53 protein-coding genes and 1 pseudogene (1 of these 54 running past the window's edge) are annotated in these 55745 nt (G+C 71.0%); 26 read left to right on the top strand and 28 right to left on the bottom strand.

Going from position 1 to position 55745, the window contains the following annotated elements; translation table 11 throughout:
- Positions 1-677: DUF4127 family protein (locus tag ACFPZ3_RS37235; protein WP_379519032.1), on the top strand; the 677-nt coding region annotated here is incomplete at its 5' end.
- 120 nt (positions 678-797) lie between these two features.
- Positions 798-1202, top strand: coding sequence for a hypothetical protein (locus ACFPZ3_RS37240; protein WP_379519033.1), 405 nt, complete (start codon positions 798-800; stop codon positions 1200-1202).
- Positions 1203-1245: 43 nt separating this feature from the next.
- Here the strand turns inward: ACFPZ3_RS37240 and ACFPZ3_RS37245 are convergent, their stop codons facing one another.
- Positions 1246-1386 carry a (2Fe-2S)-binding protein gene (locus tag ACFPZ3_RS37245; RefSeq protein ID WP_379519034.1) on the bottom strand — a complete coding sequence of 47 codons (141 nt, stop codon included), beginning with the start codon at positions 1384-1386 and terminating at the stop codon, positions 1246-1248.
- 39 nt (positions 1387-1425) lie between these two features.
- Here ACFPZ3_RS37245 and ACFPZ3_RS37250 point away from each other — a divergent pair, with 39 nt between their 5' ends.
- Complete coding sequence (locus ACFPZ3_RS37250) at positions 1426-2082, top strand: TetR/AcrR family transcriptional regulator (protein ID WP_379519225.1); 657 nt, start codon at positions 1426-1428, stop codon at positions 2080-2082.
- A 237-nt stretch (positions 2083-2319) separates the two neighbouring features.
- On the top strand, positions 2320-2601 hold the full coding sequence (locus ACFPZ3_RS37255; RefSeq protein ID WP_379519035.1) for a hypothetical protein: 282 nt from the start codon (positions 2320-2322) through the stop codon (positions 2599-2601).
- A gap of 169 nt (positions 2602-2770) precedes the next feature.
- On the opposite strand, the gene ACFPZ3_RS37260 is transcribed toward ACFPZ3_RS37255, so the two are convergent.
- Positions 2771-3085: a hypothetical protein gene (locus ACFPZ3_RS37260; RefSeq protein WP_379519036.1), complete on the bottom strand. Its 315-nt coding sequence runs from the start codon at positions 3083-3085 to the stop codon at positions 2771-2773.
- Positions 3086-3294: 209 nt separating this feature from the next.
- Between ACFPZ3_RS37260 and ACFPZ3_RS37265 the strand changes: the two genes are divergently transcribed.
- Positions 3295-4041 carry a ferritin-like domain-containing protein gene (locus ACFPZ3_RS37265; RefSeq protein ID WP_379519226.1) on the top strand — a complete coding sequence of 249 codons (747 nt, stop codon included), beginning with the start codon at positions 3295-3297 and terminating at the stop codon, positions 4039-4041.
- A gap of 33 nt (positions 4042-4074) precedes the next feature.
- Here ACFPZ3_RS37265 and ACFPZ3_RS37270 read toward each other — a convergent pair whose 3' ends face one another.
- Together ACFPZ3_RS37270 and nadE are read right to left on the bottom strand one after the other, a co-directional pair.
- The gene (locus tag ACFPZ3_RS37270; protein WP_379519227.1) at positions 4075-4698 is read right to left on the bottom strand and encodes an acyl-homoserine-lactone synthase; all 624 of its coding nucleotides are present in this window, start codon (positions 4696-4698) and stop codon (positions 4075-4077) included.
- A 180-nt stretch (positions 4699-4878) separates the two neighbouring features.
- Positions 4879-5709: an ammonia-dependent NAD(+) synthetase gene (gene nadE, locus ACFPZ3_RS37275; protein ID WP_379519037.1), complete on the bottom strand. Its 831-nt coding sequence runs from the start codon at positions 5707-5709 to the stop codon at positions 4879-4881.
- Between the two features lie 241 nt (positions 5710-5950).
- Between nadE and ACFPZ3_RS37280 the strand changes: the two genes are divergently transcribed.
- Positions 5951-6991: a LacI family DNA-binding transcriptional regulator gene (locus ACFPZ3_RS37280; protein ID WP_379519038.1), complete on the top strand. Its 1041-nt coding sequence runs from the start codon at positions 5951-5953 to the stop codon at positions 6989-6991.
- A gap of 28 nt (positions 6992-7019) precedes the next feature.
- On the opposite strand, the gene ACFPZ3_RS37285 is transcribed toward ACFPZ3_RS37280, so the two are convergent.
- Positions 7020-7748, bottom strand: coding sequence for a helix-turn-helix domain-containing protein (locus ACFPZ3_RS37285; RefSeq protein ID WP_379519039.1), 729 nt, complete (start codon positions 7746-7748; stop codon positions 7020-7022).
- 74 nt (positions 7749-7822) lie between these two features.
- On the opposite strand from ACFPZ3_RS37285, the gene ACFPZ3_RS37290 reads away from it, so the two are divergent.
- Positions 7823-8752 carry an LLM class flavin-dependent oxidoreductase gene (locus ACFPZ3_RS37290; protein ID WP_379519040.1) on the top strand — a complete coding sequence of 310 codons (930 nt, stop codon included), beginning with the start codon at positions 7823-7825 and terminating at the stop codon, positions 8750-8752.
- On the opposite strand, the gene ACFPZ3_RS37295 is transcribed toward ACFPZ3_RS37290, so the two are convergent.
- On the bottom strand, positions 8747-8872 hold the full coding sequence (locus tag ACFPZ3_RS37295; protein WP_379519041.1) for a hypothetical protein: 126 nt from the start codon (positions 8870-8872) through the stop codon (positions 8747-8749). The genes ACFPZ3_RS37290 and ACFPZ3_RS37295 overlap by 6 nt on opposite strands.
- Before the next feature lie 207 nt (positions 8873-9079).
- On the opposite strand from ACFPZ3_RS37295, the gene ACFPZ3_RS37300 reads away from it, so the two are divergent.
- The 3 genes from ACFPZ3_RS37300 to ACFPZ3_RS37310 all read left to right on the top strand — a co-directional run bounded on the left by ACFPZ3_RS37300 (position 9080) and on the right by ACFPZ3_RS37310 (position 11358).
- Positions 9080-9634: an EF-hand domain-containing protein gene (locus ACFPZ3_RS37300; protein ID WP_379519042.1), complete on the top strand. Its 555-nt coding sequence runs from the start codon at positions 9080-9082 to the stop codon at positions 9632-9634.
- Positions 9631-10623 carry a terpene synthase family protein gene (locus ACFPZ3_RS37305; protein ID WP_379519043.1) on the top strand — a complete coding sequence of 331 codons (993 nt, stop codon included), beginning with the start codon at positions 9631-9633 and terminating at the stop codon, positions 10621-10623. The genes ACFPZ3_RS37300 and ACFPZ3_RS37305 overlap by 4 nt, the downstream gene beginning before the upstream one ends.
- 138 nt (positions 10624-10761) lie before the next feature.
- Complete coding sequence (locus ACFPZ3_RS37310) at positions 10762-11358, top strand: GNAT family N-acetyltransferase (RefSeq protein WP_379519044.1); 597 nt, start codon at positions 10762-10764, stop codon at positions 11356-11358.
- Positions 11359-11384: 26 nt separating this feature from the next.
- On the opposite strand, the gene ACFPZ3_RS37315 is transcribed toward ACFPZ3_RS37310, so the two are convergent.
- The 4 genes from ACFPZ3_RS37315 to mmsA all read right to left on the bottom strand — a co-directional run bounded on the left by ACFPZ3_RS37315 (position 11385) and on the right by mmsA (position 16657).
- Positions 11385-12533, bottom strand: a complete 1149-nt coding sequence (locus ACFPZ3_RS37315; protein ID WP_379519045.1) for a hypothetical protein — start codon at positions 12531-12533, stop codon at positions 11385-11387.
- Positions 12534-12609: 76 nt separating this feature from the next.
- Complete coding sequence (locus ACFPZ3_RS37320; RefSeq protein ID WP_379519046.1) at positions 12610-13731, bottom strand: substrate-binding domain-containing protein; 1122 nt, start codon at positions 13729-13731, stop codon at positions 12610-12612.
- Between the two features lie 83 nt (positions 13732-13814).
- Positions 13815-15113: a multiple monosaccharide ABC transporter permease gene (mmsB, locus tag ACFPZ3_RS37325; protein WP_379519047.1), complete on the bottom strand. Its 1299-nt coding sequence runs from the start codon at positions 15111-15113 to the stop codon at positions 13815-13817.
- Positions 15110-16657, bottom strand: coding sequence for a multiple monosaccharide ABC transporter ATP-binding protein (gene mmsA / locus ACFPZ3_RS37330; protein ID WP_379519048.1), 1548 nt, complete (start codon positions 16655-16657; stop codon positions 15110-15112). The genes mmsB and mmsA overlap by 4 nt, the downstream gene beginning before the upstream one ends.
- A 313-nt stretch (positions 16658-16970) precedes the next feature.
- Between mmsA and ACFPZ3_RS37335 the strand changes: the two genes are divergently transcribed.
- From ACFPZ3_RS37335 to ACFPZ3_RS37345, 3 genes are all read left to right on the top strand, one after another.
- Positions 16971-18158 (top strand): ROK family transcriptional regulator, encoded by a 1188-nt coding sequence (locus tag ACFPZ3_RS37335; protein ID WP_379519049.1) that lies wholly within the window; start codon positions 16971-16973, stop codon positions 18156-18158.
- A gap of 18 nt (positions 18159-18176) precedes the next feature.
- Positions 18177-19145 carry an ROK family protein gene (locus ACFPZ3_RS37340; protein ID WP_379519050.1) on the top strand — a complete coding sequence of 323 codons (969 nt, stop codon included), beginning with the start codon at positions 18177-18179 and terminating at the stop codon, positions 19143-19145.
- A 195-nt stretch (positions 19146-19340) separates the two neighbouring features.
- Positions 19341-20786 carry a glycoside hydrolase family 76 protein gene (locus ACFPZ3_RS37345; RefSeq protein ID WP_379519051.1) on the top strand — a complete coding sequence of 482 codons (1446 nt, stop codon included), beginning with the start codon at positions 19341-19343 and terminating at the stop codon, positions 20784-20786.
- Positions 20787-20796: 10 nt separating this feature from the next.
- Here ACFPZ3_RS37345 and ACFPZ3_RS37350 read toward each other — a convergent pair whose 3' ends face one another.
- Together ACFPZ3_RS37350 and ACFPZ3_RS37355 are read right to left on the bottom strand one after the other, a co-directional pair.
- On the bottom strand, positions 20797-21945 hold the full coding sequence (locus ACFPZ3_RS37350) for a sensor histidine kinase (protein ID WP_379519052.1): 1149 nt from the start codon (positions 21943-21945) through the stop codon (positions 20797-20799).
- Positions 21942-22598 (bottom strand): response regulator transcription factor, encoded by a 657-nt coding sequence (locus ACFPZ3_RS37355; protein ID WP_379519053.1) that lies wholly within the window; start codon positions 22596-22598, stop codon positions 21942-21944. Before ACFPZ3_RS37355 ends, ACFPZ3_RS37350 begins: the two co-directional genes overlap by 4 nt.
- 162 nt (positions 22599-22760) lie before the next feature.
- On the opposite strand from ACFPZ3_RS37355, the gene ACFPZ3_RS37360 reads away from it, so the two are divergent.
- Entirely contained in the window at positions 22761-24386 is a 1626-nt protein-coding gene (locus ACFPZ3_RS37360; protein WP_379519054.1) for a hypothetical protein, read from the top strand.
- Here ACFPZ3_RS37360 and ACFPZ3_RS37365 read toward each other — a convergent pair.
- The 10 genes and pseudogenes from ACFPZ3_RS37365 to ACFPZ3_RS37410 all read right to left on the bottom strand — a co-directional run.
- Positions 24342-24785: pseudogene (locus ACFPZ3_RS37365) on the bottom strand (gluconokinase); the annotation flags it as partial. The gene ACFPZ3_RS37360 and the pseudogene ACFPZ3_RS37365 overlap by 45 nt on opposite strands.
- Positions 24786-24853: 68 nt before the next feature.
- Positions 24854-26380, bottom strand: a complete 1527-nt coding sequence (gene larC, locus ACFPZ3_RS37370; RefSeq protein ID WP_379519055.1) for a nickel pincer cofactor biosynthesis protein LarC — start codon at positions 26378-26380, stop codon at positions 24854-24856.
- A complete protein-coding gene (gene larB / locus ACFPZ3_RS37375; protein WP_379519056.1) occupies positions 26377-27126 on the bottom strand; it encodes a nickel pincer cofactor biosynthesis protein LarB in 750 nt (249 codons plus the stop codon). The genes larC and larB overlap by 4 nt, the downstream gene beginning before the upstream one ends.
- A complete protein-coding gene (larE, locus tag ACFPZ3_RS37380) occupies positions 27123-28001 on the bottom strand; it encodes an ATP-dependent sacrificial sulfur transferase LarE (protein ID WP_379519057.1) in 879 nt (292 codons plus the stop codon). Before larE ends, larB begins: the two co-directional genes overlap by 4 nt.
- Positions 27998-29311, bottom strand: a complete 1314-nt coding sequence (locus ACFPZ3_RS37385; RefSeq protein ID WP_379519058.1) for a nickel pincer cofactor-dependent isomerase, group 22 — start codon at positions 29309-29311, stop codon at positions 27998-28000. Before ACFPZ3_RS37385 ends, larE begins: the two co-directional genes overlap by 4 nt.
- On the bottom strand, positions 29308-30651 hold the full coding sequence (locus ACFPZ3_RS37390; protein WP_379519059.1) for an MFS transporter: 1344 nt from the start codon (positions 30649-30651) through the stop codon (positions 29308-29310). The genes ACFPZ3_RS37385 and ACFPZ3_RS37390 overlap by 4 nt, the downstream gene beginning before the upstream one ends.
- 35 nt (positions 30652-30686) lie before the next feature.
- Complete coding sequence (locus ACFPZ3_RS37395) at positions 30687-32135, bottom strand: mannitol dehydrogenase family protein (protein ID WP_379519060.1); 1449 nt, start codon at positions 32133-32135, stop codon at positions 30687-30689.
- Entirely contained in the window at positions 32132-33331 is a 1200-nt protein-coding gene (locus ACFPZ3_RS37400) for an N-acetylglucosamine-6-phosphate deacetylase (RefSeq protein ID WP_379519061.1), read from the bottom strand. Before ACFPZ3_RS37400 ends, ACFPZ3_RS37395 begins: the two co-directional genes overlap by 4 nt.
- Entirely contained in the window at positions 33328-34113 is a 786-nt protein-coding gene (locus ACFPZ3_RS37405) for a 6-phosphogluconolactonase (RefSeq protein WP_379519062.1), read from the bottom strand. The genes ACFPZ3_RS37400 and ACFPZ3_RS37405 overlap by 4 nt, the downstream gene beginning before the upstream one ends.
- Positions 34110-35135 carry a Gfo/Idh/MocA family protein gene (locus ACFPZ3_RS37410; protein WP_379519063.1) on the bottom strand — a complete coding sequence of 342 codons (1026 nt, stop codon included), beginning with the start codon at positions 35133-35135 and terminating at the stop codon, positions 34110-34112. Before ACFPZ3_RS37410 ends, ACFPZ3_RS37405 begins: the two co-directional genes overlap by 4 nt.
- A 122-nt stretch (positions 35136-35257) precedes the next feature.
- Here ACFPZ3_RS37410 and ACFPZ3_RS37415 point away from each other — a divergent pair, with 122 nt between their 5' ends.
- The 3 genes from ACFPZ3_RS37415 to ACFPZ3_RS37425 all read left to right on the top strand — a co-directional run bounded on the left by ACFPZ3_RS37415 (position 35258) and on the right by ACFPZ3_RS37425 (position 38287).
- On the top strand, positions 35258-36292 hold the full coding sequence (locus ACFPZ3_RS37415; protein WP_379519064.1) for a LacI family DNA-binding transcriptional regulator: 1035 nt from the start codon (positions 35258-35260) through the stop codon (positions 36290-36292).
- 17 nt (positions 36293-36309) lie between these two features.
- Complete coding sequence (locus tag ACFPZ3_RS37420; RefSeq protein ID WP_379519065.1) at positions 36310-37572, top strand: lactate racemase domain-containing protein; 1263 nt, start codon at positions 36310-36312, stop codon at positions 37570-37572.
- A gap of 94 nt (positions 37573-37666) precedes the next feature.
- The gene (locus ACFPZ3_RS37425; protein ID WP_379519066.1) at positions 37667-38287 is read left to right on the top strand and encodes an L-threonylcarbamoyladenylate synthase; all 621 of its coding nucleotides are present in this window, start codon (positions 37667-37669) and stop codon (positions 38285-38287) included.
- Between the two features lie 222 nt (positions 38288-38509).
- On the opposite strand, the gene ACFPZ3_RS37430 is transcribed toward ACFPZ3_RS37425, so the two are convergent.
- Complete coding sequence (locus ACFPZ3_RS37430) at positions 38510-39139, bottom strand: TetR/AcrR family transcriptional regulator (protein WP_379519067.1); 630 nt, start codon at positions 39137-39139, stop codon at positions 38510-38512.
- A 143-nt stretch (positions 39140-39282) separates the two neighbouring features.
- On the opposite strand from ACFPZ3_RS37430, the gene ACFPZ3_RS37435 reads away from it, so the two are divergent.
- On the top strand, positions 39283-40302 hold the full coding sequence (locus ACFPZ3_RS37435; protein WP_379519068.1) for a zinc-binding alcohol dehydrogenase family protein: 1020 nt from the start codon (positions 39283-39285) through the stop codon (positions 40300-40302).
- Between the two features lie 9 nt (positions 40303-40311).
- On the opposite strand, the gene ACFPZ3_RS37440 is transcribed toward ACFPZ3_RS37435, so the two are convergent.
- From ACFPZ3_RS37440 to ACFPZ3_RS37450, 3 genes are read right to left on the bottom strand one after another with little or no spacing between them, the layout of a single operon-like run.
- Complete coding sequence (locus tag ACFPZ3_RS37440) at positions 40312-41193, bottom strand: LLM class F420-dependent oxidoreductase (protein WP_379519069.1); 882 nt, start codon at positions 41191-41193, stop codon at positions 40312-40314.
- Between the two features lie 38 nt (positions 41194-41231).
- Entirely contained in the window at positions 41232-42626 is a 1395-nt protein-coding gene (locus ACFPZ3_RS37445; protein WP_379519070.1) for an amino acid permease, read from the bottom strand.
- 24 nt (positions 42627-42650) lie between these two features.
- Complete coding sequence (locus tag ACFPZ3_RS37450; protein WP_379519071.1) at positions 42651-43784, bottom strand: aminotransferase class V-fold PLP-dependent enzyme; 1134 nt, start codon at positions 43782-43784, stop codon at positions 42651-42653.
- 90 nt (positions 43785-43874) lie between these two features.
- Between ACFPZ3_RS37450 and ACFPZ3_RS37455 the strand changes: the two genes are divergently transcribed.
- Positions 43875-44396, top strand: a complete 522-nt coding sequence (locus tag ACFPZ3_RS37455) for a helix-turn-helix domain-containing protein (RefSeq protein ID WP_379519072.1) — start codon at positions 43875-43877, stop codon at positions 44394-44396.
- On the opposite strand, the gene ACFPZ3_RS37460 is transcribed toward ACFPZ3_RS37455, so the two are convergent.
- The gene (locus ACFPZ3_RS37460) at positions 44390-45493 is read right to left on the bottom strand and encodes an alkene reductase (RefSeq protein ID WP_379519073.1); all 1104 of its coding nucleotides are present in this window, start codon (positions 45491-45493) and stop codon (positions 44390-44392) included. The genes ACFPZ3_RS37455 and ACFPZ3_RS37460 overlap by 7 nt on opposite strands.
- Before the next feature lie 109 nt (positions 45494-45602).
- On the opposite strand from ACFPZ3_RS37460, the gene ACFPZ3_RS37465 reads away from it, so the two are divergent.
- The 3 genes from ACFPZ3_RS37465 (at position 45603) to ACFPZ3_RS37475 (ending at position 49507) form a co-directional block, all read left to right on the top strand.
- Entirely contained in the window at positions 45603-48746 is a 3144-nt protein-coding gene (locus ACFPZ3_RS37465; protein WP_379519074.1) for an AfsR/SARP family transcriptional regulator, read from the top strand.
- Between the two features lie 16 nt (positions 48747-48762).
- The gene (locus tag ACFPZ3_RS37470; RefSeq protein WP_379519075.1) at positions 48763-48948 is read left to right on the top strand and encodes a type II toxin -antitoxin system TacA 1-like antitoxin; all 186 of its coding nucleotides are present in this window, start codon (positions 48763-48765) and stop codon (positions 48946-48948) included.
- Positions 48949-49138: 190 nt separating this feature from the next.
- Positions 49139-49507: a hypothetical protein gene (locus tag ACFPZ3_RS37475; protein ID WP_379519076.1), complete on the top strand. Its 369-nt coding sequence runs from the start codon at positions 49139-49141 to the stop codon at positions 49505-49507.
- Between the two features lie 70 nt (positions 49508-49577).
- Here ACFPZ3_RS37475 and ACFPZ3_RS37480 read toward each other — a convergent pair whose 3' ends face one another.
- Positions 49578-50342 (bottom strand): hypothetical protein, encoded by a 765-nt coding sequence (locus tag ACFPZ3_RS37480; protein ID WP_379519077.1) that lies wholly within the window; start codon positions 50340-50342, stop codon positions 49578-49580.
- 224 nt (positions 50343-50566) lie between these two features.
- On the opposite strand from ACFPZ3_RS37480, the gene ACFPZ3_RS37485 reads away from it, so the two are divergent.
- The 4 genes from ACFPZ3_RS37485 to ACFPZ3_RS37500 form a co-directional block, all read left to right on the top strand.
- Positions 50567-52117, top strand: coding sequence for a serine/threonine-protein kinase (locus ACFPZ3_RS37485; protein WP_379519228.1), 1551 nt, complete (start codon positions 50567-50569; stop codon positions 52115-52117).
- A 4-nt stretch (positions 52118-52121) separates the two neighbouring features.
- Positions 52122-53684, top strand: coding sequence for a serine/threonine-protein kinase (locus ACFPZ3_RS37490; RefSeq protein ID WP_379519078.1), 1563 nt, complete (start codon positions 52122-52124; stop codon positions 53682-53684).
- A 3-nt stretch (positions 53685-53687) separates the two neighbouring features.
- Positions 53688-55271 (top strand): serine/threonine-protein kinase, encoded by a 1584-nt coding sequence (locus ACFPZ3_RS37495; protein ID WP_379519079.1) that lies wholly within the window; start codon positions 53688-53690, stop codon positions 55269-55271.
- 89 nt (positions 55272-55360) lie between these two features.
- On the top strand, positions 55361-55745 hold the 5' portion of the coding sequence (locus ACFPZ3_RS37500; RefSeq protein ID WP_379519080.1) for a hypothetical protein. The gene runs 365 nt beyond the window's last position; 385 of the gene's 750 nt are visible here — the first part of the coding sequence; the start codon lies at positions 55361-55363; its stop codon lies off the right edge, out of view.

Genomic DNA, 55745 nt, shown 5'->3' on the forward strand with positions numbered 1-55745 from the left:
GTCACGGCCGTCCCATCCGCTTCAGCGTGGTCAGCGGCGACCCGGCCGGGCTCGACATCGACGCCGCCTACGAGAGCCTGCCCGCAGGAGCCGGCGCCCGCAGGCAGAGCCTCGCCGCCGGCGCCCACGTGGCCGAACCCGGCCAGGACGCCGACGTCGCCCTCGTCCTGCACACCCCCGACCCCGGCCGTACCGACTGGTGCGGCAACCCGCCCAGCCCGGACCCCGCCGCGGTCGCCGCGACCGTCCGGGCGGTCCGCGAATCCGGCGCGCCCGTCGCCCTGGCCGACGTCCGCCACACCAACGGCGGCGACCCTGCCCTGGTCGAGGCGCTGCGGGCGGAAGGGCTCGTGGACCGGCTGCTCGCCTACGGCGGCTGGAACACCGCGGGCAACACGATCGGCTCGGTGGTCGCGGCCGCTGTGGCGACCGTCGTCGGCACCCGGGAGAACACCCTCGACAGCACCGCCGCCCGCCGCCTCCTCCTGCATCGCCTGACCGAGGACTACGGCTACCAGGCGATCGTCCGCGCCGGCGAGCCTGACTCCGTCGCGGCGCACGAAAGGCTCAAGCCCATCCTGCACGGGTTCGCACCGGACTGGACGATCGACGACGTCAGGTTCCCCTGGAACCGCTCCTTCGAGATCGACTTCACCCTGGCGCCAGGTCATCGGTAGGACGCCGCGGACACATCCGAACAGGAGCCAACACATCCTCAACAGATCCTCAACACGGCGGGGCTCACACTCTCCGAGAGGCCGGTTCCGAAAGTAGGAGTCAACGGAGAGGGAATCCATATGCGTCTTTTGAGCAAGTCCTCCACGGCAGTGCTCGCGACCGCCGGCGCGATCGCGAGCCTGGCCTTGGCGAGTGCCCCGGCCGCCCAGGCCGCGACCTCCTCGGTCCCGTGCATATCGATCCCGGCCAGCGGCCCGAATCTGGACGACGGCTTCGGTGTCATGAAGGGGTCCTACAACCTCAAGAACAAGCCGCTCATGAACGATTGCAACGTGAAGCGGATGCACAGGGGCCAGGTGCTCTACTTCAACTGCTGGAGAAAGAACTCCCACGGCAACCTCTGGGTCTACGGGCGGGTCAAGGGGACCAGGACGTACGGGTGGATGTCCGAAGACAACTTCAGCTCCATCCGCGGCTCCAGCTACCCGACCTGTAACTGGAACAAGGACAAGGACCACACGTAACGCGATGTGAGGCAGCGCTCGCCGCCTGTCGGCGAGCGCTGCCTCACATGTTCCCGGCGCCGGCCTCGATGGCTTCGCGGATACGGAAGCAGGTGCCGCAGCGGCAGATGTTGCGCAGGCCGTCGAGGTCGGCGTCGGTGATCCCGCGGCCTTCGGCGGGTGTTGGGGGATGAGGCAGAATCAACTACAGGAGGTGATCGTGGAATCCGCGTTGTCGGGCCTCATGACGCCGTCGACCTCAGAGTCGTTGCTCGAACGCGCATACCTTGATGCCGTCGGACGGGTCGACGACACCGACGAGCTCCGTGCCCGCATACTCGACGCCGCATATGAGCAGTTCTGCCGGATGGGAATCAGGCGGTCCACCATGGAGGACGTCGCCCGGCGGGCCAAAGTCTCGCGGATCACGGTCTACCGGCGCTTCGCCACGAAGGACGCGCTGGTCGAACATGTCGTACGCCGGGAGTTCCGCCGATACTTCGACCAGTTCCTCATCGACATCGAACAAGCCGGCACCGCCGCCGATCGCGTGGTCCTGGGCTTTGTGAGCTCGCTACGCGCCATCCGCGACAACCCGCTGATCGGCGGTCTGATCGCCACGGAACCGGACCTGCTGGTGCCCTCCATGATCGCCGACGGGGGGCAGACCCTCGCCACCGTGCGCCGGTTCGTCGCCGGCCAGCTCCGCCACGAGCAACGCGCGGGCAACGTCTCCGGCGACCTGAACACCGACCTCGTGGCCGAGATGATGGTCCGGATCTCCGCCTCCTTCCTGGCGACTCCCAGCCACGTCATCGACCTCGACGACGACGCGCAACTGGCCGCGGTGGCCCGGCAGTTCCTGGTGCCCATGCTGAAACCAACCGGCTCCCCGCTTTGACGGCGCGGACGAGCCGTCCTTGCGTCTGAGCGGCCCGCACGGGCTCACCCTGCCGGTGCGCCCGCGACGCGGATGATACCTGTGTCGGATGCGGCGGAGTGGATCAAATCGCCCCATAGAGGAACCTTTCCGATATGCAGAGACATCGGACAGCATGACTACCTTAAGTAGTTGGAATATGACTTTCTGTGACTTCGATCGAACCGGATCGGATCTCAGGAACTAGAGGAGTGCAACATGAAGGCACGTCAGATGGGCGGGGCATGCGCCGTCGCCATCGCCCTGCTCACGACCGGGGCGATCACGGGTTCCGGCGCGGCCATGGCCGACGATCACCAGGCGCCGAGCAGGGTCACGGTGTGCGGCACCGGCCCGGTATACCGCTCTTCCCACGTCCGCATCGAAGTCAAATGCGACATCAGAGTCAATGTCGAACGCCGCAAGCACACGGACGAGCCCGCCGACTACGTCGCCGACGACCAGCTGCTAGAGAACATGGACGAACTGGCCGAGCAGTGAGCCTCTCCTACTAGGTGGGACGCGCCGGCTGTCCGCTCGTCGCCCCATACGTAACACCGAGGAACGGGCCGCCCCTCGGACCGCACACCAGGAGGAAGGTGTACGGCCCAGGGGGCGGCCCAGCGCAATTCGCCAACAGTGCCGCCGGGGCGGAGGCCTTTTCGGCGCTTCAGCAGGTGTCGGCACCGTCGAAGGAGCGGACGCCTCGTGGCACCTGGGAGGAGATGGTCTGGCGGGGGTCGACGGTCTGGCAGTCGCTGTCGGTCCCGCGGGCCCATTTGATTTTCAGTCGAATCCGGGTGTTGCAGTCATTGCGGGCATATCCGGTCTTGGTGATCCTTCCCGTGGTTTGCCAGACGGCCACGCACATCGGGGCGCTGCCTGCCGGCGCTGCGGCCCAGGCTGCGGCCGGGCCGGTGGTGATGGGCGTGAGGAGGAGCGCGGTGGCGGCGGCGCTGACAACGGGGAGCGCGACTCGGCGCATTTACAGCCCTTCTGTCCCTGTTCCACGGCCGGGCGGTTGCCCGGTCAGAGGAGCGAAACGGGGATAGAAGAGAAGATCTCAAACAGATAACAGGATCGGCCAGGGTGCTGTCGTACAGGCTGTGAGCTGTGGTTTTGGGTGTGTCGCCTGTAACACTGGCGGCCCGCCGAGCAGAATGCGGACAGACAGCATAAAGGAATTCATATCGGATAGTCAGGCAGGAGATGGATCACTTCGCGCTGGCGGGGAACCTGCTCACGGCGGTCGGCGGCAGGCCGTCGGTGACCCACACGGATTTCCTGCCCGTCTACCCGGCGGACGAGCTCCCCGGCGGCATCCCGCAGACACTGCCGATCGACCTCAAACCGCTGGTCAAGGACCAGATCGCGGTGTTCATGCAGATCGAGCAGCCAGACTTTCCCCCCGTCGCCCGCCTGGCGGAGCCGCCGCCGACGATCGGCGCCTTCTACGACACGATCATCGAGACGTTCCGGGAGACCAATCCCGCGATCGATCCGAACGCCCGCGCGGTGAAGGTCCGCCTCGCGCGGCCGATCCGGACCGTCGCCGACGCGATCGAGACGATCGACCGGATCAAGAGCGAGGGAGAAGGCGTACCCGATTCGCCCGACTCGCCCACCGGTGTGAACACGAGCCACGCGCACTACTACCTGTTCAAGGAACTCTACGTAGGAAAGCGGCTGATCAAGGTCGGTGATGAGTGGAGCTACAGCGGCGCGCCCATCACCTTGCCCGAGGTGCACCACTTCGAGCCCTCGACGGCGGAGCCGGAACTGTCGCTGGAGTTCCGGCGCATTCTGACCCAGCTGATGACCGACCTGGAGTCCTGCTGGACATCGTCGGCGGTGCCGAACGTGTCGGCGATGCTCGACCTGAAGTCTGTCGGCAAGGACCTCATCGGACGCGGCGTCCGCCCGGAGTTCGTCTGGGCGTGAAGACGGTTCCGACACCGATTCGGAGGAACGTCCTCAGCCACCGTGGCAATGCGTCTCCCCTTCGGGCGCCGGAAGCGCGTTCTCCAGGAAATCCCTGGTCGACGTGGTGTAGGCGGAGCAGAGAAGCCTGCCGATGCGCATCGCTCTGCCGCCACCGAGGCGCCGGGTGCTCACGCCGGTGGCATTCGCGCTGCGTTCCAGGGCCACGCTGGAGACCGCGACCACGGTGTCACCGTGCTGATCGACCCAGCGGAACGCCTCCCAGAGCAGCGCGAGGGCAAGGGGGCCGAGACCGCCCGCCGCGTTACGCGACCAGGCGCGCCCGGTGGCCAGTCGGCTGAGCTCCCAGACGGCCGGATCGCAAGGAGCCAGGCCGCCGTGCAACATCTCGGAAAAGACGTCGCGCAACATGTACGGACCGTCGGTGGGCAGCAGCCGGCAACATCCGGTGACCTCCTGGCAGCCCTCCACGTAACTGATCACATAAACCGGATCGCAGTCGTCGTAGAAATCGCGTTCCCTGCCGTCGAGGCTGTCGACGTCCCAGCCGAGACGTTCGTAGAACACCTCGTGGCGGAGCCGGAACATGCCGTCGAGCAACCACGCCGGCAGTTCGTCCGCTCCGCCGACCACGATCCGTTGCGCGCATTTCACCATGAACACCCCCGCGCATCCACCGGCTCCCCTCCCGCTGTTGTCCGCGGAGGCGAGATCTCAGGACGATATGGGCTGCCGTACGCCGGAGTCTTCGTGAAATCGCGCAAGGTCGAGGCGCGCGGCGGGACGGCGTTCATCACCCTGCGCAAACCGCGGGCGGGGGTGCCGGATCCTGGAGGCTCAGGGGGCGATCGGCGGCTGCCTCTTGTGCTCGGTGAGCCGGTAGCGGTGGACGATGGTCGCGAAGGCGGCCTCGTCGACCGGCTTGCCCTCCAGGAGATCGTCGATGTCGTCGTAGGTGACGCCGAGCGCCTCCTCATCGGGCCTGCCCGGGTTGAGCGTCTCCAGGTCCGCGGTCGGGGTCTTGTGAACCAGCACGGACGGCGCCCCCAGAGCCTGCGCCATGGCCCGCACACGCCGCTTGGTGAGGCCGGTGAGCGGAACCACGTCGGCCGCGCCGTCGCCGAACTTGGTGAAGAAGCCCGAGACCGCCTCGGCGGCGTGGTCGGTGCCGACCACCAGGCCTTGGTGCGCGTTCGCCACCGTGTACTGGGCGATCATGCGCTGCCTGGCCTTGATGTTGCCGCGCACGAAGTCCTGGTGGTGCGCGTCGCGGAAGACCACGCCGCCGGCCAGCACCGCCTCCAGCGCCGCGTCGCTGACGGGCTTCACATCGACGGTCAGGCTCCGGTCCGGCCGGATGAACTCCAGCGCCAGCTGCGCGTCCTTCTCGTCAGCCTGGTCCCCGTAGGGCAGCCGCATCGCGTAGAACGTCGCATCCTGCCCGGCGGCACGGACTCGCTCGGCCGCGAGCTGGCACAGCCGGCCCGCGGTCATGGAGTCCACACCGCCGCTGATGCCCAGCACCAACGAGCGCATACCCGTGGAGGTCAGCTGGTCGGCGAGAAAGGCCACCCGGCGCTCGATCTCCTGCAGCACGTCGAAGGACGCGCTCACCTGGAGATCGCGGGCGATCTCCTGCTGCGGGGATGTGGGCGACAAGTCGGTCACGGTTACTCCTTGGTCTGACAGGTGGGCAGGATCCGGGCAGCGGCAGCTTGCCGATCAACGTGCCGTCGGGGGTCGTAGCGGTGCAGCCCGGATCCGTCTGGGGCGGTCGGGCCATATGCCCCCGAACCGGGCGCTGATCACCCGTGAGCTTATCGCCGGCGCATGAGAACCGGTCAGAACGGGCCACCCTCCAGCGGACTCTCGAGCTCGCCGGTGGTCATCGCGTCGCTAGACTGCGACCATGACCGTGGAGCCGTCCCCTCTCACCATCGCCCAGCTCGCCGAGCTGGCCGGGGTCTCCACCGCGACGGTGTCCAAGGTCGTGAACGGCCGCTCGGAGGTCTCGTCCGAAACCCGGGCCGCCGTCGAAGAGCTCATCCGCCGGCACGGCTACCGGCGCCAGCGCCGCCGATCCATCTCGGCGGCCCTGGTGGAGCTGGTCTTCCACGCGTTGGAAGGCGACTACCCCATCGAGATCATCAAGGGTGTCGAGGAGGTCGCGCACGAGCACCAGCTCACGGTGGGGGTGTCGGAGCTGCAGCACGACCCCGCCCCCGGCCGGGGCTGGGTGGAGGGGGTGCTGCGCCGCCGTCCCACCGGGGTCGGGGTGATCGCGGTGTTCTCCAGCCTGGCCGAGACCGAGCGGGAGCAGCTCGCGCACCGCGAGATCCCTCTCGTGGTGGTGGATCCGGCCGACGACCCCGGCAAGGGCATCCCGTCGGTGGGCGCGAGCAACTGGAACGGTGGCCTGGCCGCCACCCGCCACCTGCTGGAGCTGGGGCACCGCCGCATCGCCATCATCACCGGCCCCGACTACGCGCTGGCCGCCCGGGCACGGTTCGACGGCTACCGTACCGCCCTGGACATGGCGGGTGTGGCGGCCGACCCGGAGCTGGTGGGCCGGGGTGACTTCCTCATCGAGGGCGGCCTGGCGCAGGCGCGAAGGCTGCTGCGCCTGCCCGACCCGCCGACCGCGATCTTCGCCACCAACGACGGTCAGGCCATCGGTGCCTATCACGCGGCCCGCGAGCTGGGCGTGCGCATCCCCGAAGAGCTGAGTGTGATCGGCTTCGACGACCTGCCGCCGATGCGGTGGGCGATCCCACCGCTGACCACGATCCGCCAGCCCCTCACCCAGATGGCCAAGGCGGCGGCCACGATGTTGCTGACGCTGGCTAACGGCGAACCGCTGCCGCAGAGCCGCGTCGAACTCGCCACCGAACTCGTCATCAGGGAGAGCACCGCCGCTCCCCCGCGCGGTTCCTCCAGAAACCGCTCGTGAGGAACGGCGGGCCGGACCGTTCAGCGGCTCACGTGGCCAGCAGCGCCGCCGTGGTCGCGTCGGCGGGCAGGAACGCCTCCAGCTTCAGCTCTGCCACGGTCACGTCGAGCGCGGTCGCGAACGTCGTGATCGTGGTCGTGAGCCGCAGTTCGCCGCGCGCCGAGCGCAGCCGTACCGGGACGGCGAAGCCCACGTGGTCGGGGCCCGGCGCGGAGTGCGGCACGTAGCCGGACAGTTCCTCATACAGCTCGTCGTCCCGGGGGATGCGGTCGAGGATGTGCTGGGCCCACTGCTCCAGGTTGACGATGCGCGGCGCCATGCCTTCCGGGTGCAGGGAGAGACGCAGCACGTTGACCGGCGGGCGCAGCAGGTGTTCCGCGACGCCCTCGGTGAGCAGGTCGATGGCGTCGTTGGCGAGCACCAGGTCGTGCCGCGCGTCCACGACGATCGCGGGATAGGGCAGGTGCCCGGTCAGGATGTGCCGCAGCGCGGTGCGTACGTGCTCCAGGGCCGGGTCGTCCAGCGGGGTCCGCGGGTAGACGGGGGCGTAACCGGCCGCGAGCAGGAGTTCGTTGCGCTCCCTGAGCGGCAGGTCCATCGACTCGCTGAGCCGTACCACCATGGACCGGCCGGGCCGGGAGCGGCCGCTCTCCATGAAGCTGAGGTGGCGTTGCGTCGTGCCCGCGCGCAGCGCGAGGTCGAGCTGGCTGAGACGGCGGCGCTGCCTGGTCGAGCGCAGGGCATGGGGGAAGTCCACGTGTCCAGTGTGCCGGATCGTTCATTCCTTTGAGGGAATTGTCGTCATTCCCGGGAGGGAGCACGATCCGTCCCATGAACACGCGACTGGGGGTTCTGCTCCCCACCAACCACAGCCAGTGGGACGACGCCCGGCGGCTGGTCGACTTCGGCGTCCGCGCTGAACGGCTCGGCTACGACTCGGTGTGGGCCAACGACACCCTGCTCGGCCCGCGCGTCGAACCGCTGGCCATGCTCGCCGCCCTCGCACCGGCGACCGAGCGCGTCACGCTCGGCACGGCGACGCTGCTGCCCGCCTTCCGCCGTCCGGTCACGGCCGCGCAGGAGCTCGCCTCCATCGACCACCTGTCTGCCGGGCGTTTGCTCCTCACCGTGGGCGCGGGCTTCCCCGGCCGGTCCGAGATCGAGTACGCGGTGTCGGAGGTGCCGTGGGAGCGCCGCTTCGGACGGCTGGACGACACGGTGGCCCTGTGGCGGGCGCTGTGGGCGGGCGAGCGGGCCTACCACGGCAAGGTGCTGCGCTTCGACGAACTGCCCGAGTGCACGCCCTCCTACCGGCCAGGCGGGCCGCCGATCTGGCTGGCCGGGGCGAGCCCGTCGGCGCTGGAGCGCGCCGGGCGGCTCTACGACGGGTGGCTGCCCTACCCGCCCGATCCCGCCGACTACCGGACGGGCCTCGCGGCGGTACGGCGCACCGCCGCGTCGACGGGACGCCCCGTGGACGCGCTCACCCCGGCGCTGTTCGTCACAGTGCTGGTCACCGACGACGTGGAAGGCGGAGAACGGCAGCTCGACGCCTACTGCCGGGCCACGTACGGCCTGCCGTACGAGACGGTGCGGACGATCCAGGCGATGGTCGCGGGCCCGGCCGGGCAGGTGGCCGCCACGCTGGCCCGCTATGCGGCGGCGGGCGCGGAACACCTCATCTGCCGCCTCGCGGCGCCGTCCCTCGACGCTCAGCTCGACCAGCTGGAGCTCATCGCCGAGCTCGCCCGCCTGCTATGAGGAGCGCCGGTTCGGCACGTCCTGGGCGAGCCGCGCCCAGGCCTCGGCGAGGCCGTGCGGGTGCTCGTCGCCGAGCCTCGCCGTCGGCCGCCGCACGATCCTGCCCGTCGGGATCGGCACCGCCGCCTACGTCGTGCTCGTCAACGCCTTCTGACGCCCGCCCGCGTCCTGGACAGCCGATCCCGATCGTGGTTCCCCAACTGATCCTTTCCCGTGCTGGTCCGGCCGCCGAGCAACGATCTTGTCACGTGTCGGCTACATATAGCGATCGAAGAGATGCATAGAGTGTCTGCCGGGAGTCCCGCTTCACCGACGAAAGGCAGCGCATTGGCCACCGATCTCCAGGTCCTCAAGATTGACCGGTCGTTCACCCACATCGACGTCGACGGCAACGGCGTCATCACCCGTGACGACCTGCAGGGCCTCGGCGCCCGCCTGCTCGTCGGCTTCGGCGCCTCGCCGGCGGGGACACAGGGCCGGAGCGTGGCCGACTCCTTCGACGCCCTCTGGGACACGATCGCCGCCGCGGCCGACCTCAACGGCGACAGCCGCATCACCCCCGGCGAATACCGTTCCTCGCTGATCGCCTCGTTCATCGACGGCGACCGCTTCGAGCCGATCTTCCGCCCGGCGATCGACGCGGTGCTCGCCCTGGCCGACACCGACGGCGACGGCCTCGTACAAGCGGAGGAGTTCCAGCTGATCCACGAGGCGTTCGGCCGGTCCGAGCAGGACAGCGAGCAGGCCTTCGCCGCGCTCGACCGCGACGGCGACGGCGCGCTGAGCCGTGGCGAGCTGCTCCAGGCGGCGCGTGACTACTACACCTCCGCCGACCCCAGCGCCATCGGCAACCTGCTCTTCGGCAGCCTTCCTGCCGCATGACGGCGCCTGCCGACGCCCGGCCGCACCTGCACCCTCTCCTCCAGCGAGTCCCCGCCCTGCTCGGCCGGTGCCGCATGCACCCGCGCGTCGACGCCGCCGGGCAGCAGGTGCTGAGCTGGGCTCGGCAGACCGGGCTGGCCGGTAACCCCGAGGCTTCGCGGCACCTGCCCGCCATCGACGGCCACCGCATGGCCGGGCGGGTGTTCACCGACTCCGGCGACGACAAGCTCGTGCTGTTCTCCCAATGGCTGACCTGGGTCGTACTGCTCGATGACCACTGGGACGAACGATTCCGCCCCACCTCGCAAGAGATCGACGACACCTACACCCGGCTGCTCCACGTGGTCGACCACGATCACGCGCCGGCGCACGCCGACCCCATGGAACGCGCCTTCACCCAGCTCTGGCAGGTCACCTCGGCGGGCATGGGCCCCGCCTGGCGCGGCCGGTTCCGCGCCCACCTGGAGCTCAACCGCCAGAGCACCCACTGGGAGATCCGCACCAGGCGTACCGGGCAATTCAGCCCGCTGGCCGACTACCCACGCCATCGCCGTGTCGCCTCCGCCTCGTTCATCTTCGACGCGGGCGAGGCCGTCCTCGGCACCGAACTGCCCGCGTCCCTGATGTGCCTGCCGGCCTGGAGCGACCTCGCCGACGCCGCCAACGACGTGGCCGTCTGGTGCAACGACGTCCTCACGTTGGACAAGGACGAGCACGAGGCTGATCTGTCCAACTACGTCCTGGCCGCCCAGCACCATCTCGGCCTGCCCCCCGACGCGGCCGTCTCCTGGGTGATCGACCGCATCGCCGCCCGCACCACCGACCTGAGCCGCGCCGCACGCGCGCTACCCGCCGTCTACCGCGGTCTCGGCCTGTCCCACGGCAGCGCCCGGGCGGCCAGCAAGGTCGCCTGCGCCTACCTCGCGCTCCCCCACGCCACCCTGGAGTGGACCTGCGAAGCGGCCCGTTACCGTGCTCAGCGGATCTGACGGCGCCGGCTCGACCTCCTGCGAAGTGGAGGAGTGCGGGATGACCATGGGGGTGGCCGTACGCGGGGATCAAAACTGGGCCAAGCGTGACAAAATGGGCCAGTCTGTCCGATCGTCACCGCCAGGAGAAGATGAGGCGTGAGGTCAGCTCTGTCGACGCCGCCTGCCATCCCCGCCGGCACCCTTGCCGCCGGCCCGCAACCGACGCTCTCCGCCCCGGGCGGCCTGCTCCTGCGGCCCTGGGAGCCTTCCGACGCGCCGGTCTTCCTCGCTGCCTACCGGGACCCCGAGATCCGGCACTGGCACACTCGCCAGCCCGCCTCCGAGGACCAGGTCCGTGAGTGGTTCGATCAGTATCGTCAGGCCTGGGCGCAGGAGACCGGCGCGAGCTGGGCGGTCACCCACGGCGGCGGAGAGGTGCTGGGGCGGATCGCCATGGGCGGGATGAATCTCGATGACGGTGTCGCGGGGTGCGCGTACTGGGTGCTCCCCGCCGCCCGTGGAGCGGGTGTCGCCTCCCGCGCGCTGACGGCCCTGAGCGTCTGGGCGCTGGGCGAGGCGGGGTTCCACCGCCTGCATCTGGATCACTCGACCCGCAACGACGCCTCCTGCCGGGTCGCCGTCAAATCCGGCTTCCTCCTTGAGGGCACCAAGCGCAGCGACGCCGTCCACTCCGACGGCCGGCACGACATGCACCTGCACGCCCGCATCCGAGGCGACGAGCTCCTCGCCTGACGCCGCGAAGGCACCTACAGCGCGCCTCAGGCGTGCGGCGTGCGGCAGTTCGGGTGCTGAGGCCGGAAGCGGATCTCCAGGAAGCGCGCGCGGTTGTTGCCGATGTCACGGAAAAGGTCGTCGATGCTCGTGCTGTTGACGTTGTACGACACGACGAGCGTGTTCGGCCGGCTCAGCACCGGATGCGCCGCGACGTTGTAGGTGTAGACGTCGCCCGACGCGGTGTCGTCGTACTCCGGCTGCCCCTCCGGGGTGTCGTAGACCTGCCGGCGCGTGACGCCGGCGAAGCCGAAGGGGGTGGACGCGGTCAGGGTGTAGATCGCGGAGCCCAGGAAGCTGTCCGTCGTGACCATGACGTACTGCCCGTTCACCTCGGAGACGCCGTACGACGAGCCGACGTCACCGGCGATCGCCGTCGAATCGTGCTCGTCGGCGGACCATCCGCTTCCCGTGAAGAACTCCCACGTCCCGTCCAGCTCGCCCTTGCGGGCCCGCGCGACGAAGGCTTCCTTGGTGCCCGGCCACTCCTTGAGCTGCCGCACGCCGTAGATGTAGATGTGCTCGCCGACGGGCAGGAGTTCGACGCCCCAGGTGATGCCGGCCGAGTCGTACGTGGGCACGACCCGCTCGGCCTTCAGGTCCGGCAGGGAGAGAACGGCCAGGTCGGTCCCGATCCACTCGAAGCCGAAGTGACCCTCCCCCGCCTTCTGCTGCTGCGCCTCGAAGACGTAGAGCTTGCCCTCGTCGACGATGCCGTCGGCGTTCCAGTACCAGGGCCGGTCCGTGCCGGGCGGCCCCACGATCGGCAGGGGCTCCTGCGCGGTGCCGCCGCCCAGCAAGGTAGTGAGCGGCCGGCTGGTGACGATGGTGTTGTGCACCGGGTCGTGCGGCCGGATGGAGCGCCCCGGCCCGACCGGCCCGAGGAAGGTGTCGTTGAACAGCCAGGCGACCCGCCCGTCCGGCAGCGCGGCGGAGTACGTGCCGTCGGCTCCGGCCCATTGTCCGGCTTCCGCGCGATCTCCGAACCGGTTCCAGGCCTGCTGGGTGCCTACGTCGGGCCGGACGCCGGCGACGACGAGGTCGCAGGCCGGCGCGGTCGCAGCCAAGACCGGCCCCGCGGTCGTGCCTGCGAGGAGGAGAGCGACGAGGCCGGTCCAGGTACGCGAAAGATTCACGAGGCTTCCTCAAGGAGTGCCGTTCGCGCGCCCCGGGATCAGTCCGGGACGCGCGACGGCATCATCGGTGCCGGCGCTACTTGGTGAGGGGGGCCAGCTTCGGGTCGTTGGCGTAGGCCTCGGCCGCGTTGTCCTTGGTGACGATGACCGGCGGGAGGAGGTACGACGGGACGACCTTGACACCGTTGTCGTAGGACTTGGTGTCGTTGATCTCGGGCGTGCCGCCCGTCTGCAGGGCCTTGACCATGTTCACGGTCGCGGTGACCAGCTTCCGCGTGTCCTTGTTGATCGTCGAGTACTGCTCGCCGGCCACGATCGACTTGACGGACTCCACCTCGGAGTCCTGGCCGGTCACGACCGGGACCGGCTTGCCGGCGCCCTTCACCGAGGTGATGATCGCGCGGGCGAGGGTGTCGTTCGGGGACAGGACGCCGTCGAGGGTCTTGCTGCCGTTGTAGGTCGAGGTCAGCAGCGAGTCCATCCGCTGCTGCGCGTTCTCGGCCTTCCAGCCCTGGATCGCGGTCTGCTTGATCTCCGCCTGGCCCGAGCCGACGACGACGTCACCCTTGTCGATGGCCGGCTTGAGCACTTCCATGGCGCCGTTGAAGAAGACGGCGGAGTTGTTGTCGTCCGGCGAGCCGGAGAACAGCTCGACCGTCCACGGGCCCTTGTCCTTCTTCGCCTTCATGCCGTCGAGCAGGGCCTGCCCCTGCAGCTGGCCGACCTTGAAGTTGTCGAAGGCGATGTAGTAGTCCACATCCGGCGTGTTGGTGATGAGCCGGTCGTAGGCGATGACGGTCGTGCCGGCCTGCTTGGCCTGCGCCACCTGCGTGGCGAGCTGTGCGGCGTCCGTCGCGCCGATGACGATCGCCTTCGCGCCCTTGGTGACCATGGCGGAGATCTGCGCCTGCTGGTCGGCGACGGTGGTGGACGCGCCCGCGTACTGCACGTCGGATTTGAAGCCGGCCTCCTTGAGGCCGTTGGCGAACAGGTCGCCGGCCAGCACCCAGTTCTCCGAGGTCTTCGACGGCAGCGCGACGCCGATCAGGGCGTCGGCCGCGAAGCCTTTGGCGGCGGCGGTGGCGCCACCGGTGCCGGCGCTGGTGGCGCCTTCGCGCTCGTTGGAGCATGCGGCGCTCAGCGTGAGCAGCGCCACGGCACCGGCTACCGCGATACTCCTGGTGAGGAATGTGCGCATCGTGAAAATGAGCCCTTCTTGCAGTGATACGGGGGGTGAGGCAAGCGCCCCGGAACCCGGTGATGTCAGTGCTGGTCGATCGGTCACCTGGCGACCGGAGCCTTGTCAGGATCGGAGTCCGTACGTGATGGGCCCGTCGGTGGAGGCGGAGCCTCCCGGCGGAACGGACGCATCAGCGACCCGATGATCGAGAAGCGTCCCTGACTCTTGTTGTAGACGTCGAAGGCGACGGCCAGGAGCAGGACCAGGCCCTTGATGATCTGGACCATGTCGGAGCCGACGCCTTCGAGCTGCAGGCCGTTGTTGAGCAGGGCCATGACGAGACCGCCGACGATCGACCCGCTGATGGTGCCGAGGCCGCCGGAGACCGCCGCGCCGCCGATGAAGACGGCCGCGATGGCGTCGAGCTCCCAGCTCAGGCCGTCCTGCGGGCCGGAGGCCGAGGACCGTGCCACGAAGATCATGCCGGCCAGGGCGGCCAGCACGGACATGTTCATCATGACGAGGAAGTTGACCCGCTTGAGCTTCACGCCGGACAGCTCCGCCGCACGGGCGTTGCCGCCGACTGCGTAGATGTGCCGGCCGCCGATGGTGTTGCGCGTGTAGTACGAGTACGCGAGCACCAGGACGATCAGGATGATGCCGGAGATCGGCAGGCTGGTGCCGATGCGGCCCCCCGCGAAGCGCAGCGTCGTGAAGATGATGACGCCCAGCATCACGGCCAGCCGGAGCAGCGAGATCCACATCGGCGCGACGTCGGCGTGCATCTCGCGGCGCGTCTGCCGCGACTTCAGCTCCCGCCAGACGACGCCCAGGCAGGCGGCCAGGCCGAGCAGCAACGTCAGATTGTTGTACCCGGTGTTCGGCCCCACCTCGGGCAGGAAGCCGGCGCCGATCTGGCGGAAGCCGGTGGGGACCGGCACCGTGTCGGCGTTGCCGATGTACTGGTTGCCGCCGCGGAACAGCAGCATGCCGGCCAGGGTCACGATGAAGGCCGGCACCCCGACGTAGGCGACCCAGAAACCCTGCCACGCGCCGATCACGACGCCCACCAGCAGGCCGAGCACGATGCCCAGCGGCCAGGGGATCGAGAACTCCTGCATCGCCTTGGCGACCACGATGCCGGTGAACGCGGCGACCGAGCCGACCGAGAGGTCGATGTGCCCGGCGACGATCACCATGAGCATGCCGATGGACAGGATCAGGATGTAGGAGTACTGGCTGACCACCGCGATGAGGTTGCCGGAGGTCAGGGTCAGACCGTCGGTCCAGATCTGGAACAGCACCACGATCGCCACGAGCGTGAAGATCATGCCGAACTGGCGGGCGTTGGAGGTCGTGCCTCCGAAGAGGTTCTTCTGCAGGTCTTTGATTCGGCTCATGGAGTCGGCATCTTCTTGGTAGAGGTCATCTGCTTCATGAGGAGTTCGGGGTTGGCGTCGCGGCGCGCCACGTCCCCGGTGATGGTGCCCTCGAACACCGTGTAGATGCGGTCGCACAGGCCGATGAGCTCGGGCAGCTCCGAGGAGATGACGATGACCCCCTTGCCCTGGGCGGCGAGCCGCTGGATGATCCCGTAGATCTCGTACTTGGCGCCCACGTCGATGCCGCGGGTCGGCTCGTCGAGGATCAGCAGGTCCGGATCGGTGAACATCCACTTCGCCAGGACGACCTTCTGCTGGTTGCCGCCCGACAACTTCGTGACGCCCTCATCGACGTTGGGCGTCTTGATCCTCAGGCTCTTGCGGTACTCCTCCGCGACCCGGTGCTCCTGGACCGCGTCGACGACCCCGCGCGTGGAGATCTTCGACAACTTCGCGGCCACCATCGAGGTCTTGATGTCGTCGAGCAGGTTGAGGCCGATCGTCTTGCGGTCCTCGCTCACATAGGCGAGGCCGTGCCCGATGGCGTCCGCCACCGACCTCAGCTGGATCTCCTTGCCCTCCTTGAGAACCTGGCCGGACAGGTACACGCCGTAGGAGCGCCCGAACAGGCTCATCGCGAGCTCGGTACGCCCGGCGCCCATGAGCCCGGCGAAGCCCACGATCTCGCCGCGCCGGACCTGGAAGCTCGAACCCTTGCACACCAGCCGCTCGGCCGAGTTCGGGTGCCGGACGGTCCAGTCGCGCACCTCGAAGAAGACCTCGCCGATGTCCGGCGTGTGGTCGGGGAAGCGGCTGTCCAGCTCGCGGCCGACCATGCCGCGCACGATGCGGTCCTCGTTGACTCCGTCGGCCTTGATGTCGAGGGTCTCGATCGTCCGGCCGTCGCGCAGGATCGTGATGGAGTCGGCGACCGCCTCGATCTCGTTCAGCTTGTGCGAAATGATGATCGAGGTGATTCCGCGCTCCCTGAATCCACGCAGCAGGTCGAGCAGGTGCTGGGAGTCGGCCTCGTTGAGGGCCGCGGTCGGCTCGTCGAGGATGAGCAGCTTCACATCCTTCGCGAACGCCTTCGCGATCTCGACGAGTTGTTGTTTGCCCACGCCGATGTCCTTGATCAGGGTGTCCGGGTCCTCCCGGAGCCCGACCTGTTCCATCAGCTCGACCGCCCGCCGCTGGGCGCCCTTCCAGTCGATCGAGCCCCGCTTGCGCGGCTCGTTGCCGAGGAAGATGTTCTCGGTGATCGACATGCCCGGCACCAGCGCGAGCTCCTGGTGGATGATGACGATGCCGGCCTGCTCACTGCCCCGGATGTCGTGGAAGCGGACCTCTTCGCCCTGGTAGACGATGTCACCGGAATACGTGCCGTGGGGGTGCACGCCGCTCAGCACCTTCATGAGCGTGGATTTGCCGGCGCCGTTCTCGCCGCAGATCGCGTGGATCTCGCCCGCCCGGACCTCGAGGTTGACATCGGCGAGCGCCGTCACTCCGGGGAACGTCTTGGTGATCGATCGCATCTCGAGCAGGGTCGAGGCACGGCTCATGACCGGAACTCCACACATCGGCTGCCGCGACGACCACGCGGATCCGGTCCCCGAGGGATGCGGGATGTCCTGGACATCAACTTGCCTCCGATGGCCTGGTCTGTCAACTCGCGGTCACAGCGCCGAGCGCCGCGCCGCTACAGGGGTTTCTTCATGTCAGACGTGTTACCGCTATGTGGAGGGACTCTAAATCCATTTGTCTTACTAAGTCAACGCCCTGGTGCAGAATGTCCGAGGCGACGAGCAGAGAGGACCTTGCGTGCGACAAGCAGGGACAAATCTCCCCAAGGTGGGGCGGTATAACCGGGCGGTCGTGCTGGACCAGATTCAGCTCATCGACGGCATCAGCCGGGTGGAGATCGCCCAGCGCACCGGGCTCACCCCACAGAGCATCTCGGGTATCGTGCGCCGGCTGCTCGACGAGGGCATCGTGCGGGAAGACCATGCCAACCGGGTCTCCAACGGCGGGAAGCCCCGTACCGCGCTGAGGATCAACGCCGACGCGGGCAGCGCGGTCGGACTCCACTTCGACCCGGCCGAACTCACCTGCGCCGTGGTCGACCTGCTCGGCCGGCCGCTGGTCGTCAAGCGGCGTCCCACCCCGCCCGGCACCGACCCGTCGCACGTCGTCTCGGCCATGACCGAACTGGTCGCCGACGTGCTCACCGAAGCGGACGTCCCGCGCGGCCAGGTGCTCGGCCTCGGCCTCGCCACCCCGGGCCCGATAGATCTGGGCCTCGGCATGCTCGTCGCCCCGCCGCAGCTCGCGCACTGGACCCGGGTGCCGTTGCAGCAGATGCTGAGCGACGCCACCGGCCTGCCGGTGACGCTGGACAACGACGCCACCGCCGCCGCGGTCGGCGAGCGATGGTCCGGTGCGGGCCGGGGGGTGGCGAACTTCGCGTACTTCTTCTTCGGTACCGGTATCGGCGGCGGTCTCGTCCTCAACCATCAGGTGTTCCGGGGCGGCTCGCTGAACGCCGGGGAGTTCGGCCACTCCTCCGTGCTGCCCGACGGGCCGGAGTGTTACTGCGGCCAGCGGGGCTGCCTGGAGAGGCTCGTCAACCCGTCCGCGATCGTCGCCGAGGTGCATCGCCGGCTCGCCGGCGGGCACGACGGCGGCGTGCTGCGGGAGTCGTTCGATCGCGATCCGAGCCTGGTCGACCACGCCGCGATCCGGGCCGCGGCCGAGGACGGCGACCCTCTCGCGACGGCGGTCATCGACGAGGCCGCGGAACACGTCGCCTCGGTCGCGGTCAACGTCGCCAACTTCGTCGATGTGGACCTCATCGTTCTCGGAGGGCACGGCATTCAGCACGTCGAGATGCGATACGTCGAGGTCGTCGCCTCGGCACTGGCCACCAGACCGCTGTCCCGCCACATCCGGGTCATCGACGTCGCGCCCTCCCCGCTCGGCGCGGACGCCGCCGTCGTGGGCAGCGCCGCGCTCGTCCTGCATGCCACGTACTCGCCGCAACTGTCAGCGCTTCTCGCCGACTGATCAGAACAGGATCGCCAATTGGACCAGAAAGCCGTGCTCGCCGTGGACATCGGCGGCACCAAGATCGCAGCCGGGCTGGTCGGCGCGGACGGGCAGGTCAGCAGGCACGCCGAGACCCCCACGCCCACGACGGAGCTCGACCTCGGCGAGGCGCTGCGAGCGTTGCTGACCTCGGTGGCGCAGGGCGCGGCGATCGGCGCGGTGGGGCTGGCCTCGGCCGGGCCGCTCGACATGGTGCGCGGCACGGTCAGCCCCGTCAACATCCCCGCCTGGCGTGACTTCCCGCTCGTGGAGGTGGCGGGCGGCATCGTGCCCGGCGTTCCCGTCACCCTGGTGGGCGACGGCATCGCGGCCGCGGTGGGCGAGCACTGGCTCGGGGCCGGGCGCGGCGTGGCCTCGATGCTCGGAATCGTCGTCTCGACCGGCATCGGCGGCGGTCTCGTGCTCAACGGCACGGCGTACCCCGGGCCGAGCGGCAACGCCGGCCATATCGGTCACGTGGTCGTGGATCCCGGTGGGCCGGGCTGCTCGTGCGGGGGTTCCGGCTGCGTCGAGGCGTACGCCAGCGGGCCGTCGATGGTCCGCTGGGCACAGGAGCACGGCTGGGCCGGCGCCGACGCCCGCGCCCTCGCCGCCGACGCCGGTCAGGGCCTGCCCCTCGCATTGGCCGCCTTCGACCAGGGCACTCAGGCTCTCGCCCGGGGCATCGTCGCGACGGCGACGATGTGCGATCTCGACCGCGTCGTCATCGGCGGCGGGGTCTCGGCGGCGGGCCAGATCCTGTTTGCGCCGCTGCGGCGCCACGTCAGGCGGCTGGCCACACTCGGCTTCGTGCGACGGACCACCGTCGAGCCCTCCATGCTCGGACGGCAGTCGGGCCTGCTCGGAGCCGCCCGCACCGCGCTGCTCGCCTCGCAGGGCCCGGTGAACCATGGGACGTCCGGGTCGCAGGGTCGCGCATCCGCCTTGACGCGTCCAGCCGGCTGACACCTATTGACGAGCGCGCACTGCGTGGCTACGTTGCGGAGAGCGCTCTCCCCGTTACGTCCCTCACCTCGGGCACGTTCCGGTTGCTCTGCCGTGACCGCGGGACCGCACCCCATGGACTGACGACGCCGCCATCCGCCCTGCCATGACAGCCCTGCCATGACAGCGTTGTCAGGACAGACCTCAGGAGATGACATGCCTTCCTCACTCCTACGCAAACTGGCCGCCTCCGCCCTCACCGTGATCGGGGTGGCGGCCGGCGGCGTCCTCCTCCCCCAGCCCGCCTACGCCGCCACGATCTGCAACCGCTTCTGCGACGGACGCGATCCCGCCTTATCCCCCGGTGACCGGCAGCCGGTGTCCAGCACGCTGTACGGCCGCCGGTTCGTCGTGCACGTCGACGACGCCGACGCCATGGCGTGGGGGTCGGTCGAGAACGGTCAGGGCGGCGACCAGGTGTGGCTCGACCGGTCCTTCGACGGCGGCCGCACGTGGGTCGACAGCCGCATCGGCCTCACGTCGATCCCGGCCGGGAGCACGGGCCGGCGGACCGGCATGTTCAACGTCGACGACTGGGCTAACAGAGGCGTCGGCGCGCTGCGCGCGTGCGGCAAGGCCGGCGACCGTCCCGAGATCACCTGTACGCCGTGGGCCCGTAGCACGTGGAACGCCTGGGACCGGCGTACGGCGGCGGCGACCGCGCTCATGATGCGCTACGACCGGACCACCGGCCTGTTCGACGGCAACGGCTGGTGGACCGGCGCCAACGCGCTGACCGCGATCGTCGACAACATCAAGCGCAGCGGCATGCACAGCTACGAATACGCGATCGCCACCACCTACGACAAGAACGTGAACACGCGCGGCGGCCAGTTCCGCAACGAGTATCTCGACGACACCGGCTGGTGGGGGCTGGCCTGGGTGGCCGCGTACGACGTGACCGGCGACGTCCGCTACCTGAACACCGCCAGGGCCGACGCCGATTACATGTACTCCTACTGGGACGACCGGTGCGGCGGCGGCGTGTGGTGGAAGACCGACAGGGCCGGCAAGAACGCCATCGAGAACAGTCTGTACATCCAGCTGACCGCGGCCCTGTCGCAACGCATCCCGGGCGACACCCTCTACCGGGGGCGCGCGCAGGCGGCCTGGACGTGGTTCCAGAGCACCGGCATGCTGAACGGCCAGAACCTCGTCAACGACGGCATCAACCTGTCGACCTGCCGCAACAATGGCGACACCACCTGGACCTACAACCAGGGCGTGCTGATCAACGCGCTGGTGCAGCTCAACAAGGCGACCGGTGACACCGCGGCCCTGGCGACCGCCCGCCGGATCGGCGACGCGCTGACCACCAGCGGCTATCTCAGCCCGAACGGCATCCTGCGCGAGCCCAACGAGTCCGACACGTGCGGCGGAGACGGCGCCTCCTTCAAGGGCGCCGCCATCCGCGGCCTGGGCGTGCTCAACACGGCGACCGGTGGCGCCTACGACGCCTATCTGCGGCGCAACGCCGACAGCGCGTACGCCAACGACCGCGACACCATCGACGCCTACGGCAGCCACTGGGCCGGGCCCCGCGGCGCCACCAACCACAGCTGCCAGCACAGCGCCCTGGATCTGCTCAACGCGGCGCCCTGACGAGAGAACCTCACCTGACAGGCAGCTCCACGGTGATCGTCAGCCCGCCCTCCTCCCGGGGGCGGGCCGTGACGGTGCCGCCGTGCGCCTCGGCGATCACCCGTACGATGGACAGGCCCAGCCCGCTGCCCCGGTCCGAACGCAGCCGGTCGCCGTGCAGCCGGCGGAACGGCTGGAAGATCGTCTCGATCTCGTACGACGGGACCTGCAGCCCAGTGTTGGCCACGACCAGCTCCACCTGATCGGTGCGCTGCCGCGTGGTCACCCACACCTCGCCCTTGGGATGGTTGTGCCGGATCGCGTTCTCCAGCAGGTTCTGCACCAGCCGCTCGACCAGCACGGCCTCACCCGTCGTCGGAGCCGCGTCGAGCAGCCGATGCATGGTCACCTCCCGCTCGGCCGCCTCGGCCGCGGCCTGGTCCAGCACGTGCTCGGCCACGTCCGTCAGGTCGAACGAGCGCCGGTCCAGCACTGTCTGCTCGCCCTCGGCCAGCGCCAGCAGGCCGTCGATGAGCCGCTCGTGGCGGCCGTTGACCAGCAGCAACGATTCGCCCAGCCGCTTGACGTCCTCGGTGGCCTCCGGCCGGCGCACCGCCACGTCCACCAGCGTGCGGTTGATCGTCAGCGGGGTGCGCAGCTCGTGGGCGGCGTTGGCGACGAAGCGCCGCTGCCCGTCGAACGCGCGGGCCAGCCGGTCCAGCATCGTGTCGAAGATGCCGGCCAGCTCCTTGGCCTCCTCGCGCGGCCCCTCGTACGCGATGCGTTCGGTCAGGTCGTGGCTCTGCGCCACCCGCCGCGCGGTCTCGGTCACCGCCTTGACCGGCCGCAACACCCAGCCGGCCGCCCGCCACCCGGCCGCGAACGCCGCGCCCGCCCCGGCCAGCAGCGCGAGCGCGCCGACGGTCCTGACGTTGGCGAGGGTGTCGCGCTGGTAGACGGCGTGCACCTGCATCGCCCGCTCCCGCGCGACCTCGTAGTGGTCCTCGCCCCGGAGGAAGTGGCCGCCGCGATTCGGAACGTTGATCGCGGCGGGGGTGAGCAGCCCGGCGCGGTATTCCATGCTCTGCCGCACCCCCAGGAAGACGCCGGCCAGGACCAGGCTCCCGAACACGGCGAACACCGCCGCGCAGGCCAGCGCGAAACGCAACCGGACGCTCATGGGATGCGGTATCCGGCGCCGGGCACGGTCTCGATCGCCTGGGGCTCGCCGAGCTTCCTGCGCAGTTTCATCATCGTGGTGCGCACGGTGTTGGTGAACGGGTCGATGTGCTCGTCCCACACCCTTTCCAGCAGGTCCTCGGCCGACACGACCGTGCCGCCGGCCCGCAGCAGCTCGGCCAGCACGCCGAACTCCTTGCGGGCCAGCGGCACGTAGACGCCGTCGCGGAACACCTGCCGGTGCGCCCAGTCCAGCCGCACACCCGCCCGCTCCAACATCGGCGGATCCGCCTTGCCGCTGCGGCGGCCGAGCGCGTGCACCCTGGCCACCAGCTCCTCGAACGCGAACGGCTTCGGCAGGTAGTCGTCGGCCCCGAGCGACAGCCCCGCCACCCGCGACCGCACGTCCCCGGCCGCGGTCAGCATGAGCACCCTGACCAGCCACTCCCGCTCGACCACGGTCCGGCACACGTCGTCGCCGTGCACGCCGGGCAGGTCGCGGTCGAGGATGAGCACGGCGTACTCGTTGACGCCGAGCCGTTCCAGGGTCTCCTCGCCGTCATAGGCGACGTCCACCGCGAGCGCCTCTCCCCGCAGTCCCTCGGCGATCGAGTCCGCGAGCATTCTCTCGTCCTCGGCGACCAACACCCGCACAACGTCACTTCCTTACCAGAGCGCTGAATGCCGACGATCATCCCTGGAACCGCATAACGCGGACATAACCACTTCAGGTGACGATCAGGTTATCGGCCATCCGCTGGACTCACCTTCTCTCGGCCGGGATCCGCCCGGCCCCGTTCCGGGGGAGAAGAGTCCGTGTCAGCCACTCTGACGAGGCCGGTCGTCCAGCACACGATCGCCGGTGTCCCGCGCGGGCACCGGCTGTTCGCGTGCGTGCTCGTATCGGCCGTCGCGCTGCGCGTGCTGGTCATGCTCGGGTACGACACCGCGCAGCTCTACTGGTACGACTCGTTCACCTACCTGGACACCGCCCTGCACATGCGGCCGCAGGGCGCCTTCCATCCCGCCGGGTACTCCTGGTTCCTGTGGGCGCTCAGCCCCTTCCGCAGCGTGGAGCTGGTGGCCGGGGTGCAGCACGCGATGGGCCTCGGCGTCGGGATCATGATCTACGCGCTGCTGCGCAGGAAGTGTCTGCCCGGGTGGGGGGCGACGCTCGCCACGGTGCCGGTGTTGTTCGACCCGGCCTTCCTCCGGCTGGAGCACGCCGTGCTGTCCGACCTGCAGGTCATCTTCCTGGTCACGGCCGCGCTGCTGGTCCTGATGTGGCGGCCGGGGCTGGTGTCGCTCCGGGCCGCGGCGGCCGCCGGGCTGCTGCTCGCGCTGGCCGGCCTGACCCGTACCGCGGCCGTGCCGCTGCTCGCTCTGGCCGTACTTCATCTGCTGCTGCGCCGCACCCCCTGGCGGCGGGTGGCGGCGCTGGTGCTGGCGGGCGCGCTGCCCCTGCTGGCCTACGCCGGCTGGTACGCCCAGCACCACGGCAGGTTCGCCCTGAGCGGCTCCGACGGCGTCGCCCTGTGGGCCCGGACGATGACCTTCGCCGACTGCTCGGTCATCCAGCCGCCGCCGGAACTGGCCGCGCTCTGCCCGAACGGCACCGTGCTCGACGCCGCCTCAGAGTACGTGTGGGCCCCCGGCGCGTCACTCAACCGCCTGCCCGGCGACCGGTTCTCGCACAACGACCTGGCCAGGTCGTTCGCCATCGCCGCCATCGCCGCGCAACCGCTGGACTACCTGCGCGAGGTGGCGCGCGACACCGCGCTCGCCTTCACCTGGGAGCCGGTCGCCCATCCCAGGCGGGTGAGCGTGGCCTCCACCTTCCCGCACGGCTCGTGGCCGCTGCCCGAGGAGCACGCCCTCATCGGCAAGGTCCGCGCCGAGTACGACCCAAGCATCCGAGGCATGTCATCCGTCGAGCCGTACGGGTCGATCCTGGCCGCCTACCCCTACCCGTGGGCGCTGCATGGTCCCCTGCTCGGGGTGCTGCTCCTCGCGGGCGGGCTGGGCGCGGCCCGCCGCCGCACGGCCGCGCTGCTGCCGTGGTCGTTCGCGATGTTCCTGCTCGTCGGACCCGTGGCCGCGCTCGACTTCGACCACCGCTACGTGCTGCCGGCCCTGCCTGCGGCCTGCATCGCCGCCGCCCTGGCCGTCCGGCGGCGATCAGTCCTGGCCGTCCGGCGGCGGTCGGTCCTGGGCGACCGGCGGCGGTCAGTCCTGGCCGTCCGGCGGCGGTCAGTTCTGGCCGTCCGGCGGCGGTCAGTCGTGCACGGCGACATCCCGGTCACCCGTGAGGCCGGCCTGTCAGCCGACCCGCTCGCCGACGACCGCGAGTGCCGCTTCGACGACGGCGGCCGGGGAGGCGGCGACGTTCACCTGGGCGCCGCGCTCGTCCGGGGCGAGGTCTTCGAGCGCCGCGAGTTGTGAGGCGAGCAGGGAGGGCGGCATGAAATGCCCCTGCCGGGCGTCGAGCCGGGCTCTCAGGACGCTCGGATCGGCGACCAGCTGCACGATCATGAGCCGTGGCGCCCGCTCGCGGATGCGGTCCCGGTAGGCGCGCTTGAGGGCTGAGCAGGCCACGACAACACCCTGCCCGCCGACGCCCTGCCCTCCGACGTCCGGGTCGGCGACGTACCGGTCTGCGGCGTACGCGTTGGCGACGCGGTCGAGCCACGATGCGCGGTCGGCGTCGGTGAGGGGGACACCTGCGGACATCAGCTCGATGTTCCGCGCCGGGTGCAGCGTGTCGGCGTCGACGAAACGGGCCCCCAGGCACCTGGCGAGGGCCTCGCCCACCGTGCTCTTCCCGGACCCGGACACGCCCATCACGAGCACCTCGGCCGGAAAGCGCCTCCGTGAGAGCGGCTGGACGTGATCGGAACCTTCCGCGAGCGTCACGCCTGATCCTTCCGCTGCCCCGACGCGCCGTTCGCAGCCCCGCCGTTGCCTTGATCGTCGTCCCCGGGACCGCCGTCCCCGGGATCGCCGTCCCCGGGGCCGCTGTTCCCGGGGCCGCTGTTCCCGGGGCCGCTGTTCCCGGGGTCGCCGTTCCCGGGGTCGCCGTTCCCGGGGTCGCCGTTCCCGGGGTCGCCGTTCCCGGGGTCGCCGTTCCCGGGGCCGCTGTTCCGGGGGTCGCCGTCCCGGGGGTCGCCGTCCCCGGAGTCGCCGTCCCCGAGCCCGCCGTCCCCGAGCCTGCCGTCTCCGGGCGTGTGCTCGGACGAGCCCTGCCACATCGCGCCGGTGATCTCGGCCGGTGGGGGCGGGGTGGGGGTTCGTCTGGCCGCCGCCGCGAGGGTGGCGGCCTGCGCCGCGACGGCACGTACCGGCCGGCCGAGGGCGGCGGCGGCGCGCAGGAGATCGTCGTGCTCGGCCTTATGTCCGTAAGGCGAGTACTTGACCGACACCGGCTGCCCGTCGACGTCGACCGTGCCGGTCCAGCGCGGCAACTCCCGGCGCTCGACGACGGCGCGCCGGACGCCCAGTGTCCCCGTCTCGGCGAACAGGAACTCCTCCAGCTCCTCGGCGAGGCCGGCGGAGCACAGCAGGTGCACCACGTGCGCCGGTCGCCCCTTCTTGCCCACCGTCTGCTGCACCCACGCGTCGAACGCCCCGCGCGCCATCGCTCCGGCGATCACCACGCCGAGCTGCTCGCCGGTCACGTCGTCGAGATTGGTCTCCAGCATGACCGTGTCGCGCCGCCGAACCCCGCTGTCGCCCGCGCAGAGGCTCGCCTGGAGCACGTTGGGATGCCCGGGGAAGTCCTTGCTCCCCGCGCCGTGCCCGGTGCGGGTGATCGTCACGGGCGGCAGCGGGCCGTAGTCGGTGAGCATCGCGGCGAGCAGGGCGGCACCGGTAGGGGTGGTGGTCTCGCTCCGCACGGCGACCCCGTGCACGAGCGCCCCGGCCAGCAGTCGCATGGTCGCCGGGGCCGGCGAGGGCAGGACGCCGTGCGCCGACCTGGCGCTCCCGCCCCCCAGGGCTACCGAGCCGCTGTACACGGCCGTGATCCCCAGGGCGTGCAGGCCCGCGGCGACGCCCACGACGTCGACGACCGTGTCGAGCCCGCCGATCTCGTGCAGGTGTACCCGCTCCGGGGTGGAGTCGTGGATGCGCGCCTCGACGGCCGCGATGCGGCTGACGGCGGCGGCGGCGAGCCGTGCCACCGGTGCGGGCGTCGCCGCACGAACCATCGCCAGCAGTTCGGAGGCGTGCCGCTCCGGTGCGCCGTCGTCGGTGACGACGTCGGCGTAGGTCGCGGCGATGCCGTTCTTCGAGACCCGGCGCGGCGTGATCGACCATCCGGTGATGCCGGTGCTCGCGATCGAAGCCTCGATCGCGGCGATGGGCGCGCCCAGGTCGAGGAGCGCGCCGAGGAGCATGTCCCCGGAGATCCCGGCCGACGGGTTGAGCCAGAGGATCATGCTGTCTTCCTGAGGATGCGGTGGGCGGCCATGGCCGCGCCGAACCCGCTGTCGATGTTGACGACCACCAGGCCGGCCGCGCACGAGCTCAGCATGGCCAGCAGCGCGGTCACGCCTTCGAGCGACGCGCCGTAGCCGGTCGAGGTGGGGACCGCGATGACCGGGGCCGCGACCAGTCCCCCGACGACGCTGGCGAGCGCGCCCTCCATGCCGGCGATCACGATGACCAGCTCGGCTGTACGCAGTTCGTCCGCGCGGGCCGCCAGCCGGTGGATCCCCGCGACGCCGACGTCGTTGACGCGCGTGACCTCGATGCCCAGCGCGGCGCAGGTGTTCGCGGCCTCCTCGGCGACGGGGCCGTCGGCGGTGCCGGCGGTGACGATCGTCACCCGTCCCGCGCCGGGATCCCTGGGCCGCCAGACGAGCTGCCGGGCGGCGGGGCTGTGGTGTCCTGGCGGGAGACCTGCCACAGGTTCGAGCAGGGCGAGCACGGCACGCGCGGGCTCGGGCTCGATCCGGGTGACCAGGACGGCGCCGTCATTGCCGCGGAGCAGGCGCTCGACGATGTCGGCGATCTCCCGCACCGTCTTCCCCGGCCCGTACACCACCTCCGCCTGCCCCTGCCGCGCCTCGCGATCGAGGTCAAGCGTCGAGTGCCCGAGATCGGCGAGATCGGCGAGATCCGCACGCCGGTCGTCACGGCCGGAGTCGCGGCCAGTGCCGCGATCGGAGTCGCGGCCGGTCATCGGACGGTCTTCGTCGGGCGGTCCGTGGCGAGCAGCGGCAGCAGGGCGTTCATGCGACCGCTGGCGAACCCCGCGAGGTCCACGGTCACGAACGTGAACCCGCAGCCTCGCAGCCGCTCGTCGATCTCGGCCCGCATGGCGACGGCCTCCGCGACGCGCGCCGCCGGCACCTCGATGCGGGCCACGGTGCCGTCGGCGTGCGAGCGCACGCGGCACTCGGCGAAACCGAGATCGTGCAGGACCGCCTCGGCGGCTTCGATCCTGGCGACCGCCTCCCGGGTGACCGGATCGCCGTACGCCACCCGCGACGACAGGCACGCGGCCGCCGGTTTCCCGGCCGTCGCCAGGCCGAGGCGCGCGCTCACCTCGCGTACGGCGGCCTTGCCGAGCCCCGCCTCCACGAGCGGCGCGATGGAGCCGCGGAGCTTTGCCGCGGCCAGGCCGGGCCGGTGGTCGCCCAGATCGTCCAGGTTGGTGCCGAGCGCCATGGGCGCCTGGAGCATCTCGGAGAGGGGGGAGAGCGCGTCGAAGAGCGCGTCCTTGCAGAAGTAGCACCGGTTGCCGCGGTTGGCGACGTAGTCGGGGTTGTCGAACTCGTCGGTGCTGATCTCCAGGTGGCGGATGCCCTTCGAGCGGGCGAAGTCCTTGGCCGCCGCCCGCTCGCTCGCGGGCAGGCTCGGCGAGACGGCCGTGACCGCGATGCAGCGCTCGCCGAGGACGTCGGAGCCCACCGTGGCGACGAGTGCCGAGTCGACACCGCCGGAGTACGCGACGAGCAGCCGCTCGTGCCGCCCGATCACCTCGCGCAGCCGCTCCAGCGGATCCTTCCCCTCCCCCTCGGAGACGCCCCGCCGCTGCCCGGCCTCGATGGTCATGGTGTGATCCTCTCCTCGCTGTTCGCTCCGCGCCTCCCCGGCCGCTGGAGGAGCGAGCCGTCCGGTCCGAAGCGCATCGCCTCGGGCTCCCCCGCCGGGACCAGCAGCCCGCCGCTGTCCGCGATCACGGGGTCCGTCGCCCACATGGCGCTCAGCGCGATCGTACTGTCGATGAGGCAGACACGGAGATCGGAGGGTGGCTTGGGCGGCATCGAGGCGATCGCGAAGGCCACCGCGTCCCGCTCGGTCGCGGCGATCACGGGGATCTTCGCGCCCGCCAGCGAGTGCGTCGTCATGTGGTTGACGTAGGTCTGCCGCAGGTCGATCTCGCGGAAGAGTGCCTCCGTGACGATGTCGGCCATGCCGATGCCCGCGGCGTTGCCGTGCGTGGCCTCGGTGAGCCCGAGGACGACCACCCGTTCGGCGCGCGTGGCGGCCTCGATCTCCGGTACGACGAAACGCCCGGACACGTTGGGATCCATGCCCGCGCCCGAGATGTCCTTGCCGACGCGGCCGATCACCAGCACATCGAGCGCCGGCACCGGGATGCGCGGCAGGAGCCGCCTGGCGCGCGCGAGCAGCTCGGGCTCCCGGCCGGCGACGAGCGCCCCGGGGATCGCCTCCACATGGGCGAGCTGCTTGTGGGCGTCCTCCACCAGGGCGACCGCGAACAGGACGGGCAGGTGGTCCAGGACGTACTGTCCCGCGGCCCTGATGATCGTGCCGAACTCCTGGAGCGGGTAGGAATGCAGCGACGACGCCCCGGCCTGCTTGCCCAGCCCGATGGCGAGCATCTTGTGGATGCCGGACTCCACCTCGCCGCGGAAGTCGGTGTGCGGCTTGACCCGGTTGACGGGCACGATGTAGTCGGCCTGGGTGGCCGCGATCTCGTCGACGTTCACCGCGAAGCCGTCGAGCACGCTGCCGATGACGACGGTACGCATCGAGGAGCGGATCGGCGCCCCCACCGTCTCCTCGGTGACGCCCAGGGAAGCGAGCACGTCGATCTGCCCCTGGGCCGTCGCCCCGCCGTGGCTGCCCATGGCGGGGACGACGAAGACCTCGGCGCCGAGGGCACGCAGGGCGCGGATCGTGGTCCTGACGACCTCCGCCAGCGCCGTGATGCCCCGGCTCCCGACGGCGACGGCGATCCGCGTACCCGGCCCGATGGAGGCGCCGAAGTCATGCGCGGCGATCGCGGCCGTCACCGCCCCGGCGACGTCCGGGACGCCCAGGTCCGGCAGGACCTGGGTCACGGGGCGCCAGGCCGGGAACGGGGTGCCGGGTGGGAGTTCGATGCCGAGGGTCATGTCCGCACGCGGTCCTCACCCCGGTGCATCGCCAGCTCGGCCTCGCTGCGGCCGATCGTGGTGCGGCGCCTGGTGAACCAGACCAGGCACGCGCCGACGGCGCCGGTGATGGCGAGGAGCGGCAGTCCCGCCGTGACGGAGCCCGTGGCGTCCTCGACGGCGCCCATGATGTACGGCCCGACGAACCCGCCGACGTTGCCCAGACCCCCGATGAGGGCGATGGCCGCCGCCGCGCTCGTGCCCTGGAGCAGCGACGACGGCAGCGTCCAGAACACCGGTGACGCGCTGAGGAAGCCGGCCAGCGAGATGCTGAGGGCGGCGATCCCCAGGACGGGGTTGCCGAAGACCACGCTGAGTGCCTCGAAGACGGCGCCGGTGAGGATGCTGCCGAAGATGAGGATCCGGCGCTTGCCTGAGGCGTCTGAGTAGCGGGTCACGAAGAAGATGCCGATGGCGGCGACGATCCACGGCACCGCGCTGGCGAACCCGATCCCGAGCTCGCTGATGTCCGGGATCTTGCCGATGATGGTGGGCAGCCAGAAGGTCACGCCGTAGATGCTGAGCTGCATCGCGAAGTAGATGAGCACGAAGACGAGCACGGTGGGGTTGACGAGCGTGCGCCACATGCTCTGGGAGGGCAGCACCTCGGACGTGGACTCCTCCAGCACGCGCACCTCGCGCAGGCGTTCCCGCTCCTCGTCCGACAGCCAGCGCACCTTGTCCGGCGAGTCGCGCAACATCCAGAACACCAGGACACCGACGATCAGGCTCGCGACGCCGAGGATCATGAAGAGCGTCTGCCAGGGGCGGAACGGCCCGACATGCCCCATGCTCAGGATCGCCCCGGCGATCGGCCCGCCGATGATGGCCGCGATCGAGCCGGACCAGGTGAAGTAGCCGACGGCGCGCGCCCGGGACCGGCGCGGGAACCAGATCGCCATGTAGTAGATCGCCCCGGGGAACAGGCCCGCCTCCGCCACGCCGAGCAGGAAGCGCAGGATGTTGAAGACCGTGGCGTTGGGGCTGAACGCGATGGCGAGCGTGACGACGCTCCACGAGATGGCGATCCTGGTGAGCCACACCCGCGCGCCGACCCTGGCGAGCAGGACGTTGCTGGGCACCTCGAAGAGGGCGTACCCGATGAAGAAGATGCCCGCGCCGAGTCCGTACGCGGTCGCCGACATGGCGAGGTCGCTCTGCAGTTCGTCCTTGACGAAGCCGACGACCGTGCGGTCGAGATAGGCCAGCGTGAACAGCAGGATGAGGGCCGGCATGACCCGCCAGTAGAGCTTGCGTTCGAGGAGCGCGTCGGACGCGCGTTCCAGGAATGGTTGGGTCATGGTTCCTCCTTGTGTGGGGGGATGGGGGGTTGCTGTTACGCGCCGGTCGCGGCTTCGGCGATGAGCCCGGCCGGCGGGTCTCCGCGCAGGAGCGCCGTCAGGGCGTGCGTCAACGGCCCGAGCAGGTCCGGGTCCGTAGCCACCTCGGCGGGCAGCCGTACGACGTCCGCGAGCACCGCCGAGACCGAGGCGCGCAGGGTGTCCGGCGTGGCCGTGTCGAGGCGCGGGTCCGGTGCGTTCTCGTCGGAGAAGGCGTCCGGACGTGCCGTCCTGAGGTACATCCACAGCGCGATGACCGTGGCCGACACCCGCGGTGGCCGGCCACCCTCCTTGCACGCGAGGAGCGTGGCGGTGAACCGCTGGGGGATCTTCTGGCTGCCGTCCGTCGCGACGCGTGCCGTCGTGTCGGGAAGCAGGGGGGAGGCGAAGCGGGCGAGCACGGAGTCCGCGTACGCCTCGGGGTCGGCTCCGGCCGGCGCGACGACGGAGGGCAACGCCTCGGCGGCGAGGAACCGGGCGGCGAGCGCCGCGATGTCCGGGTGCCGCGCCGCGTCGGAGATGCGCTCGATGCCGAGCGCGAGTCCCGAGTACGCCAGGAGCGAGTGGGTGGCGTTCAGCAGTTGCAGCTTGAGCTGCTGCACGCGGTCGATCTCGGGGCTGAGGACGACACCGGCGCCCGCCCAGTCGGCCTCGGCGGCCACCCCCTCCTCCGCCTCGATCGTCCAGTGGAAGCTCTCCTCGGCGACGATTCCCATGGCGTCGTCGAGCCCGAGGAGCCCGGAGACCCGGTCCCGGTCGGCCGCCGTCTGCCTGGGCACGATCCGGTCGACCACGCTGCGCGGGAAGCGCGCCCGCGTGCCGAGCCAGGCCGGCAGTTCGGCGGAGAACGCGCCGGGGTGCCGGTCCACGAGGGCGAGCAGCGCGGCACGCAGGACCGTACCGTTGTCGACGAGGTTGTCGCAGCTCAGCACGGTGACGGGCAGGCCGGCCGCGCGCCGGCGGTCGAGGGCGAGTGCGAGCAGGCCGAGCAGGCTGTCGCCTGGCGCGCCCGGCGGCGGCGCGTAGCCGCGCTCGGTGATGGTGAGCGTGATCGTGTGGATCTCCGGAGCGGCCAGGCGCGCGACGACGGCCTCGGCCGACTCGCTCGCCAGGAGGCTCTCCCGTATCGAGCCGACCACGCGGACCGCCGGTTCGGCCGACGGATCCGCGCCGACGGTCACGACCGTGAAGAGGTGGTCCTGCTGGCGGGCGTCGCGTACGAGGGCGGCGTTGGTGTTCGCGACGGCGCACACACCCCACGGCTCGTTCGGGAAGCGCTCCAGCAGCCGGTCGAACGCGACCGCCTGGTGCGCCCGGTGGAACGCGCCGAACCCCAGGTGCACGACGCCGACCCGGACGTCGTCGAGGTCGTAGGAGGGCCTGCGGCCGGTGTCGACGAGCGGCAGGCTCCGGGCGTCGAGGCGGGGCCGTCCTGTCCCGGTCATCGCAGTTCCTCCGGAATCTCGCCCAGCTCGGCCAGCCCGGCGTCGGAGGGTCCCCGGTGCACGCAGGTCCCGGCGACGATCGTGGCGTTCGCCGGGGTCGCGCCGATGGCCGACTCGTCGTCGTACACCGCGAGGTCGGCGGCGGCGCCGGACTGCAGACGCCCGCGCGTGGTGAGCCCGAGCAGCGCGGCCGGGTTCTCCGAGGCCATGCGGACGGCGTCGGCCGGCCTGATGCCGGCGGCGACCGACCACGACAGGCACTCGTCGAGGGTCTTCACCGCGCCCGCGAGCAGCTCGCTGCCCCGCAGCGTCAGGCGCTTGCCCTCGTGCATGGTCACCTCGCCGCCGACGGGAGTGCGGTAGTCGCCCGGCCGCGCGCCGGCCGAGGCGAGGGCGACGGCGTCGCTCACGAGGAGCGCCCGGTCGACGCCCTTCGCACGCACCATCGCGCCGAAGGCCGCGGCGTCGAGGTGGTGGCCGTCCGCGATGAACCCCGCCGACAGGCGGGGGTCGGCGAGCTGCTCCCAGATGAGGTTGGGATGCCTGGGCAGCGTGCTCGCCACGCCGTTGCCGAGGTGGGTGCTCATGCGGGCGCCCGCGTCGGCTCCGGCGAGCGCCTCGGCCGCGCTCGCGGACGAGTGGCCGAGCGAGACGAGACACTCCTCGCTCACCCGGCGGATGTACGCGACGGCGCCCTCCACCTCCGGCGCGACGGTCACGATCCGGACGATCCCGCCGGCGGCCTCCTGCCAGCGGTGGAACTCGGCGACGTCCGCCGGACGCATCCACGCGGCGTCGTGAGCGCCGCGGGCGCCGTCGCCGGCCGACAGGTGGGGGCCTTCGACGTGCGCGCCATGGACGGAGTGCTCGAAAACGGGATGGTGGGCACGAGCGTCGCGGATCGCCCGGAGGGAGCCGACGATCCGCTCCTCCGCCGCCGTGATGACGGTGGGCAGAAACGTCGTGACGCCGCGCGCCCAGAGCGCGGACGCCATCCGGCGGATCGTGCCGCCGTCCACGCTCTCGTGGTTGACGTCGTGCCCGTCGTAGCCGTTGATCTGCACGTCGACCAGGCCGGGCACGATGACGGCGCCGGCATCGCGGGCGAGGCGCTCGATGTGGTCGATGCGCCCGCCGCGCAGCGTGACGCGCACGGAGGAGGCGGTGCCGGCGATCCGGCCCTCGACGACCGTCATGGCGTCGTGAGGGGGGAGGCGTCGGCGTCGAGGTACAGCCAGGCGGCCGGGTGCTCGCGCAGGTAGGAGGCGGGTGAGCCGCCGTCCACTGCTCCGGTGAGCGCGCGCTCGACGGCGTCGCGCTTTCGCCGGCCCGGCACGGTGCACACGATCTCCCCAGCGCCGAGGATGGCCGGCAGGGTGAGGGTCAGCGCCCGGCGCGGCACGAGGTCGAGCGAGGGGAAGCACCCGTCGTTGACCTGCTGCGCGCGCGAGGCCTCGTCGAGCTCCACGAGGCGCGCGGGCCGCGGGTCGTGGCGGTCGGCGTCCGGCGGGTCGTTGAAGGCGAGGTGCCCGTTCTCACCGATTCCCAGCAGCGCGAGGTCCAGCGGCCGCTCGGCGACGAGGGCGCCGTAGCGGGCCGCCTCCGCCTCGGCGTCGCCGGTCAGTGACATGTACTCGACGCGGCCAGGGCGTACCCGCCCGAAGAGGTGCTCGTCGAGGTAGCGGGAGAAGGTACGCGGCGCTCCGGTCGCCAGCCCCACGTAGTCGTCGAGCTGGAACGCGGTCACCCGGGACCAGTCGATGCCGTCCGCCGCCGCGAGCGTGCCGAGCGTGGCGTCCTGGGACGGCGCGGCGGCGAAGGCGACGCGCACCTCCTGCCGCTCCGCGAGCAGCCCGGCGAGCAGGGTGGCGGCTCGCCTGCCCGCGAGCGCCCCGGCGGTGCGGGCGTCGGCCAGGACGGAGACGCGGAGGCCGCCGTACGACCGGATCTCCCCTGGAGCGGTGTCCTGACCGGTCATCGCAGCTTCTCCCAGGTCCCGGAGGCGAGGGAGGCGTGCAGGGCGTCGAGGACGGCCGTGACCTGCCTGGAGCTTTCGAGCGTGACGAGCGGCTCCCCGTCGTCGAGCACGCAGTCGATGATGTGGTCGATCGCGTCGGCCATCGCCCCGCGCTGCTTGCCGTGGATGGTCGGCATGATCGCCATCCTCGGCCACTCGAACGCGCCGTCGCTCGCGACCTCCACCTGCTCGGCCTTGCGGTCGAGGTGGATCACGCCGTCGGTGCCGACGATCTCGATGAAGGAGTCGGTCATCGTCGGGTAGCTGTTCGGATAGATCCAGCAGCTCTCCACGGTGGCGACGCGCCCGCCGTCGAAACGGATCTGGGCCTGTACGGCGTCGTAGGTGTCGATGCCCATGCCGACGAGCTTGTTCTTCACGCCGGTCGCCACGACCTCCAGCGGCACGCCGCCCATGTACCAGCAGACGAGGTCGATGTCGTGGCTCGACAGGAACCACGCGGGGGTGGTCTCCGCCGCCCAGGACAACATCTCGGTCGGCACGTAGATCCGGTCGTTCTTGCGGGCGTACGCCATGACCGGCGTGCCGACGCGGCCGGCGGTGATCTGGTCGAACGCGTTGGCGTACGACGGGATCCAGCGGTGGTTGAAGCTGGTCATGGCCTTGACGCCGCTCTCGCGCACCACCGCGATGAGCTCGTCCGCCTCGTCCAGGCTGGTGGTGAGCGGCTTCTCCACGATGAAGTGCTTGCCGGCCCGCGCCGCGTCCGCACAGATCTGGCGGTGCAGGTGGTCCGGCGTGGCGATCGTCACGAGGTCGATGTCGGGGCGGGCGAGCAGCACGCGGTAGTCGTCGGTGTGATCGGCGCCATGCCGCTCGGCCAGGGTCCGGGCGGAGGCGATCGGCACGCTCGCCACGGCCACGAGGTCGGCCCGCGGGTTCTGGGCCGCGGCCGCGGCGTGCCCGGTGCCCATGATGCCGGCGCCGATGACGCCGACTCCCAGTCGGCTGCTTGTACTCACGAGGCTCCATTCGTCGCTGACCCGCAGGTTGCTTGGTTGTGCAAACCTTTGCAACAAGCTTGCCAGAAGTCAACATCCTCGACACAATCGTGCGGAACGTAGCGGGACACGAAGGGGTACAGGTGAACATCCACGACGTGGCGAAAGCCGCCGGGGTCAGTATCTCCACGGTGTCCCGTGCCTTCAGCGCGCCCGAGCGGCTGAGCCCGAAGACGCTCGAAGCGGTGATGAAAGCCGCCCGCGAGGCCGACTTCGTCCCCAACCGGGCAGCCCGCGGCCTGGTCACGGGGCTCACCGGCAACATCGGCGTGGTGGTGCCCGACATCACCAACCCATTCTTCCCGCCCATCATCAAGGGCGTCACCGACTACGCGGGCGCCGCGCGGCAGTCGGTCTTCCTGGCCACCACCGAGGAGAGCGCCAACCGCGAGCAGCACCTCATCGACCACCTCCTGCAGCAGGTGGACGGGCTCATCGTGTGCTCCAGCCTGCTGGACGACGAGGCGCTGCGGCGGGCCGCGGCGAAGAAGCCCGTCGTCCTCGTCAACCGGACGAGCGAGCCCGTCTCGTCCGTGGTGATCGACACGGCCGGCGGCATGCGGCAGGCGCTCGGGCACCTGCGCTCGCTCGGCCACACGAGCTTCGCCTTCGTCTCCGGCCCCGCGGGATCATGGTCCAACGCCGAACGCGGCGCCGCCCTGCTCGATGAGGCGACCACCCTCGGCATGCAGATGCGCACCATCGGCCCGTTCGCCGCCCACTACGAATCAGGCGTGCAGGCGGGAGACGAGCTCATCTTCGGCTCGGACACGGCCGCCGTCGTCTTCGACGACCAGATGGCGCTCGGCGTGCTGTCCCGGCTGCGCAACCGCGGCGTGCGGGTGCCGGAGGACCTCTCCGTCATCGGCTGCGACGACGTGCTGCCGGTCGGCCTCGCCCAGCCCGCCCTCACCACGGTCGCGGCGGCCGGCGGGGCCGCGGGGACCGCCGCCGTGGAGATCCTGCTCGAACGGATCAGGAGCGCCGAGGAGCTCGCGCCGGTCTCCGTCGTCCAGCACAGCAGGCTCGTCATCCGCGACTCCACGGGGCCCAGGCCCGTGGCCGGGCGGCGCGATCCGCTCGACGACGACCACGCGACCGCGCGCCCCTCGCTCTGACCACAGGAAAGCAGACCATGCCCACCCTCGCCTCCCCCGACGCCCCCCTCGGCCACGAGCGCGTGCGCGCCTTCGTCGCCGAGCAGTTCGCCGACCCCAGATTCGACGGGGCCCGCGTCTGCGTCATCGTCCCCGACGCCACCCGCTCCTGCCCGCTCGCCGAGGTCCTCGACACCGTGCACGGCGCGCTCGCGGGCCGCGTCGCCTCGCTGACCGTGCTCATCGCTCTCGGCACCCACGCGGCCATGTCGCAGGCCCAGATCGAGAAGATGCTGGAGGTGGAGCCGGGCGGGCTGGCGGCCCGATACCCGGGCGCCCGCATCGTCAACCACGAGTGGTGGGATCCCGGCGCCCTCGTCGAGGTGGGCACGATCAAGGCGGGCACTCTCGCCGGCCTCTCGGGCGGCCTCCTCGAACGGCCGGTGACCGTGACGGTGAACCGCGCGGCCGTCGAGCACGACGAGCTGGTGATCCTGGGCCCGGTCTTCCCGCACGAGGTGGTCGGATTCTCGGGCGGCAACAAATACCTGTTCCCCGGCATCTCGGGCCAGGAGATGATCGACGTCTCCCACTGGCTGGGCGCCCTGATCTCCAGCTCCAGCATCATCGGCACCCTCGGGACCACCCCGGTGCGAGCGCTGATCGACGAGGCCGCCGCGTTCGTCCCCGCCCGGGTGAGCGCCCTGTGCCTGGTGGTGCAGTCGGGCACGCACGAGCTGCACGGCCTGGCGTACGGGGACGGCAAGCAGGCGTGGGCCGAGGCCGCCCGGCTCTCGGCGCGCGTGCACGTCGCCTACCTGCCCGAGCCGGTCTCGCGGGTGGTGTCGATCATCCCGGACCGCTACGACGAGATGTGGACGGCCGCCAAGGGCATGTACAAGGTGGACCCAGTCGTGGCCGACGGCGGCGAGGTCGTCATCTACGCGCCGCGCATCACGACGGTCAGCCACACGCACGGCCCGGAGATCGCGGCCATCGGCTATCACTGCCGCGACTACTTCACCGGCCAGTGGGACCGGTTCAAGGATCACCCGTGGGGCGTCCTGGCGCACTCGACCCACCTGCGCGGGGGCGGCACCTGGAGCGAGGCGGAGGGCGAGCGTCCCCGCATCACGGTGACGCTCGCGACCGGCATCGGCCGGGAGGAGACCGAGGCGCTCGGCCTGAACTACCGGGATCCCGCGACGATCTCCGTCGAAGAGGAGCTCGCCACGCCGGGCTGCCTCGTGGTGCCGAACGCGGGCGAGACGCTCTTCCGCCTGGCCTCCGAACGCCACTGAAGCACGCCGCAGGCTGGCGAGTCGCGCTTCCCGAGTCTCCTGGTCCCCGGGTCGCGTGTCATACAAGGGTGTGACCGCTCCTAAGATCCATGGTGTGGCCAAGTACTTCGATCTCCATCCGGACAATCCCCAGCCTCGCCTGATCAGCCAGATCGTCGAGCTGCTGCACGCGGACGGGCTCATCGCCTACCCGACGGACTCGTGCTATGCCCTGGGGTGCCGGCTGGGCAACAAGGAGGGCATCGACCGGATCAGGGACGTCCGGGGCCTCGGCAGCGACCACCACTTCACCCTGGTCTGCAGGGACTTCGCCCAATTCGGCCAATTCGTCCATGTGAGCAATGCGGTGTTCCGCCTGGTCAAGGCGGCGACTCCCGGCGGTTACACGTTCATCCTGCCCGCGACCAAGGAGGTGCCGCGGCGGTTGCTGCATCCCCGGAAGAAGACGGTCGGCGTCCGGATCCCTGATCACGTCGTCACCCAGGCGCTGCTGGCCGAACTCGGCGAGCCACTGCTGTCGAGCACCCTGCTCCTGCCCGACGAGACCGACCCCCTGACGCAGGGCTGGGAAATCAAGGAGACGCTCGACCACGTGGTGGACGCCGTCATCGACTCCGGCGAGTGCGGCGCCACCCCGACGACCGTCGTCGACCTCTCGCAGGGCGAGCCCGAGATTCTCCGCCGAGGAACGGGAGACCCGTCCCTTTTCGAGTAGGCGCTGTCATTGGCGTGGTCGTGCTTCGTCGAGGTCGGATCGCCAGCGGCGTTCACCGTGGTCGTAGCGGACGGGACCGAAGCGGAAGCGGGACAGGTCGAGGTCGATCAGTTGCTGACAGCCGTCCTCGGGTAGGGCTGAGGGCCTGTCGTTCGCCGTCACCGGCAGCCTACGACAGGCCCTTTCTGAGCACCCTCCGGCAGGAATCACTACCGCCAGATGTCAGGCGCCGGTTGAGCCCTCGAGATGGGTGGCGACGATGGCGTCGATGAGATCGTCCATGGGCGGCCATGGGAGCGTGGGGCGAGCCGCTCGAAGGCTGAGGATCCCGTGCAGGGCGCCCCACAGGCAGAGCGTCGCCGGCCAGGGGTCGGTGATCTTGGCGATGCCGGCGTCGGCGCATGCGGAGATCACTCTCTGGAAGGTCAGGATGGCCGGCAGACCTGGGCGTTCCTCGCTCGTGATCTCACGGGGAACCCTGCCGATGGGGCCGGGCAGGGTGAACATCACCTGATAGACGTCGGCGTGCTCCTCGGCGAACCGGCAGTAGGCGCGCGCGACGGCGTGAAGCTGCTCGGCGGGGTCGTCGTGCCCGGCGACGGCCTCCTCCAGATGGCGGGCCAGCACCGCGAAATGTTCCTGGTAGACGGCGAGCAGGAGGGCCACCTTGTCGGGGAAGTGCAGGTAGACGCTGGTCGCGGCGATGCCGACCTCGCGTGCGACCGCACGCAGCGACAGCGACTCGTGACTGGCCCCCGCCTCCAGGAGCCTGTTGGCCGCGGCGATCAGATCCTGGCGGAGCCGGTCGCCCTCCCCGCGCCGGTTGGGCGTGTGCCGTGGGGATGATGTCACGTGCCCTCCGATGACCGAACCAGGACGCGCAAGCCTCTTGACTCCATTAGGGCTACAGCATAGCGCTACATGCTAGCCGTACGAGTAGTGTGTCAGAGCGTGGTGACGCACTGTCACTCAGCCGACGATGAGGGAGATCTCCGATGAGCAGGATGCGCGCCGTCGCGTACCGGAAGAACCTGCCCGTGGACGACGCCGAGAGCCTGGTGGACGTCGAGCTGCCCGTGCCGGCGCCGGGGCCGCGCGACCTGCTCGTCCGGGTGGCGGCCATCGCGGTCAACCCGGTGGACTACAAGGTGCGCAGGAACACCGACCCCGGCGGCGAGCCCAAGGTGCTCGGCTGGGACGCGGCCGGCACGGTCGTCGCGGCCGGCGACCAGGTGGAGTTGTTCGAGCCCGGGGACGAGGTGTACTACGCGGGCGCGCTCGACCGGCCCGGGGCCGACGCCGAGTACCACGTGGTCGACGAGCGCATCGTGGCGCGCAAACCCGCCACGCTCTCCTTCACCGAGGCGGCCGCGCTGCCCCTGACCTCGCTCACCGCGTGGGAGGGCCTGTTCGAACGCCTGGGCCTGCGCGACGCGCCGATGGAGCGGACCGGGGCGTTGCTGGTGACGGCCGCCGCGGGGGGCGTCGGCTCGATGGTGGTCCAGCTCGCCACCGCCCTCACGGGGCTCACGGTGATCGGCACCGCCTCCCGTACGGAGACCGTGGAGTTCGCCCGGCGGATGGGCGCCCACCAGGTCATCGACCATCACCGGCCGCTGCCGGAGCAGGTGCCGGCCGGCGTGGACTACGTGTTCAGCACCGCGGGCACCGACCGCAACCTGCCCGCCTACGCCGAACTGCTCCACCCCTTCGGCCACATCGTCGCGATCGACGACTACGACACGCTGCCCGTCGGCGTGCTCAAGCCGAAGAGCATCTCCTTCCACTGGGAGCTGATGTTCACCCGCTCCCTCTTCCAGACACCCGACCAGATCGCGCAGCACCGCATCCTCACCCAGGTGGCGCGGCTCGTGGACAAGGGTGTCCTGACCACCACGGCGACCACCGACCTCGGCCCGATCAACGCCGCCAACCTGCGCGAGGCGCACCGGATCCTCGAATCGGGCACCGCCATCGGCAAGATCACACTGACCGGCTTCGGCCAGGACGAGTGATCGATACTGTCACCGATCGTGGGCCTGCCTGCGCAGGCCGAGGATCTCGGCGGCGCGCTCCAGCGCGGCGAGGTGCTCATCCACCGAGCGCAGGCCGGTCCGCATGGTGTTGACGGCGATGTGCGTGGCCCCGGACGCCCGCCACCGGCGAGCCAGCTCGTGCAGATCGTCCGCGTCGCCCCGCCACTCGACGCGGCCCTCCATGCCGAGCACCGACGGGTCGCGCCCGGCCTGCCTGGCGGCCTCTTCGACGAGGGCCTTGGCCTCGTCGAGCTTGTCACCGGGTGCGAACTGCGGGAACCAGCCGTCGGCCAGGCGCCCGATCCGCCGGTAGGCCGCCGGCGACTGACCGCCGAACCACACGGGGATCGGCCGCTGTACGGGCAGGGGCGCCAGTCCCGCTCCCGTCACCCGGTCGAAGGCGCCCTCGAACGTGATCGACGGCTCGGTCCACAACCGGCGCATCAGCTCGACCTGCTCCTCCATGCGCCTGCCCCGGGTGGCGAAGTCCTGGCCGAGGGCTTCGTACTCGACCCGGTTCCACCCCAGCCCCACTCCCAGCCGGAACCGGCCGCCGGTCAGCAGATCGACCTCCGCCGCCTGCTTGGCCACCAGGACCGTCTGCCGCTGGGGCAGGATGATGATGCTGGTGACGAGTTCCAGCGAGGTAATCCCAGCGAGATAGCCGAACATGACCATCGGCTCGTGGAAGGTCGTGCGCACGTCGTAGGGCCCGTCCCAGCCCTGGTGGACCGCCGGGTCGGCGCCGACGACGTGGTCGAAGGCCATGACGTGCCGGTAGCCGAGCTCCTCTACCCCCTGCCCGTAGGCGCGCACGGCGCCCACGTCGCCGCCGAGCTCGGTCTGGGGGAAGACGACACCGATCTGCATGGAATGACTCCCGTCAGGCTTCCGCTACTTTCTGATCATCATCGCTCACCAGAAGCCGATCGCCCGGGCGCGACGCTCTGACGGGAGATGGCGAAGTACACCACGCTGATGATCACGAAGAACGGCACGCCGGCCCACCACGCCGGCCGCAGCGGCTCGATGAACAGCGTCGACACGAGTACGGCGGCCAGGAAGATCATCACCACCCCCGAGGTGACGGGCGCGCCCCAGAGCCGGACCGGCGACGGCGGCAGCCCCTGGGCGGCGCGGGTGCGGCGGAAGGCGTGGTGCGTCAGCAGGATCAGCAGCCACACCACCAGCGCCCCGAACACCGACACCCCGAACAGCGCGAGATACGCCCCGCTCTCGCTGGCCGCGGAGACGCCCGCGGCCAGCGCCAGGCCGAGCGCGGAGAGGGCGAGCGCGTTGCGCGGCACGCCGGAGGCGCTGAGGCGGCCGGTCCAGGCCGGGGCGTAGCGGTTGGCGGCCAGCGAGTGCATCATCCTGGTGGTCAGGTAGAGGTTGGTGTTGGCGCTGGAGAGGGCGGCGGTCAGCACGACGAAGTTCATGATGGTCGCCGCGGCGGGGATGCCGGCGGCCGAGAACACGCTCACGAACGGGCTCTGGGTGACCGAGCCGCCCTGGGCGGTGGTGGTCCACGGCACCACGGTCAGGACGATCGCGATGGCGAGCACGTAGAACAGCGCCAGGCGGGTGACCATGCGGCGGGCGGCGCGCGGAATGTCGCGCTCCGGGTTCTCCGACTCGGCGGCGGTGACCGAGACGACCTCGGTGCCGATGTAGCTGAACAGCACGAACACCATGGCCAGGAACAGCCCGCTCGTCCCGTTGGGCAGGAAGCCGCCGTGCGCGGTGAGGTTGGAGACGCCGGTGGCCTCCGCGCCGGGCAGGCCGACGGTCACCAGGACCACGCCGAGCAGGATGAACACGATGATGGCCACCACCTTGATCATCGCGAACCAGTACTCCACCTCCCCGAACAGCTTGACCGCGGCGGCGTTCGTGACCAGCACGACGGCGGAGAAGACGGTGACCGGCAGCCACAGCGGCAGCGACGGCCACCAGAACTGCACGTAGATCCCGGCCGCGATGACCTCGCCGCCGATGGCGATGACCTGGATCGTCCAGTACGTCCAGCGGACCACGAACCCGGCCCACGGCCCCAGATACCGGTGGGCGATCACTCCGAACGCGCCCGCCTCCGGATGGACCACCACCATCTCGGCCAGCGCCCAGCCGATCACGAGCGCCACGCCCGCGCAGATGACGTAGGCCACGATGGTGGCCGGTCCCGCCTGGGAGATCGCCAGGCTGGAGCCGAGGAACAGCCCGGTGCCGATCGCGCCGCCGAGCCCGATCATGGTGAGCTGGCGCCCTGTCAGGCGGCGCTGCAGCCCGGATTCGTTGTCCACGGAAGACCTCTTCCAGGGGGGTGATCAGGTCCTGCGGCAGGCCCTGATGGCTTCGACGGCCGCGTCCACGTCGGACCGGTCGTTGTAGAAGTGGAAGGACAGCCGCAGCAGGTCGCCGCGCGGCGCGGTCCAGATGCGGCGCTCGGCCAGCCTGGCGGCCAGCGTGTTCGGGTCGTCGTCGGCGATGGCGACCTGGGGGCCGCGCGCCCCGGCGGGGCTCGCCACCCGCTCACCGTCCGCCGTCAGCCGCTCGACCAGCTCCTCGACCAGGGCGGACACATGCTCCTGTACGGCGTGCGGATCGGTCCGCTCGATGAGGTCGAACCCGGCGTTGGCCGCGTAGGCGGACGGGATGGGCGGCGTGCCGGTCTCGAAGCGCCGGGCGTCGCCGGGGAAGTCGAGCAGCCGGGGATCGAAGGCGAACGGCTGCGTACGGCCGAACCAGCCGGTCAGCTCGGGCTCGCGCTGCTGCTCCATGCCGCCCCGGACGTACAGGAACGCGATGCCGGGCAGGCCGAGCAGGTATTTGAGCGACCCGGACGCCAGATAGTCGCAGCCGAGCCGCTTGACGTCGATCGGGACGACGCCGGTGCCCTGGTAGGCGTCCACGAACACGCGCGCGCCCCGGTCGTGTGCCAGCCGCACGACGTCCTCGACGGGCAGGCGGGCACCGTTGCGGTAGGTGTGCAGCGGCACGGAGACCAGGCCGACGCTCTCGTCGATGACCTTCTCGTAGCTTTCCGCCGGGACGTTCTCGCCGGTGTCGGCGGCCACCCGCACCTCGGCGCCGCGCCGGCGCTGGGCCAGCCACACGTGCGCGATCGAGGGAAACTCCAGGTCGTTGGTGACGATGCCGGGGCGGCGCGACCAGTCGAGCGACGCGGCTGCCTGGAAGGCGGCCTCCGACGCGCACGACAACACGGCCACCTCGCCGGGCTCGGCGCCGATGAGCCGGGCGAAGCGTTCCCGCGCCTGGCCGACCTGCGCCATCCAGGTCTCCCAGGGGGCGCCCTCGGCCCGCAACGAGTGACCGATCTCCTGCAGCGCGTACGTGAGCCGCGACGACAGCGCGCCCTGGCTGCAGCTCGCCAGGTGCACGGAGTCGGCCAGGGAGGGGAACTCGGCCCGGAACTGGGTGGCGTTCAACGTGGACGACATTTCGGGCACACTATCGGCGGGATTTAACCAGGTCAATATGAGTTCAACGTCATTAACGCCCGATAGGATCCGGGGGTGATAGGCGCCAGGATGCGGAAGCTCCGTACCGAACGGGGATTGACCCTCGCGCAGCTCGCCGCGGCGGCGGGCGTGTCCAGCGGGCTGATCAGCCAGGTCGAGCGCGACCTGGCCGACCCCAGCCTGGAGACGCTCAGGAAGATCGCCAAGGTGCTGGATCTGCCGCTGTTCAGCCTGTTCCAGGAGCCCGACGTGGCCGCCGTGGCCGTGGTGCGGCAGGACAAGCGCATGCTGGTCAGATCCCCGACCGGCGGGGTCACCTATACCCGTGTCTCCCCCGGGCACGGGCGGCTGGAGGTCCTGGAGGGCCGGCTGGAGCCCGGCGGGTCGTCGGCGGCCGAGCCGTGGGCGCATCCTTCGGAGGAGTGCGTGCTCGTGCTGCGGGGGCTGCTGGTCGTGGAGGTGGCGGGGGAGGAGCACCTGCTGGAGGAGGGCGACAGTTGTTACTTCGACTCCTCGCTCCCCCACCGCTACCTCAACCCGGGCGAGGAGCCGGTCGACTTCCTGATCGCGGCGACCCCGCCCAGTTACTGAGCGGGTTTCTCAGTGCCGTCGAGCGTCGGGTAGTCGGTGTAGCCCGTCTCGCCGCCCACGTACATCAGGTGTCCCTCACGTACCGGGTTGAGCGGAGCACCCTGGCTCAGGCGCTCGACCAGGTCGGGGTTCGCCAGGAAGGCGCGGCCGAGCGCGAGCAGATCGGCTCCGGCGGCCAGCAGCCGCTCCCCCTCGTGCCGGCCGCCGTCGGCCGGCAGCGGCCCCGGCCAGGGCAGGCGCGGGTTGGTGACCAGCGTGCCCGGCCAGGCCGCGCGCAGGTCACGGAAGAGCTGCTGGTCCGGGTCGCTGAACACCACGTGCAGGTACGCCAGGCCACGCCCGGCCAGCGCGCCCAGCAGCGCCGGGTAGACGGCCTCGGGATCGTCCTCCTGCATGCCGTTGGCGGTCACCCCTGGCGCGACGCGCAGGCCCACCCGCTCCGGGCCGATGGCGTCGGCGACGGCTTCGACCACCTCGGTCACGAACCGGATGCGGTTCGCCACGGGGCCGCCGTAGGCGTCGGTGCGGTGGTTGGTGCCGGTCGCCAGGAACTGGTGCAGCAGGTAGCCGTTGCCCGCGTGCACTTCGACCCCGGCGAACCCGGCCGTCATGGCATTGCGGGCAGCGGCGGCGAAGTCGGCCACCGTGTCCCGGATCTCGGCGGCCGTCATCGCGCGGGGCATCACGGCGGGCCGGTGCCCTGACGGCGTGAAGATGGTGCCAGGCAGCGGGATCGGCGAGGGCGCCACCGGAGTCAGCCCGCTGGTCTCGGGATGCCCGATGCGGCCGCCGTGCTGCAACTGCAGGAACATCCGGCCGCCGGCGGCGCGTACGGCATCGGTGACCTGCCGCCACCCGGCCACGTGCGCCGGGTCGAAGATGGCGGGGATGTTGGGGTAGGTCTGGCCGACCGCGTTCGGCGTGGTGGCCTCGGCGACGATCAGCCCGGCCGACGCGCGCTGGGCGTAATAGGTCGCCATGATCGGCAGCGGCACACCGTCGGCGGCGGCGCGGTTGCGCGTCATCGGCGCCATCACCAGCCGGTTGGGCAGGCTCAGGGGGCCGAGGCGGGCCGGTTGCAGCAGGGTGGTGCTCATCGTGTTCTCCTCATCGGCGCTTGCTACGACCACGACTGTGCGCCGCGCCGCTTCGGGTGCGCTGACGCCCCGCTGACGGCCTCCCATCAGCGGTCGGTACGGTGCTTTCATGCGGTTCGGAGTGCTCGGTCCCCTCACGGTGGCGACCGGCGACGGGCGGCCGGTCAGGGTGAGCGAGACCAAGGTCCGGGCGCTGCTCGCCGATCTGCTCGTCCACGAAGGGCGGCCGGTCTCCGCCGACCGGCTCATCGACGACCTGTGGGGCCAGGACCTGCCGGGCAATCCGGCCAACGCCCTGCAGGCCAAGGTCTCCCAGCTACGCCGGGCCATCGGGCGCGACCGGGTGACGTACGAGGCGGCCGGGTACCGGCTGCGGCTCGACGGCGACGAGGTGGACGCCGATCAGTTCATGAACCTGGTGGAGCGGGCCGGGTCCGTCGCCGATCCGCGGGCGCGGGCGGCCGTGCTCGGGCAGGCGCTGGCGATCTGGCGCGGCCCCGCCTACGCGGACTTCGCCGACGAACATTTCGTGCGCGCGGCGGCCGAGCGCCTGGCCGAGCAGCGGCTGACCGCCCTGGAGGAGCAGACCTCTGCCCGCCTGGAGGCGGGTGAACACACCGCGCTCGCCGGGGAACTGGCCGAGCTGGTCGCCCGGCACCCGCTGCGCGAGCGGCTGCGCGGTGTCCAGCTCCGCGCCCTGTACGCGGCCTCCCGCCAGAGCGAGGCGCTGGCCTCGTACGAGGAGTTGCGCAGGCGCCTGGCCGAGGAGCTGGGCCTCGACCCCGGCCCTGAGCTGGCCGCGCTCCACCAGGCGATCCTCCGCCAGGACCCGTCGCTCGCCCCGGAGGCCGTCGTCCGGTCCAACCTGCCCGCCCCGCTCACCGGGCTCATCGGCCGCGATGCCGCCCTCACCGAACTGGACACGCTCATCGGAGGCGCGCGGCTGGTCACGCTCATCGGGCCGGGCGGGGTGGGCAAGACCCGGCTCGCGATCGAGGCCGCGGCCCGGCTCGCCACCGAGGACGTGCCCGACGGGGTGTGGCTGGTAGAGCTGGCCGCGCAGCGGGGCGGACCCGATGAACTGGCCCAGGTGGTCGCCGCCACACTCGGCATCAGAGACGACGCCCCCGCCCGCCGGGGGTTGGCGTCGTCCGTGGAGCGGCTGGTCACCGCGCTGCGCGAGCGCCGGACGCTGCTCGTCCTCGACAACTGCGAGCACGTCGTCGAGGCCGCGGCCGGGCTCGCCGAGTTGTTGCTGCGCGCCGCGCCCGGCCTGCGCGTGCTGGCCACCAGCCGTGAACCGCTCGGGCTGGCGGGCGAGGCCCTGCACCTGGTGGAGCCGCTGCCCCAGGATGCCGCGGTCCGCCTGTTCACCGAGCGCGCCACCGCCGCCGCCCCCGGGTTCCGGCTCGACGCCGGCGCTCCGGAGGTCCGCGCGGCCGTCACCGAGATCTGCCGCCGCCTCGACGGCATCCCCCTCGCCCTCGAACTGGCCGCCACCCGGGTCCGCGGCCTCGGCGTACGCGAACTGGCGGCCCGGCTCGAAGACCGCTTCCGCATCCTCACCACCGGGCAGCGAGGCGCCCCGGCCCGCCAGCAGACCCTCCGCGCCGTGATCGACTGGAGCTGGGACCTGCTCACCGCGCCAGAGCGCGCCGTGCTCGCCCGCCTGGCGGTGCATCGCGACGGCTGCACGCTGGAGGCCGCCGAAGCCGTGTGCGCCGGGCACACCGTGGCCCCAGAGGACGTCCTCGATCTGCTGACCCGCCTGGTCGACCGGTCCCTGGTCGCCATGGTCGAGGGACCGGCGGGCACCCGGTACCGGCTGCTCGAATCGGTGGCCGCGTACGCGATGGAACGCCTGCGCGCGAGCGACGATCTGGACGACGCGCGGGAGCGGCACCTGCGCCACTACCTGGACCTGGCCGAGCGGGCCGAGCCGCACCTGCGCGGCGCCGGGCAGCGGGCCTGGCTCGGCCGCCTCGACGCCGAGGCCGCCAACCTACGGGCCGCGCTGGAGAAGGCGATCCCGCACGCCCACCCGAGCCACGCCGCCCCACCGGAGGAGGCGATCCCGCACGCCCACCCGGGCCGTGCCGTTCGGCTGGCCGCGGCATTGTCGTGGTGGTGGCTGCTGCGGGGCCGCCTGGGTGAGGGGTATCGCGCCCTGTCCTCGGTGCTGGCCGCCGCCCCTGAGGATGCCGAGTTGCGTGTCGTACGCGGGGCGTTCGCGCTGCTGTCCGGTGAACCCTCCGAGGCGCGGGAGCCGCTCGAAAGCGACATCCCCGACCCTGTACGGCGCGGCCGGGCCGTCTGGCTGTACGCCTACGCCCTGTTCAACACCGGCGACTCCGCGGCGAGCGAGAAGCTGACCGGACACGCCCTCGACCTCTGCACCGCCGCCGGCGACCAGTGGGGCGTCGCCGCCGCGCTCAGCCTGCGGGCCCACCACGCGCTCAACCGCGGCGACCTCGACGCCACCGCCCGCGACGGCCTGCGCGGCGCCGAGATCTTCCGCGAGCTGGGCGACCGCTGGGGAGAGTCGCAGCCGGTGGCGCCGCTGTCGATGCTGGCCGAGATCCGGGGCGACTACGCCGACGCCGAGCGCCGTCAGCGGGAAGGGCTGCGCATCGCCCAGGAGCTGGGCCTGACGGGTGAGATCTCCGCCCGCCACTCCGGGCTCGGCCGGCTGGCGCTGCTCACCGGCGACTGGGAGCGCGCCCGCGACCTGCACGAGCGGGCCCGTCTGCTGGCCCGCGAGCAGGAGGGCAATGTCTACGGCGAGGTCCACGCGATGATGGGGCTCGCGCTCGGAGCCCGCCGCTCCGGCGACCTCGACGCGGCCGAGGCGTACCTGATCCGTCTGCGTGACCAGTACGTCTCCTCGGCGGTCGGAGAGCACCTGCTCCACGCCGAGCTGGGCTTCACCGCGGAACTGCGCGGCGACGCGGCCCAGGCGGAGGCGCACCACCGGCGCGGCCTTGAGGTCGCCCGCGCCATCGCGGAGCCCAGGGCGCTGGCCCTGTCCCTGGAGGGCCTGGCCGGCGTCGCGGTGCTGTCCGGGGACCCCGGCCGGGCCGCCCTGCTGCTCGGCGCGGCCGACGCCGCCCGGCGCCGCGCGGACGCCCCGCTTCCGCCCGCGGAGCGCGGCGACGTGGACCGCGTCACGGAGGCCGCCACGTCCGCCCTGGGCCGGGAGGCCTTCGCGGCGGCCTTCCAGCGCGGCGCCGCAGTGCCTGATCCGCCCGCCTGACCTTACGGTGGTGTGCATGACCGACCTTCAGTTGCGATTCACCGATCCCGCCCGGTACGACGTCATCGCCGCGGCGGCGCGGGCCGCGGGCGTCGGCGTCGAGGAGTTCGTCATGGCGGCGGCGTACGAACGCGCGCTGAACACCCGGGAGCAGCACCCCCGATGGTTGCAGGGCACCTACCGTGTGTCGCACCACTACTGACCATGAAGGTACATTTCATCGGCAGCGGAGACGCCTTCGGCAGCGGCGGACGCCGGCCATCCGGCCGCCCACGACGGTATGACCGTCGATCTGTGAAAAGGGGCGTCATCCTTTCGGCGTGAAGCCGTTGTGAAGGCGCCGGCTGGCACGCTGATCCCTTCCGCCCATGTGATCGACGCAGGAAGGCGATATGGCAACCAGGAAACCACGGTCACGAAGGCTCGCCGCTACGATCGGCGCGCTGACGGCTGTACTTGTCGTGGCCGCGGGGCCTGCCGTGCTCGACCTGCACGCCATGGACAGCCGCGAGGACCCCTACATCGTGGGTGAGTTCGGCGCTCTGAAATCGCATTACGACAACGACATCACCAAGGCCGCGTACGCGATGCGGGATCTGCAGCGGGACATGTGCCGGCTGAACTCCTCCGGTTATCTCTTCTTCGCCTGGGACACCTACGAGCCGCTCGCCTCCCTGGACCAGTTCTTTCAGATGACCGAAAGTGGCGGCGCGATAAACGGCCGGCTCGCTCCCATTGTCCGTCCCGATCCCTGCGGTTGATCCGGCGTCGCTCTCACCTGCAATCGCAGGCCGATATGTTTCTGGCCTGCGATCTCTTCAACAGGGCCTCTCACCCTGTCAGGCCCTTGAGCGTCTCCCGCGCGATCTCCTCAGCGCCCTGCAGGAGTTTCTCCTCGGAAACGGGCCGACTGTTCTTGTCCGAGAGGATTTCGCGGCCCTTGTTGTCGGTGCCGTGGAAATGAATGTCGATGGTGGCGTTGCCTCTGATGAGGAGAATCCAGGCCATCGCCGTGCGCCTGACGGTGTGCTGGCTGTATATCGCGTACGCCTCGTCACCCAGGTCGCTGATCTGCTTGATCTCGCCATATTTCGTGCTCAGTGGAGCGGCCTCGGTCTGGCCCGACTGATCGCGCATCGAGTCCCACATGAAGTCGGCGTCGTCCAGGGCGGACTCATGGTCGGGGAAGACGTTGACCTTGACGTTGATCGAGCGGGACTCGTTGTAGCCGCCCTTCATGTTGTAGCCCTTCTGGTTCCACCCGCAGTCCTTGCGCTTCGCGCCGTATCCGTCCTTGGACACACCCGGCTCCGACACGCTCAGCGGCGCCAGCCGCGAGGTCAGGCTCTCGGGGAGCAGGTCGCAGACCTCGGGCACGTCCTGCAGCGGGGGGAAGGTGGAGGTGACGGTCGAGGAGGGCGAGGCCTGCGCCGTCGGCTCGGTGGAAGCGAGGGTCGGCGCAGCGGTGGGCGTGGCGGCCGGGACGTCCACCTTGCCCACGGGCTCAGGGGGCAGCGCGACGGGAGGCTGCGTGCCCACGTTCCGCACCGCGATGAGCCCGCCGCCGAGCACCGCGACCGTCGCGGCGGCGGCCATGACGCCCTTCGCCCACCCTGGGAGCTTCGAGGTTGCCGGCTGTCCGCCGTCCTGGTCCGGCCAGTAAGACGCAGGTGGCACAGGTGGTGCTGTGGTCATCATCGCTCCGGTGCTCGGACGTGCTCGATTGATTGCGGCGTGAATATAGCGAACAGAAAGCCACCCTCAATACTGTTACCCGCGTGCCTGGAGTTGGTGAAGTGAGAATCGCGGGCCGCTATCGGGTGTTGAAGGCACTCGGCCAGGGAGGCATGGGAACGGTATGGCTCGCCCACGACGAGCTTCTTGACCGCCACGTCGCGATCAAGGAATTGCTGCTGCCCGCGTCGCTCGCCCCGGCCGAGCGCGAGGAGGCGCTGCAGCGGTCGATACGTGAGGCGATGGCCGCTGCCCAGCTACGGCATCCGGACATCGTCAAGATTCACGACGTGCTCGCCCACAACGGCATGCCCACGATCGTCATGGAGATGCTCAAGGGCCGCGACCTGAAGGACGCCGTGGCCGCCGAAGGCTCGTGGGCGCCGGAACGCGTGGCGGCGCTCGGGCTGCGGGTGCTGGACGCGCTGTCGGCCGCGCACGCCCACGGCATCCAGCACCGTGACGTGAAACCGGCCAATGTGTTCCTGACCGACGACGGACGGGTGGTGCTCACCGACTTCGGCATCGCCCGGCTGGAGGACCAGGCCACCATCACCGAGTCGGGCCTGCTCATCGGCTCACCCGGCTACATCGCCCCGGAGCGGCTGCGCGGCGAGCGCGGCGGCCCGGCCTCCGACCTGTGGTCCCTGGGCGCCACTCTGTACGCCGCGGTCGAGGGCCAGGCTCCCTACGCCGGCACCTCGCCCATGGCCGTGCTGCGTGACGCCCTGACCCTGCCGCCCCGGCCGCCCCAGCGCGCCGGACGCCTCGGCCCGGTGCTCATGCACCTGCTGGCGCGCGAGCCAGGGCAGCGCCCTGATCCGCGGCTGGCGGCCCACCTGCTGCGGCAGGTGGCGGAGGGCCGGCAGACCACCATGCCCGTGCCCGTGCCTGTGCCCGTGCCCGTGCCGCGGAAGGGGAGCAGCCGCGGGCCGGTCCTCATCGGCGCCGGCGTGCTCGCGGCGGTCGCGATCGTGGCCACCACCGTCACGCTCCTGCCGCGGTCGGCGCCGACCACGACGCCGGCCACGCCGGCGCCGACGGCCGCCGGCGCGCTCCCCGCCACCTCCGCCACCTCCGCCCCCGTCCGGACGCCGTCGGCGACGCCCTCCGCCAAGTTCGGCGTGCCGGTGAACGTGTGCAAGCTCATGACCCCCACCCAGGTGCGCCTGCTGGTCCCGAAGTCCTCCCCCCGGGGCAAGCGCGAGGACGAGGGCTGCGCGTGGACGGCGCACGGCAACGGCGTCGGCGTGGTTCCGCTGAGGCCGGTCCCGCTGGAGAGCGCCTGGGGACGCAGCATGGACGAGGCCTCGGAGAAGTTCGTCAACCAGCTCAACCTGGCCGAGTCCGGCTCGAAGATCACGTGGAACTGGCCGGACATCGACCTGAAGAAGACGATCACGCAGGAGCGCAAGGCGTACCAGGAGGTCAACGGCATCGGGGACGAGGCGTACAGCTACGAACTGGTCAACCCCAAGGGCCAGGTGGAGCGGCATGACGTGATCTTCCGCCTGAGCAATGTCGTGATGGAGATCAGATACGTCGACATCAGCAAGGTCGGCGACAACGAGGCCATGCGCAAGGGCGCACGCGACGCGGCCCGATGGGTCGTGGCGGCGCTAGGACGCCAGGAGTGATGCGATGAACCAGCCACGACTCGTGGGCGGGCGCTACCAGTTGCTCGCGCAGCTCGGCCGGGGCGGGATGGGCGTGGTCTGGCGCGCCCACGACACCGCGATCGGCCGCGAAGTAGCGATCAAGCAGGTGCACCTGCCGCCGAACCTGTCCCCGGACGATCACGCGCGGCTGCGCGCGCGGACCCTGCGCGAGGCGCGCGTCGCGGCCCAGGTCAGGCATCCCGCCGTGGTCGCGATCCACGACGTGGTCGAGGAGGGGGCCGAGCCGTGGATCGTCATGGAGCTCGTCAAGGGCCGCTCGCTCGACGAGCTCGTGAAGTCGGGCGGGCCGCTGTCGCCTGAGTGGGCCGCCTCGATCGGGCTGTTCGTGCTGTCCGCGCTGGCCGCCGCGCACGCGCGCGGGCTGCTGCACCGCGACGTCAAGCCGGGCAACGTGCTGCTGGCGGACGACGGCCGCATCCTGCTGTCCGACTTCGGCCTCGCCGCCAGGGCCGGCGGGCAGCCGGGCGGCGCGCCGATGGGGACACCGGGGTTCACCGCTCCCGAGGCGCTGACCGAGGAGCCCGGCCGGGCCGCCGGGCCCGCCGCCGACCTCTGGTCGCTCGGAGCGACGATCTACACGGCCGTCGAAGGCGTGCCTCCGTTCTCGCGTACGACTGCCATGGCCACGCACGGCGCGGTGATGACCGAGCCGCCCAGGCCACCGCGGCGGGCGGGCGCGCTGGCGCCCGTGCTCCTGCACCTGCTGGAGAAGGACCCCGCGCGGCGCCCGGACACGGTGGCGCTCAGAGCGGCCCTGCGGCCCGTCACCGCCGCCACCATGCCCGCGGGGCCGGGCCCGGCGTCCTGGGTGCTCCCCAAACTCCCGGTGTACGGGTCCGCCGCGGCCGTGCTCGTCATCTTCGTCACGGTGGTCGCGCTCATCCTGACCGGCGCCCCGCCCGCCACCCTGGCAGGCACCGAGCCCACGCCCACCACGGCGAAGCCGACCACCGCCGCGCCCACCCCGTCCAGTACGACCGCGCCGCCCGTCACCGCCACCGCCACGCCCGTCGCGCGCACGCCCGGTACGTTCACCGCGATCCCCCGGCCCTGCCAGTTGCTCACCAGGGAGCAGGCCACCGAGGTCGTGGGCAAGTACACGACCAGCAGCACGGAGGCCACCGTCAAATGCGGGTGGGGCAAGGCTCGCGACGACAAGTCGCTCGCGATCTATCTCACGCTCTTCCTGTATCCGCGGCAGGGCGACGGTTACGAGACCAAGCTCGCCGAGGAGCACGTACAGGGCGTCAAGGCCAAGGCCGAGTCGCAGGCGGGCCGCGGCGGCAGCGGCACCAAGCAGGGCGAGGTCTTCGAGATCCCCGGCGCGGGTGACGAGGCCGCCGGCTGGGAGGTGCGGGAGACCACGTTCAGCACCAAGAAGTTCACGGTCTACTCGGTGTTCAGGACCAGCAACATGGTGGGCGAGGTCCGCTTCACCCGCAACGTCGCCGAGGAGCCGGGGCTGCGTGACAAGACCGCGAAGGCGATCAAGTACCTCGCCGAGAACCTCGACGCCAAGGCCTGACGCATGCACGTGATCGCCGGGAGATACCAGCTGCTCGCGCCCCTGGGCGCGGGCGGTGCGGGCACGGTGTGGCGGGCCCACGACGTGGTGCTGCGCCGTGAGGTCGCGGTCAAGGAGGTACGCCTGCCCGCCGACCCGGCCAGGAGGGAGAGAGCGCTCACGGACACCCTGCGCGAGGCCCGCGCGGCGGCGTCGCTGAACCATCCCGCGATCATCACCGTGCACGACGTCATCGCCGAGCAGGGGCAGCCGTGGATCGTCATGGACCTGCTCCCCGGCCGGTCGCTGGCCGACCTGCTCAAGGAGTACGGCAGGCTCCCGCCCGGCCAGGTCGCCGCCATCGGGCTGCGGGTGCTGGAGGCGCTGGAGGCGGCGCACCGGCGCGGGATCCTGCACCGGGACGTGAAGCCGGGCAACGTGATCGTCACCGACTCCGGCGAGGCCGTCCTCACCGACTTCGGCATCGCCGCGCACATCGACGACACCCCGAGCGCGACCGCGGCGGCCGAGCAGGCGGGGACACCGGGCTCACCGGGGTACATCGCGCCAGAACGGCTGCGCGGCGAGCCCGCGGGACCGGCCTCCGACCTCTGGTCGCTGGCCGCCACCCTGTACGCGGCGGCGGAGGGACACAGCCCCTTCCAGCGTGACTCCCCCATGGCGATCGTCGCGGCGGTCCTCACCCAGCCCCCGCCGCCGGCCGCCAACGCGGGGCCGTTCGGCGGCCTGCTGACGGCGATGCTGGACAAGAACCCGGCCGCGCGCCCGCACCCCCAGGCGATCAGGGCGGTCCTGCGGCCGATCGCCGCTCCCCTGCCCGCGCGCCGCTCAGTGGCGATGACCGCCACGGTGCCGGTCACGTCCAGGCGGAGCAGGCTGCCCGTCGTCCTCGGTGGCCTGGCGGCCGCCACCGCCGTCGTTGTCACGGCGGTGGTCCTGGTCAACGCGTCCACCAAGCCCACCGAACCCACCGAGCCCACTGAGCCCACCGAGCCCACTGAGCCCACCGAAAACACTGAGAACACGCCGATCGCCCAGGAGCCGGCCCCGTCGCAGCCGCCGGTGTCCACCCCGGCTCCGGAGGCGAAGGGGGACGGCGCCTTCGCCTCGGCGCCCAACGCCTGCCGGCTGGTGAGCGACGAGGAGGCCGCGAAGATCATGCCCGGGGTGCGCAGGCGGGCGATCGGTCTCGACACCACCAAGTGTGACTGGGTCACCGGCGTCCAGGAGGACGTCGTCAGCATCAAGATCACGCATTCGGCTCGGGAGGCGGCGGCGCAGAAGATCTTCACTGGCAGCAGGCAGGCGCAGGCCTCCAAGAAGGGCAGCGGGTCCGGCCAGACCTACCAGGCCGTGCGCACCCTCTCCGGCGTCGGGGACGGCGCCTTCGCCCAGAACTGGTGGTCGACCACGTTCCCGCAGGCCCACAGCATCGTGTGGGTACGCGTCGACAACCTCGTCGTCCAGATCGACTCGGCCACCTTCGACAGTTCCAAGCTGGAACCCGAGCATCAGGACAGAGCCGGCAAGGTCGCCCGCGCGGTCGTGGACGCGCTCGGGGATGTCGCATCGACGGAGACCGGCTGATGCGGCCGACGTTTTCCCAGAGTCCCCGAGAGGAGGCGTGGCGTTCCCCCGGGTTCCGTGGATGACCGGAGCCCCGCGCCACGAACGAGATGAACGAGTTGCCCACCCCGCCCCGCACCCCCCGGCCCACCGGCATCCGGATGACGCCCGGCCTCTTCAGCGGGGCCATGGCGGTGCTCGTGCTGATGGCGTTCACGATCGTCTTCCTGCTGACGAGGGAGGAGCCGCCACCACCGGCCAGACCCGTCGCCGCGCGGACGACGGCCCCGTCCGCGCCGCCCAGCGCCCAGCCCAGCGCGCAGCCCAGCGCGCAGCCCGCCACGAGCGAGCCGGTCCCGACCGGGGAGGCGAAGTTCTCCAGCGACGTCGACCCGTGCGACCTCGTCACCGAGGAACTGCTGACGAAGCTGGTGATCTTCCCCAAGCAGAGCAAGATCTACCAGGAGGAGTGCGAGTGGACGGCCCAGACCCAGT

This window comes from Nonomuraea insulae (assembly GCF_042656245.1).

Excerpts from the sequence above, each read along its gene's own strand:
- ACFPZ3_RS37240 (WP_379519033.1), top strand. The coding sequence starts at position 798 with ATGCGTCTTTTGAGCAAGTCCTCCACGGCAGTGCTCGCGACCGCCGGC.
- ACFPZ3_RS37250 (WP_379519225.1), top strand. The coding sequence starts at position 1,426 with ATGACGCCGTCGACCTCAGAGTCGTTGCTCGAACGCGCATACCTTGAT.
- ACFPZ3_RS37255 (WP_379519035.1), top strand. The coding sequence starts at position 2,320 with ATGAAGGCACGTCAGATGGGCGGGGCATGCGCCGTCGCCATCGCCCTG.
- ACFPZ3_RS37260 (WP_379519036.1), bottom strand. The coding sequence starts at position 3,085 with ATGCGCCGAGTCGCGCTCCCCGTTGTCAGCGCCGCCGCCACCGCGCTC.
- ACFPZ3_RS37270 (WP_379519227.1), bottom strand. The coding sequence starts at position 4,698 with ATGGTGAAATGCGCGCAACGGATCGTGGTCGGCGGAGCGGACGAACTG.
- ACFPZ3_RS37280 (WP_379519038.1), top strand. The coding sequence starts at position 5,951 with ATGACCGTGGAGCCGTCCCCTCTCACCATCGCCCAGCTCGCCGAGCTG.
- ACFPZ3_RS37290 (WP_379519040.1), top strand. The coding sequence starts at position 7,823 with ATGAACACGCGACTGGGGGTTCTGCTCCCCACCAACCACAGCCAGTGG.
- ACFPZ3_RS37305 (WP_379519043.1), top strand. The coding sequence starts at position 9,631 with ATGACGGCGCCTGCCGACGCCCGGCCGCACCTGCACCCTCTCCTCCAG.
- ACFPZ3_RS37320 (WP_379519046.1), bottom strand. The coding sequence starts at position 13,731 with ATGCGCACATTCCTCACCAGGAGTATCGCGGTAGCCGGTGCCGTGGCG.
- mmsB (WP_379519047.1), bottom strand. The coding sequence starts at position 15,113 with ATGAGCCGAATCAAAGACCTGCAGAAGAACCTCTTCGGAGGCACGACC.
- mmsA (WP_379519048.1), bottom strand. The coding sequence starts at position 16,657 with ATGAGCCGTGCCTCGACCCTGCTCGAGATGCGATCGATCACCAAGACG.
- ACFPZ3_RS37345 (WP_379519051.1), top strand. The coding sequence starts at position 19,341 with ATGCCTTCCTCACTCCTACGCAAACTGGCCGCCTCCGCCCTCACCGTG.
- ACFPZ3_RS37350 (WP_379519052.1), bottom strand. The coding sequence starts at position 21,945 with ATGAGCGTCCGGTTGCGTTTCGCGCTGGCCTGCGCGGCGGTGTTCGCC.
- larC (WP_379519055.1), bottom strand. The coding sequence starts at position 26,380 with ATGATCCTCTGGCTCAACCCGTCGGCCGGGATCTCCGGGGACATGCTC.
- larB (WP_379519056.1), bottom strand. The coding sequence starts at position 27,126 with ATGACCGGCCGCGACTCCGATCGCGGCACTGGCCGCGACTCCGGCCGT.
- larE (WP_379519057.1), bottom strand. The coding sequence starts at position 28,001 with ATGACCATCGAGGCCGGGCAGCGGCGGGGCGTCTCCGAGGGGGAGGGG.
- ACFPZ3_RS37385 (WP_379519058.1), bottom strand. The coding sequence starts at position 29,311 with ATGACCCTCGGCATCGAACTCCCACCCGGCACCCCGTTCCCGGCCTGG.
- ACFPZ3_RS37390 (WP_379519059.1), bottom strand. The coding sequence starts at position 30,651 with ATGACCCAACCATTCCTGGAACGCGCGTCCGACGCGCTCCTCGAACGC.
- ACFPZ3_RS37395 (WP_379519060.1), bottom strand. The coding sequence starts at position 32,135 with ATGACCGGGACAGGACGGCCCCGCCTCGACGCCCGGAGCCTGCCGCTC.
- ACFPZ3_RS37400 (WP_379519061.1), bottom strand. The coding sequence starts at position 33,331 with ATGACGGTCGTCGAGGGCCGGATCGCCGGCACCGCCTCCTCCGTGCGC.
- ACFPZ3_RS37405 (WP_379519062.1), bottom strand. The coding sequence starts at position 34,113 with ATGACCGGTCAGGACACCGCTCCAGGGGAGATCCGGTCGTACGGCGGC.
- ACFPZ3_RS37420 (WP_379519065.1), top strand. The coding sequence starts at position 36,310 with ATGCCCACCCTCGCCTCCCCCGACGCCCCCCTCGGCCACGAGCGCGTG.
- ACFPZ3_RS37435 (WP_379519068.1), top strand. The coding sequence starts at position 39,283 with ATGAGCAGGATGCGCGCCGTCGCGTACCGGAAGAACCTGCCCGTGGAC.
- ACFPZ3_RS37440 (WP_379519069.1), bottom strand. The coding sequence starts at position 41,193 with ATGCAGATCGGTGTCGTCTTCCCCCAGACCGAGCTCGGCGGCGACGTG.
- ACFPZ3_RS37450 (WP_379519071.1), bottom strand. The coding sequence starts at position 43,784 with ATGTCGTCCACGTTGAACGCCACCCAGTTCCGGGCCGAGTTCCCCTCC.
- ACFPZ3_RS37455 (WP_379519072.1), top strand. The coding sequence starts at position 43,875 with ATGCGGAAGCTCCGTACCGAACGGGGATTGACCCTCGCGCAGCTCGCC.
- ACFPZ3_RS37460 (WP_379519073.1), bottom strand. The coding sequence starts at position 45,493 with ATGAGCACCACCCTGCTGCAACCGGCCCGCCTCGGCCCCCTGAGCCTG.
- ACFPZ3_RS37465 (WP_379519074.1), top strand. The coding sequence starts at position 45,603 with ATGCGGTTCGGAGTGCTCGGTCCCCTCACGGTGGCGACCGGCGACGGG.
- ACFPZ3_RS37470 (WP_379519075.1), top strand. The coding sequence starts at position 48,763 with ATGACCGACCTTCAGTTGCGATTCACCGATCCCGCCCGGTACGACGTC.
- ACFPZ3_RS37475 (WP_379519076.1), top strand. The coding sequence starts at position 49,139 with ATGGCAACCAGGAAACCACGGTCACGAAGGCTCGCCGCTACGATCGGC.
- ACFPZ3_RS37480 (WP_379519077.1), bottom strand. The coding sequence starts at position 50,342 with ATGGCCGCCGCCGCGACGGTCGCGGTGCTCGGCGGCGGGCTCATCGCG.
- ACFPZ3_RS37490 (WP_379519078.1), top strand. The coding sequence starts at position 52,122 with ATGAACCAGCCACGACTCGTGGGCGGGCGCTACCAGTTGCTCGCGCAG.
- ACFPZ3_RS37495 (WP_379519079.1), top strand. The coding sequence starts at position 53,688 with ATGCACGTGATCGCCGGGAGATACCAGCTGCTCGCGCCCCTGGGCGCG.